General features: G+C 45.0%; 55 protein-coding genes, 1 tRNA gene and 1 pseudogene. 20 read left to right on the top strand and 37 right to left on the bottom strand.

Features of this window, described 5'->3' with window-relative positions:
- Positions 1–140: 140 nt before the first annotated feature.
- Positions 141–572, bottom strand: coding sequence for a redoxin (locus Q0117_RS09770; protein WP_297925799.1), 432 nt, complete (start codon positions 570–572; stop codon positions 141–143).
- 134 nt (positions 573–706) lie between these two features.
- Between Q0117_RS09770 and Q0117_RS09765 the strand changes: the two genes are divergently transcribed.
- On the top strand, positions 707–1,789 hold the full coding sequence (locus Q0117_RS09765; protein WP_297925792.1) for a DUF3137 domain-containing protein: 1,083 nt from the start codon (positions 707–709) through the stop codon (positions 1,787–1,789).
- A gap of 229 nt (positions 1,790–2,018) precedes the next feature.
- On the opposite strand, the gene Q0117_RS09760 is transcribed toward Q0117_RS09765, so the two are convergent.
- Positions 2,019–3,029 carry a DUF475 domain-containing protein gene (locus Q0117_RS09760; protein ID WP_297925785.1) on the bottom strand — a complete coding sequence of 337 codons (1,011 nt, stop codon included), beginning with the start codon at positions 3,027–3,029 and terminating at the stop codon, positions 2,019–2,021.
- A gap of 87 nt (positions 3,030–3,116) precedes the next feature.
- Here Q0117_RS09760 and Q0117_RS09755 point away from each other — a divergent pair, with 87 nt between their 5' ends.
- The 6 genes from Q0117_RS09755 (at position 3,117) to Q0117_RS09730 (ending at position 9,026) form a co-directional block, all read left to right on the top strand.
- A complete protein-coding gene (locus tag Q0117_RS09755) occupies positions 3,117–4,436 on the top strand; it encodes a Na+/H+ antiporter NhaC family protein (RefSeq protein ID WP_297925773.1) in 1,320 nt (439 codons plus the stop codon).
- A gap of 256 nt (positions 4,437–4,692) precedes the next feature.
- Complete coding sequence (locus tag Q0117_RS09750; RefSeq protein ID WP_297925804.1) at positions 4,693–5,136, top strand: copper resistance protein CopD; 444 nt, start codon at positions 4,693–4,695, stop codon at positions 5,134–5,136.
- A 570-nt stretch (positions 5,137–5,706) separates the two neighbouring features.
- The gene (locus Q0117_RS09745; protein WP_297925768.1) at positions 5,707–6,516 is read left to right on the top strand and encodes a transporter substrate-binding domain-containing protein; all 810 of its coding nucleotides are present in this window, start codon (positions 5,707–5,709) and stop codon (positions 6,514–6,516) included.
- Positions 6,517–6,535: 19 nt separating this feature from the next.
- Positions 6,536–7,339 (top strand): transporter substrate-binding domain-containing protein, encoded by an 804-nt coding sequence (locus Q0117_RS09740; protein WP_297925765.1) that lies wholly within the window; start codon positions 6,536–6,538, stop codon positions 7,337–7,339.
- Between the two features lie 64 nt (positions 7,340–7,403).
- The gene (locus tag Q0117_RS09735) at positions 7,404–8,207 is read left to right on the top strand and encodes a transporter substrate-binding domain-containing protein (protein WP_297925755.1); all 804 of its coding nucleotides are present in this window, start codon (positions 7,404–7,406) and stop codon (positions 8,205–8,207) included.
- A 15-nt stretch (positions 8,208–8,222) separates the two neighbouring features.
- Positions 8,223–9,026 carry a transporter substrate-binding domain-containing protein gene (locus Q0117_RS09730; protein WP_005872862.1) on the top strand — a complete coding sequence of 268 codons (804 nt, stop codon included), beginning with the start codon at positions 8,223–8,225 and terminating at the stop codon, positions 9,024–9,026.
- A 222-nt stretch (positions 9,027–9,248) separates the two neighbouring features.
- On the opposite strand, the gene Q0117_RS09725 is transcribed toward Q0117_RS09730, so the two are convergent.
- A complete protein-coding gene (locus Q0117_RS09725) occupies positions 9,249–10,205 on the bottom strand; it encodes an AraC family transcriptional regulator (RefSeq protein WP_297925744.1) in 957 nt (318 codons plus the stop codon).
- A gap of 109 nt (positions 10,206–10,314) precedes the next feature.
- On the opposite strand from Q0117_RS09725, the gene Q0117_RS09720 reads away from it, so the two are divergent.
- On the top strand, positions 10,315–12,285 hold the full coding sequence (locus tag Q0117_RS09720; protein WP_297925737.1) for a TonB-dependent receptor: 1,971 nt from the start codon (positions 10,315–10,317) through the stop codon (positions 12,283–12,285).
- 49 nt (positions 12,286–12,334) lie between these two features.
- A complete protein-coding gene (locus Q0117_RS09715) occupies positions 12,335–13,480 on the top strand; it encodes a PepSY-associated TM helix domain-containing protein (RefSeq protein ID WP_297925731.1) in 1,146 nt (381 codons plus the stop codon).
- A gap of 185 nt (positions 13,481–13,665) precedes the next feature.
- Here Q0117_RS09715 and Q0117_RS09710 read toward each other — a convergent pair whose 3' ends face one another.
- The 4 genes from Q0117_RS09710 to Q0117_RS09695 all read right to left on the bottom strand — a co-directional run bounded on the left by Q0117_RS09710 (position 13,666) and on the right by Q0117_RS09695 (position 18,458).
- Complete coding sequence (locus Q0117_RS09710) at positions 13,666–14,598, bottom strand: D-2-hydroxyacid dehydrogenase (RefSeq protein WP_297925724.1); 933 nt, start codon at positions 14,596–14,598, stop codon at positions 13,666–13,668.
- Positions 14,599–15,183: 585 nt separating this feature from the next.
- Positions 15,184–16,368, bottom strand: a complete 1,185-nt coding sequence (locus Q0117_RS09705) for a glutathionylspermidine synthase family protein (RefSeq protein ID WP_297925719.1) — start codon at positions 16,366–16,368, stop codon at positions 15,184–15,186.
- A gap of 867 nt (positions 16,369–17,235) precedes the next feature.
- A complete protein-coding gene (locus Q0117_RS09700; RefSeq protein WP_297925711.1) occupies positions 17,236–17,823 on the bottom strand; it encodes a UPF0323 family lipoprotein in 588 nt (195 codons plus the stop codon).
- Entirely contained in the window at positions 17,820–18,458 is a 639-nt protein-coding gene (locus Q0117_RS09695; protein WP_297925706.1) for a helix-turn-helix domain-containing protein, read from the bottom strand. The genes Q0117_RS09700 and Q0117_RS09695 overlap by 4 nt, the downstream gene beginning before the upstream one ends.
- Before the next feature lie 278 nt (positions 18,459–18,736).
- Between Q0117_RS09695 and Q0117_RS09690 the strand changes: the two genes are divergently transcribed.
- From Q0117_RS09690 to Q0117_RS09680, 3 genes are all read left to right on the top strand, one after another.
- Complete coding sequence (locus Q0117_RS09690) at positions 18,737–19,111, top strand: TetR/AcrR family transcriptional regulator (protein ID WP_297925698.1); 375 nt, start codon at positions 18,737–18,739, stop codon at positions 19,109–19,111.
- A 27-nt stretch (positions 19,112–19,138) separates the two neighbouring features.
- A complete protein-coding gene (locus tag Q0117_RS09685; protein WP_297925693.1) occupies positions 19,139–19,360 on the top strand; it encodes a hypothetical protein in 222 nt (73 codons plus the stop codon).
- Between the two features lie 334 nt (positions 19,361–19,694).
- Positions 19,695–21,035, top strand: a complete 1,341-nt coding sequence (locus tag Q0117_RS09680; protein WP_297925687.1) for an FAD-dependent oxidoreductase — start codon at positions 19,695–19,697, stop codon at positions 21,033–21,035.
- Between the two features lie 202 nt (positions 21,036–21,237).
- On the opposite strand, the gene Q0117_RS09675 is transcribed toward Q0117_RS09680, so the two are convergent.
- The 13 genes from Q0117_RS09675 to Q0117_RS09615 all read right to left on the bottom strand — a co-directional run bounded on the left by Q0117_RS09675 (position 21,238) and on the right by Q0117_RS09615 (position 30,786).
- Entirely contained in the window at positions 21,238–21,795 is a 558-nt protein-coding gene (locus Q0117_RS09675) for a hypothetical protein (RefSeq protein WP_297925682.1), read from the bottom strand.
- A 31-nt stretch (positions 21,796–21,826) separates the two neighbouring features.
- On the bottom strand, positions 21,827–22,555 hold the full coding sequence (locus tag Q0117_RS09670; RefSeq protein ID WP_297925675.1) for a hypothetical protein: 729 nt from the start codon (positions 22,553–22,555) through the stop codon (positions 21,827–21,829).
- A gap of 121 nt (positions 22,556–22,676) precedes the next feature.
- A complete protein-coding gene (locus Q0117_RS09665) occupies positions 22,677–23,042 on the bottom strand; it encodes a hypothetical protein (RefSeq protein ID WP_297925670.1) in 366 nt (121 codons plus the stop codon).
- A 110-nt stretch (positions 23,043–23,152) separates the two neighbouring features.
- Entirely contained in the window at positions 23,153–23,584 is a 432-nt protein-coding gene (locus Q0117_RS09660) for a hypothetical protein (RefSeq protein WP_297925660.1), read from the bottom strand.
- A gap of 29 nt (positions 23,585–23,613) precedes the next feature.
- Positions 23,614–24,186, bottom strand: a complete 573-nt coding sequence (locus tag Q0117_RS09655; protein ID WP_297925654.1) for a hypothetical protein — start codon at positions 24,184–24,186, stop codon at positions 23,614–23,616.
- Between the two features lie 189 nt (positions 24,187–24,375).
- Positions 24,376–24,894 (bottom strand): hypothetical protein, encoded by a 519-nt coding sequence (locus tag Q0117_RS09650; RefSeq protein ID WP_297925647.1) that lies wholly within the window; start codon positions 24,892–24,894, stop codon positions 24,376–24,378.
- 119 nt (positions 24,895–25,013) lie between these two features.
- Entirely contained in the window at positions 25,014–25,274 is a 261-nt protein-coding gene (locus Q0117_RS09645) for a hypothetical protein (protein ID WP_297925638.1), read from the bottom strand.
- A gap of 243 nt (positions 25,275–25,517) precedes the next feature.
- Positions 25,518–25,593 (bottom strand) — tRNA-Val (locus Q0117_RS09640).
- Positions 25,594–25,997: 404 nt separating this feature from the next.
- On the bottom strand, positions 25,998–26,948 hold the full coding sequence (locus Q0117_RS09635; protein WP_297925629.1) for a DUF3137 domain-containing protein: 951 nt from the start codon (positions 26,946–26,948) through the stop codon (positions 25,998–26,000).
- Between the two features lie 77 nt (positions 26,949–27,025).
- The gene (dxr, locus tag Q0117_RS09630; RefSeq protein ID WP_297925624.1) at positions 27,026–28,126 is read right to left on the bottom strand and encodes a 1-deoxy-D-xylulose-5-phosphate reductoisomerase; all 1,101 of its coding nucleotides are present in this window, start codon (positions 28,124–28,126) and stop codon (positions 27,026–27,028) included.
- Positions 28,120–28,884, bottom strand: coding sequence for a phosphatidate cytidylyltransferase (locus Q0117_RS09625; protein WP_005872778.1), 765 nt, complete (start codon positions 28,882–28,884; stop codon positions 28,120–28,122). The genes dxr and Q0117_RS09625 overlap by 7 nt, the downstream gene beginning before the upstream one ends.
- A 49-nt stretch (positions 28,885–28,933) precedes the next feature.
- Complete coding sequence (locus tag Q0117_RS09620) at positions 28,934–30,256, bottom strand: NFACT RNA binding domain-containing protein (protein WP_297925615.1); 1,323 nt, start codon at positions 30,254–30,256, stop codon at positions 28,934–28,936.
- Positions 30,257–30,261: 5 nt separating this feature from the next.
- On the bottom strand, positions 30,262–30,786 hold the full coding sequence (locus Q0117_RS09615; protein WP_297925607.1) for a nitroreductase family protein: 525 nt from the start codon (positions 30,784–30,786) through the stop codon (positions 30,262–30,264).
- 97 nt (positions 30,787–30,883) lie between these two features.
- Between Q0117_RS09615 and Q0117_RS09610 the strand changes: the two genes are divergently transcribed.
- A complete protein-coding gene (locus tag Q0117_RS09610) occupies positions 30,884–32,149 on the top strand; it encodes a 3-isopropylmalate dehydratase large subunit (protein ID WP_297925602.1) in 1,266 nt (421 codons plus the stop codon).
- Positions 32,150–32,165: 16 nt separating this feature from the next.
- Here the strand turns inward: Q0117_RS09610 and Q0117_RS09605 are convergent, their stop codons facing one another.
- From Q0117_RS09605 to ilvD, 3 genes are all read right to left on the bottom strand, one after another.
- Entirely contained in the window at positions 32,166–32,360 is a 195-nt protein-coding gene (locus Q0117_RS09605) for a hypothetical protein (RefSeq protein WP_297925597.1), read from the bottom strand.
- A 253-nt stretch (positions 32,361–32,613) separates the two neighbouring features.
- Positions 32,614–34,197, bottom strand: a complete 1,584-nt coding sequence (locus Q0117_RS09600; protein ID WP_297925591.1) for a hypothetical protein — start codon at positions 34,195–34,197, stop codon at positions 32,614–32,616.
- A gap of 54 nt (positions 34,198–34,251) precedes the next feature.
- Positions 34,252–35,925, bottom strand: a complete 1,674-nt coding sequence (gene ilvD, locus Q0117_RS09595) for a dihydroxy-acid dehydratase (RefSeq protein ID WP_297925584.1) — start codon at positions 35,923–35,925, stop codon at positions 34,252–34,254.
- 173 nt (positions 35,926–36,098) lie between these two features.
- Between ilvD and Q0117_RS09590 the strand changes: the two genes are divergently transcribed.
- From Q0117_RS09590 to Q0117_RS09570, 5 genes are all read left to right on the top strand, one after another.
- On the top strand, positions 36,099–37,058 hold the full coding sequence (locus tag Q0117_RS09590; protein ID WP_297925577.1) for an ABC transporter substrate-binding protein: 960 nt from the start codon (positions 36,099–36,101) through the stop codon (positions 37,056–37,058).
- Positions 37,052–37,849, top strand: coding sequence for an ABC transporter permease subunit (locus Q0117_RS09585; RefSeq protein ID WP_297925571.1), 798 nt, complete (start codon positions 37,052–37,054; stop codon positions 37,847–37,849). The genes Q0117_RS09590 and Q0117_RS09585 overlap by 7 nt, the downstream gene beginning before the upstream one ends.
- On the top strand, positions 37,849–38,538 hold the full coding sequence (locus Q0117_RS09580) for an ATP-binding cassette domain-containing protein (RefSeq protein ID WP_297925561.1): 690 nt from the start codon (positions 37,849–37,851) through the stop codon (positions 38,536–38,538). Before Q0117_RS09585 ends, Q0117_RS09580 begins: the two co-directional genes overlap by 1 nt.
- Complete coding sequence (locus Q0117_RS09575; RefSeq protein WP_297925548.1) at positions 38,531–41,215, top strand: NnrS family protein; 2,685 nt, start codon at positions 38,531–38,533, stop codon at positions 41,213–41,215. The genes Q0117_RS09580 and Q0117_RS09575 overlap by 8 nt, the downstream gene beginning before the upstream one ends.
- A 66-nt stretch (positions 41,216–41,281) precedes the next feature.
- Entirely contained in the window at positions 41,282–41,611 is a 330-nt protein-coding gene (locus Q0117_RS09570; RefSeq protein ID WP_297894722.1) for a cupin domain-containing protein, read from the top strand.
- A gap of 473 nt (positions 41,612–42,084) precedes the next feature.
- On the opposite strand, the gene recJ is transcribed toward Q0117_RS09570, so the two are convergent.
- Together recJ and Q0117_RS09560 are read right to left on the bottom strand one after the other, a co-directional pair.
- Positions 42,085–43,665, bottom strand: coding sequence for a single-stranded-DNA-specific exonuclease RecJ (gene recJ / locus Q0117_RS09565; RefSeq protein WP_297925501.1), 1,581 nt, complete (start codon positions 43,663–43,665; stop codon positions 42,085–42,087).
- On the bottom strand, positions 43,655–45,286 hold the full coding sequence (locus Q0117_RS09560) for a CTP synthase (protein ID WP_297925491.1): 1,632 nt from the start codon (positions 45,284–45,286) through the stop codon (positions 43,655–43,657). The genes recJ and Q0117_RS09560 overlap by 11 nt, the downstream gene beginning before the upstream one ends.
- A 138-nt stretch (positions 45,287–45,424) precedes the next feature.
- Between Q0117_RS09560 and Q0117_RS09555 the strand changes: the two genes are divergently transcribed.
- Positions 45,425–46,873: a DUF945 family protein gene (locus Q0117_RS09555; RefSeq protein WP_297925481.1), complete on the top strand. Its 1,449-nt coding sequence runs from the start codon at positions 45,425–45,427 to the stop codon at positions 46,871–46,873.
- A 382-nt stretch (positions 46,874–47,255) separates the two neighbouring features.
- A complete protein-coding gene (locus tag Q0117_RS09550; protein ID WP_297925478.1) occupies positions 47,256–49,628 on the top strand; it encodes a ribonucleoside-diphosphate reductase subunit alpha in 2,373 nt (790 codons plus the stop codon).
- 233 nt (positions 49,629–49,861) lie between these two features.
- Here the strand turns inward: Q0117_RS09550 and Q0117_RS09545 are convergent, their stop codons facing one another.
- The 12 genes and pseudogenes from Q0117_RS09545 to Q0117_RS09495 all read right to left on the bottom strand — a co-directional run.
- Entirely contained in the window at positions 49,862–50,776 is a 915-nt protein-coding gene (locus Q0117_RS09545) for a DUF3137 domain-containing protein (protein WP_297925466.1), read from the bottom strand.
- Positions 50,777–50,874: 98 nt separating this feature from the next.
- The gene (locus Q0117_RS09540; protein WP_297925461.1) at positions 50,875–51,096 is read right to left on the bottom strand and encodes a hypothetical protein; all 222 of its coding nucleotides are present in this window, start codon (positions 51,094–51,096) and stop codon (positions 50,875–50,877) included.
- Between the two features lie 19 nt (positions 51,097–51,115).
- Positions 51,116–51,742, bottom strand: a complete 627-nt coding sequence (locus Q0117_RS09535; protein ID WP_297925397.1) for a hypothetical protein — start codon at positions 51,740–51,742, stop codon at positions 51,116–51,118.
- 47 nt (positions 51,743–51,789) lie between these two features.
- Positions 51,790–52,266 carry a hypothetical protein gene (locus Q0117_RS09530; protein ID WP_297917960.1) on the bottom strand — a complete coding sequence of 159 codons (477 nt, stop codon included), beginning with the start codon at positions 52,264–52,266 and terminating at the stop codon, positions 51,790–51,792.
- Between the two features lie 32 nt (positions 52,267–52,298).
- The gene (locus Q0117_RS09525; protein WP_297925377.1) at positions 52,299–52,775 is read right to left on the bottom strand and encodes a hypothetical protein; all 477 of its coding nucleotides are present in this window, start codon (positions 52,773–52,775) and stop codon (positions 52,299–52,301) included.
- 64 nt (positions 52,776–52,839) lie between these two features.
- A complete protein-coding gene (locus Q0117_RS09520; RefSeq protein ID WP_297925364.1) occupies positions 52,840–53,592 on the bottom strand; it encodes a hypothetical protein in 753 nt (250 codons plus the stop codon).
- Positions 53,593–53,632: 40 nt separating this feature from the next.
- Complete coding sequence (locus tag Q0117_RS09515; RefSeq protein WP_297925359.1) at positions 53,633–54,007, bottom strand: hypothetical protein; 375 nt, start codon at positions 54,005–54,007, stop codon at positions 53,633–53,635.
- A gap of 48 nt (positions 54,008–54,055) precedes the next feature.
- The gene (locus tag Q0117_RS09510) at positions 54,056–54,445 is read right to left on the bottom strand and encodes a hypothetical protein (RefSeq protein ID WP_297925344.1); all 390 of its coding nucleotides are present in this window, start codon (positions 54,443–54,445) and stop codon (positions 54,056–54,058) included.
- Positions 54,446–54,484: 39 nt separating this feature from the next.
- A complete protein-coding gene (locus tag Q0117_RS09505; protein WP_297925339.1) occupies positions 54,485–54,991 on the bottom strand; it encodes a hypothetical protein in 507 nt (168 codons plus the stop codon).
- A complete protein-coding gene (locus Q0117_RS09500) occupies positions 54,984–55,373 on the bottom strand; it encodes a hypothetical protein (protein ID WP_297925327.1) in 390 nt (129 codons plus the stop codon). The genes Q0117_RS09505 and Q0117_RS09500 overlap by 8 nt, the downstream gene beginning before the upstream one ends.
- Before the next feature lie 8 nt (positions 55,374–55,381).
- Positions 55,382–55,546 (bottom strand): annotated as a pseudogene (locus Q0117_RS10695) (polymorphic toxin type 33 domain-containing protein); the annotation flags it as partial.
- A gap of 280 nt (positions 55,547–55,826) precedes the next feature.
- Positions 55,827–56,258: DUF3592 domain-containing protein (locus tag Q0117_RS09495; protein WP_297925315.1), on the bottom strand; the 432-nt coding region annotated here is incomplete at its 5' end.

The raw sequence follows: 56,258 nt of genomic DNA, 5'->3' as shown, positions 1-56,258 counted from the left end.
CATACCCGCCTCCGTTAAATTTAGCGCCATTTTAATTAAAAATGCTGAATTTAAGAGAAATTCGTTCTGCCTTAAATTTCAGCTCCGTGTAGCAACGTGCTTGGAGCGCGAAATTTAAAGCGCAGCGCCGAAGCGATCGATCATAGGCTCTTTAGCGCCGCGAGTACGTTTTGTGCGTCTTGCTCGGGCTCTGCGATACGGCTAAAGCGCTTTATCTCCTTGCCGTCTTTAAAAATCAGGGTTTGGCGGTGGTAAAATTTCTTCCCGTCGCCGGTAGTGAAAGTCTCGAGCCGCAGCGGCGCTTCAAGCTCGAATTTTTCGTCGTTTATGAACTCAAACGTAGCGCCCGTAGCGCGCTTAAACTCGCTCGTGCCCGCCTCGCCCATACTGCCTACGGCGATAAGCTCAAAGCCGAGGGCTCTTATTTGTGCAAACGCGCTCTCGTAGGCCTTGCACTGAAGCGTGCAGCCCGTAAGCCCCGCTGCGCCGCGCAACTCTGCGGGCAAAAATTTGCCGCTATCGCCCATTTTCGGGTAGGTAAAAACCACGCAATTTTTCGGTAAATTTATCATCTCTTGCCTTTTGATCGAAATAGGTCGCAAAAATAGCATAAAAAATCTTAAACCCGCTTAACGGATGAAATTTTAATAAAATTTAGCGTAAAATAAGGGGCAAAATTTCGGCAAATCAAATTTGGAGTTAAATTTTGGATATTGACAGGGCGATAGAGGAGCTGGCAAAAAAGCAGCAGCAGTGCAAGATAAAATTTCTAAAACCGCTGATTTTATTGCTATGCATCGCGGTTTTTTCCGTCGGTTGGTTTATCCACGGCTTGATCCAAAACGAATACTCCTCCGCCGTGCTGATGTCCGCGATGATCCCGATAATTGCGGTAAGCTGCGTATGGGGGATTTTTGATGATTCCATCGCCAAATGGGAGTACAACGCCTTTTACAAAGACGCCTTCATCCGCGCCATCATTTCAGATATCGATCCCACCTTTAGATACGAGCCGCAAAGCGGCATAGACGAAGAAGAGTTCCGCAAAACAGGCATCTATCCGAACAATGAATTCGTAGCCGAGGATCAGATAGACGGCGTGTATAAAGGGGTGAAATTTAGCCTAAGCGAAGCGATAAAAATCTATGAAACGCGCGAGTCTATGGAGCTTGTAAGGCTATCTCAAAGGGCTAAAAGCGATCTTTCCGCAACTTTTTTGCTGTCGGCGATCGCGCTTTGGAACGCTTGGAGGCTCGGCGAATACGTGCAGGCCTTTAGCGGCTCGGTTTTGGTGTGCGAGTTTTATAAGAAATTTAAGGGGCGGACCATCATCGCGGACCGCTCGCCAGGCACAAAATTTTTAGGCGATCAGGAGCTGATGGACGACGTGATTTTCGGCGAGGAATTTCGCGTGTTCGCAAGCGATAAGATCGAGGCGCGGTATCTTTTGACGCCTAGCTTTATGGAGCGTCTCGGGGCTTTGAAGCTTAAGCTTGCGCCCAAGATCGCTCTTAGCGCGGCGTTTATGGACAGAAAATTTTATCTATTTTTAAACGGCGCGAAAAACCGCTTCGAAGCTGCGCTGTTTTCGCCGCGCACTACGCTAAAAGATGCCGAGCGGATAAAGGCTGAAGTTTTGCAGCTTCTTGGTATCATTGACGAGCTGCGTTTGAATGAAGGATTTTTTGGCGGCGCAAGCGAGAGCGGCGAGTCCGCAAATAGCGTGCCACTCGGCGGCGAAGAGCTGCAGAGATTGCGCGATAAAGGCTTGAGCTCGCGCGATCGCTGATTTGAATTTTAAAACGCCATCTCGCGGTTTAAAATTTAACGCTTTTCGTAAAATTTTAATCTCATCGCCCGCGTCTTTAAATTTAGCGCTTTTTAGAATTTGGCGTTTCTTGAAATTTGGCGTCTCTTGGAATTTAACGTGGCGCAAGCGAGTAAATTTTACCGCTTGCGGGTATCGGCTTGAAATTTTAAAATTTGATCTCGCGCACGGCAAGATATGCGATGAAATTTTACTCGTTGTTTCCCGCGATCGTTTCGATTAGTTTGCGTTTGTTGCGGCGGTTGTAGAGCACCGACGAAAGGAGCGATAGCGCGATGAATAAGATCCCCACGGTGCCCGTTATGATCTCGCTTACTTCAAATTTCAGCTTGGCAAACATTATAAACGCCAAACACGCGATGGCGTAGTGCGCGCCGTGCTCCAGATACGCGAAGTGCGACAGCGTGCCGCGAGCGATGAGATACAGCGTGATGGAGCGCACGAACATCGCGCCCGCGCCGAGGCCTAGCATGATGATGAAGATATTATCGCTTAGTGCAAACGCCCCGATCACGCCGTCAAAGCTAAAGCTCGCGTCCAGGGTTTCTAAGTATAAAAAGCCCGCAAGGCCGTTTTTTACGCCGTCCGTGCCGAAAAGTCGGTCGAAGCAGGAGATGAGCAGATAGAGCAGGATCGCGCCGAAATACGCTGCGCCGAGCGTCGCCGAACCCGTTTTAGCAAGCAGCGCAAGCCCCGCGGCTAGAGCGATCAGCGTGGGCGCGTTTGGAATGCGCTTTAAAAATCGCACGAGCCCGTTATTTTCGATTATGCCCAGCCAGTGTAGCTCGCGCTGCGCATCGAAGAAAAAATCGCAAAAGACCATCAGCAAAAACGCGCCGCCGAAAACGTAAATTTGCGCTTCGTTCTCGCTTAAAATTTCATGGTAGCGGTGCGGCTGCTTAAGCGCCAGCACGAGGGTTTCCCAAAGACCCAGATGCGCGCTTGCGGCAACGATTAGCACGGGGAATAAAAACCTCATGCCAAAAACCGCGATCGGAATGCCCCAGAGGATAAATCTGCTCTGCCACACCGGCGCCATATCTTTTAGCATTTTGGCATTGACTACGGCGTTGTCGAAGCTGAGGCTGATTTCGAGCACGCATAAAAGCGCGCAGATATAAGCGGCACCAGCACCGCCGATATAAAATGCGATAGCAAGCGCGATTAGGCTTACTACAAAAGAGGAGTAAAAATATTTCATCGCTGTCCTAGCCGATTTTTTGCGCGATTTTAGCAAAATTTAGCCCTAAATTCTATATAATTGCAAAAATTCCAAAAAAGGCAAAAGATGCTTACCAATCCCGTATTTATCAGTATCTGTGTGATGTGCGCGCTATGCTTGCTGAGGTGCAACGTAATGCTTGCGATCCTAATCGGCACGATCTGCGCCGTGCTCTCAAGCAAGATCCCGCTGGGAGACGCCATAAATTTATTCATAAACGGCAACCCTGAAAACGCCGGCAGCCTCGGCATGGGCGGAAATTTAGAAACCGCGCTTTCGTATCTGCTGCTAGGCGTCATCGCAAGCGCGATCTCAAAGACCAACCTAACGGCGATCTTGGTGCGCGCGGTGGCAAATTTAATCAGCGACAAAAAATACGTCTTTATCTTTTCGATCGCCTTTTTTGCGTGCTTCTCGCAAAATTTAATCCCCGTGCATATCGCCTTTATCCCGATTTTGATCCCGCCGTTAGTCAAGATCATGAACTCGCTAAAGATCGACCGCCGCGCGGTAGCGTGCGCGCTGACGTTCGGCTTGCAGACGCCGTATATGGCGCTGCCGCTGGGATTTGGACTTATCTTTATGGGGCTAATTGAAAAAAATATGAACGCAAACGGCATCGCGGTAAGCCTAAGCGACATATCGAGCGTGATGTGGCTAAGCGCCGTGCCGATGCTCGTGGGCCTCATCCTAGCCGTGGTCTACTACCGCAAGCCGAGGGAGTATGCCGAAACTAAAGAGAGCCTGGATGCGCATTTTAGCGAGCTTAAGATGGGTATGCGCGAATGGGGCGCTCTAGCAGGCATCGCGGTGTGCTTCGCGGTGCAAATTTGGATCAAATCGCTTCCGTTTGCCGCGCTTAGCGGAATTTTAGTAATGCTTGCGAGCAAAGGCATCGAGTGGAAGAAGCTCGATAGCGTATTTGACGAAGGCGTGCATATGATGGGCTACATCGCGTTTTTGATGCTGATCGCCGCAGGATATGGCACGATCTTAAAAGAAACCGGCGGGGTGAATGAGCTGGTGCACGTAGCGAGCACTTTAAGCGGCGGTAAGCTCGGCGGTGCGCTGCTGATGATCGGCATCGGACTGCTCGTGACGATGGGCATAGGCTCGAGCTTCGGCACAATCCCTATCATCGCTACGATTTATTGTCCGCTAGCCGCGCAGTTGGGCTTTAGCACTGCAGCGACGATCTTTATCATCGGCGTGGCCGCGGGTATCGGCGATGCGGGCTCGCCTGCGAGCGATAGCACGCTTGGGCCTACTGCGGGGCTGAATATCGACGGCGGGCATAGCCACATCTGGGATACCTGCGTGCCGACCTTTATTTTCTTTAATATCCCGCTAATTATATTTGGCATAATCTTTTCGATGATGCTTTGAAATTTTATAAAATTTAGCCGCGCGGCGGTGCCCGTGAATTTATAAATTTACGGACGCGTCCATTTTTAAATTTAGCTGCGCGGCTTTGTTTTTAAATTTGACCGCGCGATTTTGCCAAAATTTATCTGCGATACTCGCGCGGTTTGCTTAAATTTAGCCGCTTTAAATTTAACCGCTCGCGGCGTGTTGATGAAAATCATTGCTAAAATTTGAAATTTCGCATAAAATGGGCGAAATTTCAAAGCAAGGAGCGGCGGTGGAGCAAATTTATCCTTACGTGCAGATCGTCCATCTCATCTGCGCCATTATCTTTTTGGGCTACATATTTTTTGACGTCGTGATTTTTTCGCGGCTTAAAAGCGTGCTGGGCGCGGATTTTGAGCGCGTTAAAAAGGCGGTCGGCTCGCGCGCGATTAAGATCATGCCGGTTTGCCTTTTTACGCTGATAATTACCGGCGGAATGATGATGAGCCGCTGGGTCGGGAGCGCTAACGGCGGGTATTTCGGCACGCCGCTTCAAAAAATCTTTATGCTAAAAGTCACGCTCGCGCTCATCATCGCCGTGTGCGTAGCGATAAATTTAAGTTGCCGCGCGATGGGAAGGCCCGCGCCTGAGTTTTTGCGAGCGAACATCCACAAAATCGCTTTTGTATTCGGCTTCATCATCGTGCTTTGCGCTAAGCTGATGTTCGTAGTATGATTTATGGCGCAAAATTTAGCGCTGGCGGCACACTTTTATCGCGAAATTCTGCAGCGTGGCAAAGATTTAATTTCGCTTGCTTTTGAATTTTGTCGTTTGCTAAAAATTTTAAATTCCACGTATGTCTGCGCTAAAGCGCGAAATTTTAAAATTCCATTCCTTTCTCGTGCTGTTTTGTCAAATGCAACCTGCAAGATTTGATCTTATAAAATTTTAAAATTTCATCGCGAGTTTTAAAGCGCTCATAAAATTTCTCACCCAATTCTGCAGCTTTAAAATTTTGTAAAATTCTGTGGCTTTAAAATTTTGCAAAATTTTAAAAATTTTAAATTATATCGCTAGGATGCGGATGAGAATTCTAAAAAACCCGCGCAAAATCGAAGCAAACAATGAAAAAGCGAATTTATTTGGCGACTTTACTTACTATTTAATAATCATTAAAGATATAAAAAGCTAAAATTGCTTTTCGCCTGCGGGCGAATTTAATGTCTGCTTGCCGTTCGGGCGGGATTTTGAGGTTTTCCGTAGCCGTGGTAATGGTTTTGAAATTATTTATGAGAAAGGAAAAGGATGAAGAAATTTCTCTTAAGTCTGCTTGTCGCAGCTTTGGCTAGTAGCGCGCTTTGCGCAAGATCGCTCTCCGAGATCAAAAGTAGCGGAGTGCTTAGAATAGGCGTTTATGACGCGCAGCCACCGTTTAGCAAGATAGAAGACGGCGTGCATCAGGGCTTTGAGGTCGATATGGCAAATGCTATCGCTAAAGATATGCTTCCATCGGGCGGAAAGGTGGAGTTTACCTCCGTGCTTGCAAATCAGCGTATAAAATTCCTACAAGAAGATAAGGTGGATGCGGTTATCGCAACTCTTACCGTAACTCCGGAGCGCGAGAAGCAGATCGATTTTACGACCCCGTATTTTAGCGTCAATATAGGCATTTTGACCCGCATCGAAGATAAGATTAAATCCTTAAACGATTTGCAAGATAAAACTATTTTAGTTCTTAGCGGCGGTACTGCAGAAACATACTTTGAAAAGCAAGGCTATAATATCGCCAGATGTGATAACGCAAACGCTTGCTACAAGGCGCTAAAAGCTGGACAGGGCGACGGGTATGCCGATGATAACCTGGTCGTGCTGGCTTATCCGGTATTAGATAAAAAGGTTGAAGTAAATATCAAGAATTTAGGCACTTCGGATTTCTTAGCCATCGGCGTGAAAAAGGGCAATTCGGAGCTTTTGGATTTTCTAAACGGCGAGCTAATCAAGCTAAGCAAAGAGGGCTTTTTCAAAAATTCGTTCGATAATTTCATCGAGCCTTACTACAAAGGAACTGCAGAGAAAAAGTATTTCTTGCTAGACGATCTTTATAGCTTGCTGTAATTTTAAAAAGGGGGACACTATGAAAAAGATAATCCTAGCATTGGTGCTGGCTGTGTGCTCGCTTCTTAGCAACACTTTGACTCAAATCAAAGAAAAAGGGGTTATTCGCATCGGTATAGATGGCTCGTCTCCGCCGTTTAGCGTCGCTAAAGCCGGCGAATATAGCGGCTTTGAGATACTCTTAATCGAAGGGCTTGTTAAAGAAATTTTCGGCGATAAAGGCGGCAAGATAGAATATGTCGTAACGGTAGGCGATGATCGTATAAAAGCGGTACAGGATAACAGAGTCGATTTAGATATCGCGCTAATCTCGGTTACGAAAGAGCGCGAGAAGCTGGTAGATTTCTCCGATCCATACTTTAGCGTAAATATCGGCGTGCTAACTCGTAGCGACGATAATATCAGAAAGGTCTCCGATCTAAACGGAAAGACTATACTGGCGCAGCCCGGCACTACTGTGTTTGATTACTTTACGAAACAGGGCTATAACGTAGTACCGTGTGCGAGCGCGAATGAATGCTTTAATGACCTAAAATCGGGCAAGGGCGACGGATACGGCGATGATAATCTACTTGTATTTGCTTACGCTGTAGTCGACCGCAAAGTCGAAGTAAATATCAAGAATTTAGGCTCGACGGACTTCCTGGCCATCGCGGTGCAAAAGGGCAATACCGAGCTGCTTAACGCGGTAAATGCGGGACTAATTGAGCTAAGTAAAAAGGGTTTTTTTACAAAAATTTTTGATGAGAGTATTGAGCCTTTTTATAAAGGAACCATTGATAAAAAGTATTTCTTGCTGGACGATCTTTACAGCTTGTTTTGATTTAAAGCGGCGATGGATGGAATTCTATTCGCTGGCAAATTTTAGTAAAATTTAAAGGAATTTTATGAAAAAGATTATATTTGCGTTGTTAATCGCTTCGTGTTCGTTATTTGCTAACTCTTTAGCGCAGATCAAAGAAAAAGGGCTCATTCGTATCGGAATAGATGGCTCACTGCCGCCGCTTAGCGTCTCCGAGGACGGCAAATACAGCGGTTTTGAAATTTCGCTTATCGAAGAGCTCGTGAAAGAAATTTTCGGCGATAAGGGCGGCAAAATCGAATATGTTGTAACTCTAGGCAACGACCGTATCACAGCCGTGCAAGATAACAAGGTCGATTTGGATATCGCAGCCATCACGGTTACGAAAGAGCGCGAGAAGCTAGTGGATTTTTCAAACCCCTACTTTAGCGTAAATATCGGCGTGCTAACCCGCACCGATGATAATATAAAAACCGTAGACGATTTACAAGATAAAGAAATTTTAGCAGAGCCCGGCACTACGGCTTTTGATTATTTTAATAAGGAAGGCTTTAAGGTTATCTCATGCGCTAGTTCGAGCGAATGCTTCCGCGCATTAAAATCCGGTCGCGGCAGCGGCTATGCGGACGATAATATGGTAGTTTTGGGCTATTCGGTCGTAGATCGCAAAGTAGAGGTAAATATAAAGAATTTAGGCACGACGGACTTTTTAGCTATCGCGGTGCAAAAAGGTAACGACGACTTGCTAAACGCTCTAAACGACGGGCTTGTCAAGCTCAGCAAAAATGGCTTTTTCAAGAAAATTTTTAACGACAGCATCGATCCTTTTTACAAGGGAAAGGCTGAGAAAAAATATTTCTTGTTAGATGATCTTTATAAAATGTTTTAATTTAAAGGACGAAATATGAAAAAAATTCTACTAAGTATTTTGCTGGGTGCTGGCGCGCTTTGCGCTAACTCATTAGCAGATATCAAGCAAGCAGGCGAAATTCGCATAGGTTTGCAAGATTCCCAGCCTCCGTTTAGCTTCGATGATAACGGCACACTAAAGGGCTTTGAGGTTGACTTGGCAAATGAGCTAGTCAAAAATCTATTCGGCAATAAAAAGATCAAAATCGACTTTATCTCCGTAGCATCTAAAGATCGCGTTCCTTCACTGGAGCAAAACAAAGTAGATCTCATCATATCCAAGCTTACCGTCACAAAAGATCGCGTTCAGAAAGTCGATTTTTCTTACCCGTATTATTCAGTGCAAATTGGCGTGCTAAGCCGCAAGGATGATAATATTTCAAGAATCGATCAGATCGCGCATAAAAAAATTCTAAGCGTTAAAGGCACAACTGCCGAGGAGCACTTTAAAAACGCGGGTTACGAGATTGCGACATGTGCCGACGCGAATGAGTGCGTCGCCAGACTAAAGGCTGGCGAGGGCATAGGCTTTGCCGACGATAATACGGTCGTACTCGGATACGCTAGAAACGATGCCGCGCTTGATGCAAAAATCATCAACCTTGGCAAGGTAGATTATATCGCCGTTGCCCTATCTAAGGGCAATACCGAGCTGCTTGATGCAGTTAATAGCAGCCTGGTAAAAATGTATAAAGCAAAATTTTTTCACAAGGCTTTTGACGAGGATATCAAGCCATACTACGGCGGCAAGATCGATAAAAAGCACTTCACGCTCGATGAGGTTTATAGCCTGTTTTAAATTTAGACGCATTTAAAATTTTAAGGCGTCCTTTGTCGTCCGAACATACGCGCAGCTGCGATATTTGATCGCAGCTTGCTTTGTCGCCAAGGCTTCGGCGGCAATTTATAATTTAAATTCCGTATTTTTACGGATCCCGGTTGCGATATAAAATTTTATGATGTTTTGATATGCGGTTGTGAAAGGGCGCGACTTATAAAAGATAGCCGGTCGCAAGAAATTCTAATCCGAGTAGTAAAATTTTATATCCTTTTTCAGTTGCGTCGGCAGCACGTTAAATTTAGTCCTAAAAATTTTAGAAAAATGCGATAAATTATTATATCCGACCATTTTAGCAGCTTCGTTTACGCTGATTTGATCTAGACTCAATAGCTCTTTTGCAATCTCAAGCCGCTCATTTGTCAGCATTGCATAAACGCTCGTGCCGAAATATGCTTTAAAATCCTTTTTTAGTGCAAATTCGTTCGTGGCACAAAGATGAGCGAGCTCCTTAATGCTAGGTGGATTTTGCATATTTTCGAGTAATATTTTCTTTGCTTTTTGAACTGTTTTTATGCGATTTTCATCAAGGCTAAGCGCATTTTCGGGCTCATTAAATTTATGAAAACTTCTATAAAGCATCTCTAAAATTTTACTTTCCATAAAAATTTCGCGTATTTTGCCGTCGTATATCGCGGCATTTTCGAGCTCTTTGAGAATAATATTTTGCACGGCGCTTGTTTTAAATTTCTTCATGCAAACGGCTTGATCTAAATTCAAATTTTTTAAAATTCCCAGCTCATTTGCAAAAGCGGTGCTAAGCGCTATGCAGGAGCTTTTATAGTGTTTATTTTCAAGCTCGTGAACGCCACGCAATTTGCTTTGCATAGTTCCGAGCCAAAACTCACCTTTATTCAAGACGAATTGATCTTTATCCGATCTGAAGCAGATAGGATTTTCGCCAGTATTGAAAAATAAAAATGAATAGCGGCTGCCCCGTTCGTGGCGATGCAAAAGGAAATCTCTGCAAATTATATCACTGCTATAATATCCTATCTCTCCGCCCGTATAAAAAGAGCTAAAGCCGAATTTTATACTTTCGCTTTCAAGCTCGGTTTTGTTATACCCACATTGCTTAGACGGCTCAATGTCGTTAGATATTTTTTGCAAAAAATCGTCTAAACTTATCTCCTTGCTCATCTTATCCCTTTAGCGTTTAAAATAATCCCTCTGCCGTTTAGTATTTCTTGATAATGCATATCTTATTATAGTAAAATGAGTTTAAATTTTAATAAGAAAAGGGGCGTTTGTGCGCACAATATATAAATTATCGCTGATCGCTGCTATAGCGACAGCCGGAATATCGAGCGAGATAGAAAAACAGGACAAAAGCGTAAATTTGGGTGAAATTACCGTAGTCAGTGCTACGGGCTATCGGCAAAATATTCAAGACGCACCCGCTTCTATCTCCGTTCTTACGCAAAAAGAGATACGAAAGCGCAACTACCAAGATGTCTCCGCAATGGTAGAGGATTTGCCGAGTGCCTTTACCGCAACGCTAGGCGCTGCATCGAGAAAAGGCATAAGCCTAAGAGGCCTATCTCAAAAATATACGAAAATTTTAATCGACGGCAAACCTGCGACTAGCGATAGTGCTTATAAAGGATTAAGAAGTATCGGCAGCAGCCAGAATTTCTTGCCTCCCGCAAATGCGATAGAGCGCATAGAGGTCATCCGCGGTCCTATGAGCTCGCTTTACGGCAGCGACGCTATGGGCGGGGTAATAAATATCATCACCAAGGGCTTTTCAAATGAGCCTAGCGGCAATGTAAACGGATACTATACTTTTGCTAAAAAATCGCAAATAAAAGGTGATTATCAAACAGGTTTTTATCTAAACGGGGCTATCGTCCCGGACGTGCTAGGTATCGCACTTTACGGCAGATTTTTTGAAAAGATAGAGGACAAAGAGCCTTATGCGAATAGAAATAATGAAGAGACGAATATAGGCGCAAAACTGATGTATAACGTAACGCAAAATGATGAGGTAACGCTTGATTATCGTAAAGTAAATAATAAATTTAGGCGTACATACGGGCGTACGCGAACAACCTCGGGAGGCAATAACGATATTGCGAAAGAGGATATGAAAGGCTACACTGCAAGCCTGTCTCACCAGGGAAAATACGATAAGTTTATGATAGATAGCTACGCAAATTACGATAGCATGAAAGAAAGCGGCGCCCAGGATCTGCGTCTTAGAACGACTACGCTAAATTCTAAAGGCTCATATTTTTTCGATTCAAATGCTTTGAGTTTGGGCGTGCAATACCGAAGCGAGAGATTAAACGAAGCCGCTACTACCGCAGATGAGGCAAATGTCAAAAGATGGGATTATTCGATCTACGGCGAGGATGATTTTTATCTAACTGATGATTTAACACTAACCGGCGGAATCAGATATAACCGCGATAAAGACTACGGCGGCCATATATCGCCGCGCGCTTATGCCGTTTATCGTTTAAACGAAAGTTTTTCTATTAAAGGTGGCATTTCGACGGGATATTCAACTCCGGATATTAAGCAGCGTAGCGAGGGCCTTGCCCTGCCATTTGCAGGAGGCCAGGGAGCGCAGATAGGCAGAAGCTCTCTAAAGCCTGAAAGCAGCATAAGCTACGAAGGCGGGTTTTCTTACGACGATAACGATAAATTTAACTTTAGCGCTACTGCGTTTTATACCAAAATCAAAGATGGAATTTCTACGAAATTAATTTGCCGTCCAAGACCGGGAAATCCTTGCGTGCATAACGGCAAAACTTACAGGCGCGGTATTTGGGATACTATAAATATTGGAGAAGCTGAGGTTAGGGGTCTAGAGCTAAGTAGCGATTATCAAATTTTAGATAATTTGAAGCTGCATGCAAACTACGCCTATACGAAATCCGAGCAAAAAACGGGTAGCGAGAAGGGTAAAACCTTAAATAATTTTCCAATCCATTCGGTAAAGCTAGGATTTGATTACGACGTAAGCTCCAAGCTAAACTTATGGTCGCAAATAAATTATTATAGTAGGACGCGCGATAGCCTAAGCTACGATGAGGATATCCGCTCATACACGCTTTTTGATCTGGGCACGAGCTATAAAGTCACAAAAGACGCAAGTTTAAATTTTACGCTTTATAACATATTCAACGAATTCGTACTAACGCGCTCGGGAAATTATCAAATGATGGTTGTAGACGGGATGAAGGCGCAGGTTGGATTTAACGTGAATTTTTAAATTCGCGACGCATAAATTTCGTCCGCGGATTTAAAATTTAAGGAAATTAATGGCGATTCTAAAAAGGAAAAAATTTTGGTTCAACGTCCATCTTGTTTTGACGCTTATATGCTGTGTGCCGATCTTAATCATAGCCCTTAGCGGCGCTATTATCTCGTATCATGATGAGATTATAGATGCGTTAAATCAAAGCAAATCTTTCGTGAGCCCGAGCGAAAAAGACGCTCTTAAGCCCGCCAAAATTTTAAATATTTTCAGAAAAGCCAAGCCCGGTTTTACGCTTAGTTATTATAGAATTCCTCAAAACAAAAACGAAGCGATTAGGCTTTCCGGTACAGATTCTGGCGGTGAGTTTAAATCATATTTTATAGATCCTTATAGCGGTGAAATTACTTCGGAAAACATAGGCGATAAGTTTATCGGCGTAATGCTAAACCTACATACCAATCTGGGATTTGGGTTAAGCAAAAACGAAACTCTGCGGCTAATAGGCAAAAATATCGTAGCGCTTAGCACAATTATGTTTATTTTAGTCTTAATTTCAGGCGTGGTGATCTATTATCCTAGCTTTAGAGGAAAGATTTTACGCGCATTTAGGATAAATTTTAAAGCGAGAGGTTACGCGTTTTTATATAGCTTGCACGGCGCAGTCGGAGTTTTGCTGCTGCCCGTTTTACTTACGATAAGCGCTAGCGGGCTTTATTGGTCGTATGATTGGATAGCCAAAATCACCAACAGAGCGCTAGGGGAAAAGGAAATTTTTAGAAAAACGAGCTTTACCGAAGTGCGAGGATTTTCGCTTGAGGATGAAGATAAAATTTTAAATTTTCAGACGGCATTTGATATTTTTAAGCGTGAACGCGGTGAAAACTACGAATTCTTCAATATTATCGCTCAAAAAGATGGAGAAAATTTTATGATCTTTTATTTCGATAAAGGCGAAAAGAGCGAAGAGCATATGAATACGATGAGTATAAACGTTAAAAAGGGCATCTTGCGGCATGCTCGCTATGACGATGCGAAAAGCACCATGCCGCGCCCTTTTGCTATACATAAAGCCGTTTTGAGCGTGCATTCGGGCTATATCTTCGGCGAGGCAGGTAAGTTCTTATTTTGCGTAGCGGCGATTTTAGTGTTATTTTTTATAGTTACAGGATTTTGGATGAGCATAAAAAGAATTTGCAAGAAAAGATAAATCCATGAATTCAAAGCGGAGAAATAGCTTATTCGCGGCGTAAATTTAAAATTTTACCCGAAACGGTATCGCTTCTTTTCAGCTAATAAAATTTATATGCGGTGCTTGAAATACTATGTGCAGAGTCTTTGTGAGCCTTGCGCCGCATCTTGATTTTTAAATTTACTTCGGCGTTTTAACTGCATTCATTTGCCGTTCATAAAATCCCTAATATTTTGCGCGATCATCTTTATCAGCCGTTTGCGGGCCTCTATGCTCGCCCATGCGATGTGAGGCGTGATGATGACGTTACGGCGATTTTTCACGCGCAGCAGCGGATGATCCGCCCTCATCGGCTCTGTTTGCAGCACGTCAAGCGCCGTGCGCAGGCCTCGCTCGTCCACGGCGCGAGCTAGCGCGTCCTCGTCCACGATGCCGCCGCGGCCGAAATTCATCAAGATCGCCCCCTCTTTCATCTTCGCAAGCTCCGCCTCGCCGATCAATCCCGCCGTTTTTGGATTTAGTGGGGCGTGGATCGAGATGATGTCGCATGCCCTCAAAAGCGCGTCCAGGCTCACTCTGGCGAACTCGCCGTTGTCGTTCGCGCCGCTAGTGGAGTAGTATCTCACGTTCGCGCCGAACGCGGCGGCGATGCGGGCGACCTTTGCGCCGATCTGTCCAAGCCCGATGACGCCGAATTCTTTGCCGTAAATTTCGCTGATGGGCGCGTCAATGTGGGTAAAAATTTCGCTCTCGCACCATTTGCCGCTGCTGCCGTAGTCTGCGTAGTATCCGAGCGCATTGGTTAGTGCAAACAGCGACGCGAAGGTCTGCTGCACGACGCTGTTCGTCGAATAGCCCGCCACGTTTTTCACCGCGATGCCGCGAGCCTGCGCGGCCTGCATATCGATGTTATTCGTGCCAGTGGCGCTAACGCAGATCAGCTTAAGCGCGGTTTGCGCCATGATCTCGTCCGTGATTAGGACTTTGTTGGTGATGACGACATCGGCGCCGGCTAGGCGCTGCGCGGTTTGCGCGGGCTCGGTCATCTCGTAGCTTTCAAACTCGCCCAAGCTCGCGATCTCGCTAAGATCGGCATCGCTTCCCAGCGTCGCGGCATCCAAACATACGATTTTCATATTTTCCCCTTTGCGTTTTAAAATTTTAAGTCGTAGTAGCGCGGCTAAATTTAGCCGTTAAATTCCGCCACGCGGTCGGAGCGCAGTGCTTAAACGGCAAATTTTAGCCTGCGAAATTTAGCTATTGCGGAAATTTCTCACAAAATTTTACTATCGCGAATTCTGCCCTCGCGAACTTTAATGCTTGTAGCGCGCGGAGCGTTAAATTTTAAAATTCTAACTCGCATCGAAATAAGCGGTAAATTTTACCGCCGCTGAAACCTGCGTCTAAATTTGAAATCCTAATTTACGCCGAAGCGAGAGATAAATTTAATCGCTGCTGCCGCTCGCATTTAAATTTTAAAATTTAGCTCGCGCGAATCTTACTCTGCACGAAATTTCAACTTACGCAAATTTAACCTGCACGAAATTTATCCGCGCAGAATTTTGGTCGTGCCGCTACGTTAAATTTCGCCGTAGCTTCCTAGCGTTAAATTTCACCGCCGCTCGGCGATAAAATTTACCGCCGCGAGAACCTTGTTGCCAAAGTTATCGCCAAAATGCTCCGTCCTAAAATTTCTCAAATTTTTAAAATTTGCTGCGCCGCTACTTCGCGTCCTCGATGTAGTGCCCCACAAATTTTGAGAGATTATCAAGTATCTCGCCGCCCTTGCGGAAGCCCAGCGCGCAGCCTTCGTAGGCGAAAAACACCCCCGCTTGGTAGCTCTGGGCGCGCTCGTCTTTGTTTAGCTCGTAAAATTCCTGATATAAAAATTTCTGATTTTCGTATTCTCCGCCGTTTTCCTCTATCTTTCTGCCGTCCGCGTCGAAAATCGCCACATTCGCCCCCTCGCGCGCCAAAAACGGCTTTTTGATCATCTTCTTACCGATGATCGGCGAAAAGGAGCTTTGTAGCAGCAGCGGGTGGTTCGGATAGAGATCCCACAGGATTTTCATAATCCCCTTGCTTTGAAAAAGCAGCGTGTATGCGGGGTTTAGGATGATCGCCTTTTGATTTTGCACGATGTTTTTTAAGATGAGCGCAAGCTCGCCCTCCTCGATCGCGATCGCCTCCCAAGGGATCAGCTTGAACCAATACTCGTAGTTTTCGCCGTCAAAAAACACGCCCTCTTCGTCGTTAAATTCCACCTCGTCCACGTAAGCAAAGCGCGTCTTAAAGCCCGCATCCTCCGCGGTCTGCTGCAAAAGCTTCGTCGTCTTTTCGTCCTCGACGTTGCCCGCAACGCTGCTAAATAAAATTTTCCACCCTTCGTAAAATTTAGAAAAATCCTCAAGCTCGCCGTCAAGCACCACGAGGCGCTTGAAATTATCGCGCAGCGCGTCGTAGAGGTCGTTGAACTGGCTCGCCTCGTCCATGCCGTTTTCTTTGAGCATCGCCCACTGGATGATCGCCGTCTCAAACACCGCCGTGGGCGTGTCAGCGTTAAATTCTATCAGCTTGATCGGCTTGCCGTCCAGCCCGCCCGCGAAATCGAAGCGCCCGTATAGGTGCCAGTGCACCTCGTTTTCCCAGCTTTGTTTGATTAGATCGACGAGGTTGAAGGGGATGCCGAGCTCGTGGAAGAGGTTATTGTCGATGACGTGCTGCGCGGCTGCGATAAACATCTCGTATAGCTCGTTCGCCGCTTCGTAATACGCATCCGCCTCAGCAGCGCTCACGCGCACGATCTCGTCGCTGACGTAAGGGGTCTCGTCGGCGTCCGTGTGCCAGTAAAAGCCGAGCTTTTCGAGATATTCGTTGCTTAACGGCGTTATCTTTTTTAGTTGCATAGATTTTCCTTTTTATGTAAATTTTAAAATTCCGCCCGCAGCGTAAAACAAACATAGCGCTAGTCGCTGCCGGCGTATCTTGCGAGCGCAGCGAAGCAGAATAAAACGCGAGCTACGAGCTCGCACCTCTAAGCGCGCCGGTTAATCAGAGCTCGGCGGGCGAGCGGTGCATTGCTACGCCGCAGAGCGGCGCCTCTTTTGCAAGAAATAGATCCTTGCAAGTAGCTCCTCCTCGGCTTCCTCAACAACTACGGTACGACTTAATCGCGCGATGCTGCGACCTGGATTTCGCTCAGGTAAAATTTACTCACTTTAGCACCGCTAGGCGATATAAAATTTGCCGTAAGAAGCGCTGCGATACGAAATCCGATTGCGGATGCGGTGATTAAAACTCTCGTCGCAGCACGGCCTCGCTCGCCTTAACGTCGCGTCGCAATATAAAATTTTATCGCACGACGCTGCCTTTCATATCAAAATTTCGCCGCGCGGCAACACCTCAGTAAAAAATGCGATCCGATACGCTCGGCAGCGGGCGCGAATTCCGCCTTATCATGACGTCGCCGCGGCAATAATTACAATGCTATACGCATAGTGACGCGTAATTTTATCTTGACGCAACCTCGCCGCGTAAGGATTACAAATCACTACGCGCACCGTAGAATTTTTTCTAGCGACAACGCATCCGAAGAACATTGCCCCCGAGCGATACGGAATTTCGTCGTATCAAATTTCACCAAAGACGTGCAACACGGAGCGCGCTTTCGTTTTAGCTAAAATTCTGCTGCGATGGAATTTTGCTCGCTTTCAAGCGTCGGATGTTAAAATTTAAACTCGCCGCGTAAAGTCGCCGCATATTTCAAAGCGCGCTTAGCCGCCGAAAAATCCGCCGCTCTTGCCGCTCTTGCTTCCGCCGAAAAATCCGCTCTTGCCGCTTCGCGCTTTGGCGTTTTGCTGCTTTGCTTGATTGAAGCTATCGACGCTTCTAGAATATGCGCTCGGGCTTTTGTAGGCGGTTTGGCGCTGACTTTGGTAGGCTGGGTTGTTAAACAGCTTGCCGCCGATCCATGAGCCGATGATGGCGCCTGCAGCGCTTGCCAAAATCGCTTCGCCCAGGCTCATGCCGCCGCTGCTAAGCTGCGCGTTTTGGTTGGTTAAATTTGAAGTGCCGGCGTCGATTTTAGCGTTTTCTTCGGCTAAAAGGGCTTTGGTTTCCTCATCGCTTAAAATTCTCTCCGTGCCGTCGAGCGATCTTAAGATGATCTGGGTTTTTTCGCTCGGAAATTCCTCTAAAATTTTATATTTTCCCGGCGCGACCTCTTCGAGCCGCACGAGCGCGCCTTCTTGCAGACGGACATTTTGCTCCTGCCCCCTATCGTCGCAGCCTGTTAACGAGCCTGCCATAACGAGCCCGAAGCCGCTTACCAGCGCATAGCTAGCGATTTTGCGTAGTTTCATTTAGATCCTTTCAGTGATTTTATATCTAAGCTTTGATTTATCAAAAGCTCGTTTCCCTCGACGCGGATAAACTCGCTCTTGCCGATGTTTTCGATGATTAAGCTTTGCGCTTTGAGGCGCTTTTTGCGTTTGAGCGATTTTACGAATTTTGCAAGGCTCGTCCATTCGCTACGATCGAAGGTTTTTTCTTTGATTTCGACATCATAGGGTTTGGCCTCGCGACTTTTGCTCGAAAGCAGCGGTTTGTCGAAAAATGATAAAAAATACCTGAGCTTCTCGTCGCGCTCTTTATACATCAGCTTGATTTCATCTTTCGAGGCGATTAAAATTTCCTCTTTTTCTTTGTGAAGTCTGTCCTTATCGCTTTGCAGCGCTTCGATTTTACCTTTTAGCTCGGAGATTTCTTTGATGAGATAGTCGATGAAGCTTTGAGTACCCGCCCCGCCGCCAGTACGCGAGCTTTTCGCAGAGCTTTGCGAAGCGGGTTCGCTTTGTTGCATTTCATCATCTAAAAGCACGTAGCGTACGCCTCCGCTTTCCTCGGCGCGCAAGGAATTTCTACGGATGCGGTTGTAGACGGCTTCTTTTGAAATTCCTAAAATTTCGGCTGCTTCGCCGATCGAGACTTTTTTCATACAAAGATGCCTTTTAGCGTTTTAGGTAATTATTGCTAAATTTGCCTAAAATAGGCATTAAACGCTTCGTTTACAAAGATAGATTCCGCTTTACCGCAGCCGGCGCGCGATAAATTCCGCTCGCTTGCGCCCGCTAGATATAAAATTTCGCTTCGCTCGCAAAAGCCGCGCAAATTATTTTTTTCTGAGGTTTTAAAATTTTAGCCCAATAATGTTGCTTAATTAAGTATATTTTTTATACACTTATGAAAAAATTTTAGTATTTCAAAGGAGGCGAAATGCCCGAATCGCCTAAATATAAAAAATCCGAAATTCGCTGTAAGCTCATTTTAGACGCGGCGCTGGAGCTGTTTTTAGCCAAAGGTTACGAGGCTACGAGCTTAAGCGATATCATCGAGCTTAGCGGCGGCTCGCTATCGTCGGTTTATAAGTATTTTGATAACAAAGAAAGCCTATTTTTGCGCATCATCGAACTGCAAAGTAAAAAGCTCGACGAGCGAATGAACGAGCGCATGCGAATCAATAAAGACCTAAAATTACGTGAGTATCTGCAGGAGTTTGCAGGGATTTATCTGGAGTTTCTTTTCGCTCCGGAGGCGATAAAATTCTACCGACTGATACTTTTCAGCGGCTTTAACGGTGCGCTTAGCTAGAGCCCAAAAATCTTTTTAAAAAGCGGCGTGCTGGGTTCGCCGAATGCGCTGGATGAGTATTTGGCGGCGCATGCGGACGAGTTTGCGCCCGGACGCACGGCAAAAAGCCTAGCGCTATATTTTTGCTTTTTGCTTAGAGAGCCGCATTTTAGCAGGCTGCTATTTTTCGACGAAAAGCTAAATTTTAAAGCGAGCGAGCTAATCAAGGACCGCATCGATATGTTTTTGCTCGGCGTAAAAAAGCGCTAATGGCGGAATTTTACGGCGTAAATTCCGCGCTTTCGTACTTCTAAATTTTATGAGCGGTTTGGGGTTTAGAATTTTGTAGCTTGGATTCTATCTGCTACCAAGCGCTATAAAACACCGCATATCCCGCGCTTAAAATTTTAATTCTATTGATGCAGAATTTTTAAAACGATTAGGGCCAAAATTTTATTTTCTGTATTAAATTCCGTGCCGCAGTTAGAATTTCGTCGTAAAATTTCGCGCCTCTTGCCTGCGCCTTTAAATTTGCGCCACGCAGATTTTAAATTTAATAAAACCTCTTATAATCCCGCGAAATTTTAGATCAAAAGGATAAAAAATGGATTATGATATCATCGTAATAGGCTTTGGCAAGGCGGGCAAAACCCTTGCCGCAAAATCCGCCGCGCTAGGCAAAAAGGTTGCTCTCATCGAGCGCTCGCCGCAGATGTACGGCGGCACCTGCATCAACGTAGGCTGCATCCCGACCAAGCGACTAGTTACCGCAAGTAAGGAAGCCGGCTTCGTAAATTTCAGCGTGCTCGGAGAGTATTTCGTGCTGAGCATGCAGAAAAAGGACGAACTCGTAGAGGCGCTGAGGGCGAAAAATTTAGCCATGCTAAAGAGTAAACCAAATATCGATGTAATCGACGGCGAGGGCTCATTTACGAGCGCGAATTCCGTGCGCGTGCTAAGTCCCAATGGACAAACGCGTGAAATTTCGGCAGAAACGATCGTCGTAAATACGGGCTCGAGGGAGGTCGAGCCTAGCTTTGAGGTAAGCTCGCAGATCGCTTATAGCAGCGAAGAAATTTTAAATTTAAAGATCCTGCCGAAGCATCTAGTAATCATCGGCGGCGGATTTATCGGGCTTGAGTTTGCCTCGATGTTTGCGGGATTCGGCTCTAAAGTCAGCGTGCTGATGCGATCGAAATTTATGAAAAACGAGGATGAGGACGTGGCTGCCAGCGTCAAATCCGCTCTACAGGCCCAAGGAGTGGAGATTATCGAGGGCTGCGAGTTTTTGAGTTTAAAGGGCGGCGAGCTGAAATTTAACCTCGCGGGCGAGAGCAAGACGATCGCGGCGGACGCGTTTTTATACGCCCTCGGCCGTCGCGCAAATACGAATGATCTAAATTTAGCCGCTGCGGGGGTGCAGACGGACGCGCGCGGCAATATCATCACGAATGAGCATCTGCAAAGCTCAGTTGCGAGCATCTACGCAGCAGGCGACGTGCGCGGCGGCGAGATGTTTACCTACACGAGCTTAGACGATTTTAGGATCATTTTTAGCGCGCTTTTCGGAGACGGCGCTCGAACTACGAAAAATCGCACGCCGCATGCAAGCGTGCTGTTTACCCGTACGCCGCTAGCTCGCATCGGCCTTAGCGAGCGGCAGGCAAGAGAGAGCGGACGCGAGATCAAGGTACTGAAGCTTTCGATGGCGGCGGTGCCCGGCGCCAAAGTCGTAGCGCACGACGAGGGAATGATGAAAGCGGTCGTGGACGCGACTAGCGGCGAAATTTTAGGCGCGGCGCTTCACTGCGTAAACGCGCACGAGATCGTTAATGAGCTGGCGATCGCCATGGCGCTGGGCGCGAAGGCAGACTTTTTCAAAAATCAAATTTTTACGCATCCTAGCATTAGCGAGGCGCTGAACGATCTTTTCGGGCAGTTTTGAGCTTTTAAACCTTTTTGCGTTTAAAGCTTTGATAGCAAGTGGTGCTCGGGCTTGGCGATGCCCGGGCGCCCTAGCGCAAATCGATCGTGAAATTTAATGCGCCGGACGAGTTAAATTTAAACTGGGTTAAATAATTTGAGTCCTTACCGTCCGCTTCTTTCTTGGATACCAAAGTTGGCTATAAAAGAGATGATTGAAATAGTTAATTGATAAAATATCCGCGTTTAGGAATAGCAAGATTACAATCTATTTGGCACTCGGTAAGAGTATGCGGATAAAATTTCTTCTCGCAGTTTATACAGGCAAAAACGATTTCGTCCGTCGCTTCGTTTAACATAACTCTATAATCGCTAGGCGACCATTGCGGGCATTCGCATGCCAAGTCCAAATCCACGCTAACTACCAAGCCATCAAATACAATCGAGTTTAATTCCTCGTAGACTAGTCTTAAGCTCTTTTGATCTTTCAGCGCTCTAATTTTGTTGATCAAGTGATATTTGTCCGATTTGATGATCTTTGCACCAAAGAATTTCTTTGCTTTTCCGTCGCCGTAAATTGATAGCTCGGTAGGATAATCTTTAAAATTTAACTTTAACAGCTCGTCCAAGCCGCAACCGTCGTATTCTTTCATAAGAAACAAAATTTTATTTTCCATAAACCATGTCGCTATGCAGCAGCATACTTGCTCGGGATTAAAAGGATGTAGATTTAAAATTCTATTTTCTAACGATACGCATAAATTTCTAATTTTGGGCTGCATTATTTTATCCATTTAACGGCTAAATTTTAGATTATACTATCTCTACCGATATTTGAGCGTCGATTTTGCCGCCATTTTCTTTTAAAATTTCAGGAAACCCCAATTTTATAATCTGCTCTTCGGAGAGGCTATAAGAATAGTGGATATTTGACTCTATGCTCAGCGGAGCGACTATTTTCGCAACTTCGCTAAAAGGCAGCTTAACGTCCAATAACGCCACGTAAAAGGCTTCCGTATCGCTATCAAAGACATTTATATAGCAGCCTTTTATATTTTTATCGCCACTATTTGGAGCTTTGATTATTCTTTCATGGCCGGCAGAGCAATCTAAGAAGTATGAAAAACCGGGCTTAACCATATCAATGCATCCAAAAGATCTCATCTGCTCTATGTTTAAGCTATAGCCATATACATAATAAGGATCGTCTGCATCCGATTTTACAATTTGTTTTATGTCTTCCAAATCAAGATCTATTTGCCGCGAATCGGCGTAGCTCTCATCGATACCGAAAGATGTTATATCATAATATGTCTTATAATACATATCGCGTATATGAAATTTAATTCGCTTATCGCTTAAAAGCTTTGGATCTATTTTTATACCGAGTTTTTCCGCATCCGATTTCGCAATCAATTCAGGCTCGAATATAAATTCTTTTCCAAAACGACCGCTTTGCCCTTTTGGAATTTTAATCCAATACAGTTCCCGTCCATCTCTTACCGGAAAAAGATAACGGAAAATACCTTTTACGCTTTTCATTTTTGAATCCTTCTTGTTTTATTTGCTTTCTCAACCCGCTTTAAATTTACGTTATGCTCGCTTGGATACTCTGCGCGTATTGAAATTTTAAAATCCGCGCCAAGCATCTTTCGCCTGACGGCTAGTACTTTCTTTTTACTATATCGTCTTTCTTTACGAAATACTCTTTTTGACCGCAAGGATAGTAAATTTTGCACCACTTGTCGCCACAACTTTCGATAGGAACAAGTCCCGCCAACCCTGCGTTTATCTGCGTAGGTATAAAATTTTGCTCTGTTTTAATATAAATTGTACGGTGCACGTTTTTTTTAAAGGCATAAATTTTGCTATCATCGATTTCATAATCTGCTCCGAAGTCGAAAATGCCTGCACACTGACTAACAAATCCATAATTGTTGCTTGTTAAAAATTTATTGGGTATCGGATTCATGCAGCCGCTAAATATTGCCATCCAAATTATGGTTAATGCTAATGTCAAAATTTTCATCTTATTTTGCCTCCTTTATCGGAATTTTATTTATAACGCCTTATGATATTCCTTGCAAATACATAATTTTAAAATTTTATACCTTAAGGCTGCGCCTATCTTTTAAAATTTTATTCCTCGTCGCGCCGATTTTGCACCCTATTTAGCCACTCTTTTTCAAATTTATAATATCTTTCAAGCTTTTTATTCTTTTCTGCTTGATTCCACTTTTCTATCTCGGCATAATCTTGCAGTTCACCTCCGCATTTAGGGCAAACCCTCCTATCTTTAACGTTCGAGAAATTATAAAATTTAAGACACCCTTTGCAACACATAAATTTAGGATAATATTTTATGCTTTTTTCGGAGCGAAATGCGAGATATAAAAAGAAAGCGCACGCCGCAAAACATAAAATTCCTATGATGATACGCAGATACGCGCTATCAAATTTTACCGATGCCATAAAGCCAGGCTTTATATCGACTTTTCCCAATAAAGCGGCCGCCAGTCCCCATGCGAAAAAAGCAAAAAAGCCGATCAGCGCAAAAAGTCTATTTAGCATTTTTATATTCCTCTATAACAAATCAAATTTCATCGCTTTTTAAATTTACGCCTTTTGATCTTTGGAGTTTTAGCGCTTTGCTCGGAGGCATTTCTTTTCCAGTAGTCGCCGTCATTATACTCCGTAAGCTTTTTGCCGCAGTCCGGGCAAATTTGATCTGTATCCTTGACGTCCTCGTACATGTAAAATTTAAAGCAGTCCTTACACCACATATATTTCGGGTATCTTTTTATGTTCTTTTCAGAGCGGAAGGCGAGGTAAAAAAACAAGATACTAATAAGTAAAACCAAAAATCCCGAGATAAGAAAAAGATATCCGATTTTACTTTGTATTCCTGCAGAATCATCCGTTGTAAAAATTTCTATAGATATTATTAAAAGGCTTAAACCTATCAAGGCATTAATCACTCTACCTATTTTTTTGTTTATGAAAATTCCTGCAGAAACAAATAATAAGCCGATGATGAAAATCTTGATAATATAGACCGGCTCAACTGCACTCCAGCCCCCGTATTTAAAATACATCTTTCCGCTAAAGCAGCCAAGAATACTTTCAAATACAAAAAATGCACCCAAAAGTATTAAACCTATCCTAGTGCTCATTTTTTATTCCCATAGTCTTTTTGAGATAGTTATCATCATGCCGATACAACAGGAGCCGATTCTATCTGACATTTTGCCGCTCCTTTTCGTTATGATCTGCTTCATTCATAGCGTTTTGCGCCATACCGCCCGATCCTTAAATTTGGACTTTATGAGAGATAAATTTTATTTTTGATCGCTCTAAATTTCTCATATGACAAACCTGGAATATTGTAAAATCAACATATAATCCTCGCTATAAAATTTTACTCTGTTTTTTCTATTGTAAATACTCATGCTTAGCAGATATTTGGCGAAATTTATGTAATCCTTCGTACTAGGAAAATAAAGCGTAACGCTTTGGTAGAATGTTTTAAAATTCAGCTCAAATTTATACTTATCCATATCGTCCGCTATATAGCACTCCGCTTCGTCCATTTTGATAAATTTCTCTATATCTATGCATAGTTGAGCGCTATTTTTTGCGAATCGCGCTCCTCCCACCCAATCTTCATAAGGAAAAAGCTCTAGGTATGAGATTCTTTCATCATACGATGATGTTAAAATGTTTTTTGCGAAATAATACATAGCCAAATTTGTAGTAAAACCCAATACCACAAGCTTTTTGTCTTCTAGAATTTTAATATCTAATTTATGATACTCATGCCCCATAAGTTCCTCATCGATAGTTAGAGGATCGTCTTTTATATAAATTTTATTCGGTAGCACTGATTTATTCTCCTTTTGCGCACTACGCCGTTATTCATCGAGCGCCGTCAAATATGATCCAAATCCCTTTGATTGCGGAGGATAATAACTTTTTCCATCTACATTGATGCTATTTATGTTCATATTTTCTCCAATATAAGTTCCGCCGAGCCCTCCTCAAGCGAATTATATTCATCCAGATGTATATGCGAATGTTTCGGCGCAGAATCTTGCGCTAAAGTAAGCAAATGCCTGGCAAGAGATATAAGCCCGCTTTTATTCGCCCTTATAGTAACTTCGTTTCCTAAAGCATTGACGGAGATCGCGAAGTCCTTTTCCCATTGTAGCTGTAGCCCCTTTTCTGCGCAGTAGTCTAAGGTTTTTATAACATACTGTCCCATATATCGCCGATACTCCTTTCTAAATTTAATCGATTGCCGATAGAATTTACCTCATCGATCGGTTAGCCGATCTCATAGTATTTTGGAAAAATTATATCTAAAATAAAAATGAAAGGGGTCGGAATAACTAAATTTAAGATAAGTGTTGTGCGCAAAAATGAAGTGGATTAAAATTTGAAAACAACTTAAGCAGGAATTAAAGAAAAATAGAAAGAAGTAATTATAACTTAAAAGTAGCTTAAGTGGTGGTCCCGATTGGACTCGAACCAACGACTTCCACCATGTCAAGGTGACACTCTACCAACTGAGTTACGGGGCCAAAAAGAAACGGCAGTATATCAAAAAAATCTCTCAATAGCAAGCAAATTTTAATTTTTCGTAAAATTCCGCCGAAATTTTATCATCTTACCCTTGCCGAAATTCTATACAAGATTTCGCCGTGACGCAAAATCCCGTCGAAATTCTACGCGAAATTTCACGATTTTGCCAAAATCCCCATGCCGAAATCCTGCGCGAAATTTCATGATCTTTCCAAAATCCACGTAAAATTTAATGGCGCAAACTTGCGGCGCGGCGTAAATTTACGCCAGATATGGCGCGATTTTGGTGCGTGCCGCTTGGATGCCGCCAAATTTTATAGCTACTTGCGCGAACCGCACGTTCCGTTTATTCGCCCCGTCTCGCCTCGTTTCGCCTCGCTTGCCTCGCCCTGCCTTGCGCCCATTAAGACGCCCAAATTTTTTCATTCAACTTTAGAATTTTTACGATTTGTAGCATCGCGTCCAGATCGATTTGTATCTTGCTCGCGAGCTTGTCGCCTCGTATCGGCTTACTTAGATCGGGCTCAAAGCTATCGTATCCGCGGGGGATTTTTATATAAATTTTGCTTTTTCTGAAACTAAGCGCGATCTTCGATTTTGTAAGCATTTTTAAAAATAAAATTTTCTCCATTAGCGCCGGCGTTAGCACATACGCTGCGGCGACTGCGTCTTTTGCATATACAGCAAAAGATCTGTTAAATTCCGCGTTATCCATATTGCAAGATTTTGCACCGCTTTCCAAGACGCCGTGCTGTAGCTTTATTTGTCTTGGAAGAATAAAAACGTCGGATCTGATCTTTTTATGAAAATCGGCTGCGAAAAAAAGACCTTGAAATATCTCCATCTCCTTTTTTTCATAAATCAAAGTAAAAAAGCTATCATCTATAGTCTCTTTAGACATCCAAATATCGCAGAAGCTAAAGTTCACGCCGTCTATGCTTCCGTATATCAAATCATCTCCGCCGGAATTTGCATATTGATTAAAAAGCCCGCTTTGCAGGATATCTTGCTCTTGAGTTACGGCGCCGAATCTGTTGTATTTGTATCCTAGACTTTCGACGTAGGGTGCTATGTAGAGGGCTTTGTATTGCAGCGCAAATTCTCGCGTTTTGACTTTGTGGGTTTTTTCGTAAAATAGCTTATAAGTAAAATATAGCGCTATGCCCAGACCAAATAAAAGATACGGCATCCCCAAAGGCGTACCCTCTTCGCTAGCCATATACCTCATTAGGAAAACCGCAGGGATAAATATCGCACAGGCTTTAAGCAGGCTTATTATTTTCCATTTTATGCGGCTTTGCAGCAGCTTGCGGCGCTCTTTTTCCAAATTTACGATAGTTTGTACATCTAACAATTTTCGATCCTAAATTTCACCGCTTGCGGCAAGATAGCTCAAATTTAAACTCTAAATTTAAGCAGGCAAAGCTAGGCTTAAAGCTCTCCGTTAAATTTCAGCAGCTCGTTTGTATACGCTCGCACGCTCGCATCCACCGCCGTAAGCGCGTCCGCGTCCGTTACGCTAGGCGAGTTAAATTTCTCCGCGCACTTCAGCACGACGCGCGCAATGTCGGTAAAGCGGCACCGCTGCTGCAAAAACGCATTTACGCCCGCTTCGTTCGCGGCGTTGATAACAACGCCGAGATCGGGGTTTGCTAACAGTGCGTCTTTGAGGGTAAAAATTTGAAATTTCATCTCGTCGATCGGCTTAAATTCTATCGGTCGCAGGGCGCACAGATCCACGGGCGCTGTGATCTGTTCCCGTACGTCGCCGCTAAACATCGCGTGTGCGATAGCTAGACGCATATCGGCCCTGCTAATGTGCGCCGTCGTAGAGCCGTCTGCGAATTCGACCAGCGCGTGGATCTGCGAGGTGTGCTCGATGAGCGCATCGATCTCGCGCGTGCCGTAGAGCCAAAACGCCTCGATCACCTCAAAAAGCTTATTCGCCATCGTGGCGCTGTCGATCGTGATCTTTGCGCCCATCTTCCAGTTGGGGTGATTGAGGGCATTTTGCGGCGTGAGCGAGCCCAGCTGCGTTAGCGGCACGTCGTAAAACGCGCCGCCGCTAGCCGTGATGATTAGGCGCGAAACGGGGATTTTGGCATTGCTGAGCAAAAATTTCAGCCCGAAATGCTCGCTGTCGATCGGGTAAATTTTATCCGTTTGCAGAAATTTCCCGCCGACGACCAGGCTTTCTTTGTTGGCTAGACAGAGCCTTTTGCCGAGCTCTTGGGTTTTTAGGCTAGGCATCATACCCGCAAAGCCTACGAGAGCGTTTACCACGGTCGTACTTTTGCACTCCGCAAGCATCTGCAAAATTCCATCCGCGCCGCAGAATACGCGCTCGTGATCTACCTCACTTTTCTGCTGCGCGTCCGCGATACAGACGAGCTTTGGATGAAATTTTGCGATCTGTTCGTTTAAAAGCTTGATATTGCGCCCGCAGCTAAGCGCTTCGATCATACTGCCGCTGCGAGCGGCTACGTCTAGGGTGTTTGTGCCGATAGAGCCCGTGGAGCCTAAAACTACCATGAATAGACTATCGCCATCGCGATTGCGCCGAACATATAGCCGTCGATGCGGTCTAAGATCCCACCGTGTCCGGGAAAGAGTGCGCCGCTGTCTTTAAGACCCGCCGCGCGTTTTAGGTAGCTCTCAAACAGATCGCCAAACACGCCAAAAATTGCTATGATGATGGTTTTTCCTAAAATTTCAAGCGGCGGCATATTGGTAAAGATGCGCGCATAAATGAGGCTAACGATAAGCGCGAGTGCAAGACCGCCTAGCACGCCTTCTACGGTTTTATTCGGCGAGCTAGCGCTTAGCGGAGTTTTGCCAAAGGCTCTACCGATAAAATATGCGCCACTATCGCTAGCTACGATAATAAAGATCAGCCAAACGAAGTGAAAAACTTCCCCGAAATCATCATAAGCCGCCCACATAAAAAATATCGGCGCAACGGGATAGATAAAAGGAAGCGTGATCTTTAGGCTAGGGCCCTTGGTAAAGGCTACGACAGAGGCGACGCATAGGATCATCAGGATGCTAACTTTTAGCGCTGAGACGAAAGGCTCATCGGTCTGCGTAAATGGTAGCAGCGCAAAAAATGCGATCGCCAGCGCGAGCCACTTTTTGCTAGTTTCCTCCAGACCCCATAATTTGAGGCTTTCAAAAAACGCCAGCACGAGTATCAGCGCAAATACGGCGAAATTTAGCCACCTGGCGTTTATGAGAATTAGAGCCAAAAATACGGCGAGTAAAATGCTTGCCGTGATTATTCTTTGCTTCATAGAATTTCCTTGGAATTTATTTTGAATGATTATACTGCAAGCTCGCTTATTACGGCTTTAAAACGCTGATTGTTTTAAAATTTACGTAGTTTACGAAAGCACCTTCATTGATCTTTACGTTTCGGCGCTTGGTGTAATCGACGAGATATTTTCCGCTGCCGCTTGCACTGAAGCTCACGCAAATTTTAGCGGCGAATTCGATCACCTCTTCGCTTAGACTTTGCTTATTTGTCTTTACGATGACGTGTGCACTTGGAATGTCCTTAAGATGAAACCAATAGTCGGATTTGGAGCTATTTTTTAGTAAGAACTCATTGCCTTTTTCGTTTTTACCAACGCTGATTTTAAAATCCCCGAGATAAAAGCTCGCTACATATTCGCTATTTTTTTCCTTGCTTTTTTGCCTAATTTGCGTGCGCTTAGGCATTAGAATTTCGATCTCGTGTGCATCCTGTGCAGCAAGGACGAGCGATTTTAAATTCTCATAAAACGCGAGTTTCTCCTTTAAATTTTGCTCTTCGATATGTATATTTGCAGCCTTTTGGCGCAGACGCTTTGCCTCGGAGTAAAGCTCGCCCAAAGCGGTACTTGCAGGCTTTTGTAGCTTAAATTCTATCGCTTCGGCGTCTCCTTTTTGCAGCGTAAATTCTCGCGCGCTGGTTGGAATTTTATAGATATTTTCTTTTAGCAAGGCAGCTTTTTCGCTTAAAAGCTCGGCGCTTCGCAGTAGTTCGGCGCTGCTTTGCAAAGAGCCTAAAGCCTCGCGCACCGAGTCTAGCTTTTTATTTAGTGCCGTGATTTTTGCGGATTTGAGCGAGTTTAAGCGATCCGCATTTAGCGCGTTAAATTCCGCGCGAAAAAATGCTCTAAAGTCCGAAATTTTTGGCACAGGGGCTTCTTTAATATTTGCAGGCGGTAGGTGGCGGAGTTTTCTTCCTACCTTGATCTGTCTAAATTCCGTCTCGAAGTGTCGCAGTGCCTCTAAAATCACATCGTTTTCGTCGGTGATTATTACGTTGGTAAATCGCCCGGTGAATTCGAAGTAGATATTTGAGCTTTGGGTTTTGTAGCTTGCGTTTTGGCTTACGCTAAGGCATAGAATTCTATTATTTTCTGGCACACTAACGGAGGTAATGCGCGATTTTACGAAGCGCTTGGCAAGTAGCACGTCAAAGGGCGCCGCGTAAACCTTACCTTCGGTAAAAGCGTCATTTTCGTGGATATTGCAGCCCGATTTATTCATATTGAAAAACAACGTCTCGTTGCCGTCAAAGCAGACTTTAAAAAGGTTATCTCCTACGCGCTTAATGTGCGAAAGGAAGCGTTTGGTGCGCAGATACTCGCAAATTTGAATTAAGTTTTGATACTTCATACGCGTTAAAATTTCTCTTTGTGGATTTTGCTTAAATTTAGCTTTTGCAGATCGTTCGGGCTCGGGTGCTGTTGCGGCACGCCGAGGGCCAGTATCGCTTCTGCTTTGAAATTTGGCGGAAAGCCCAGCGCCTCGCGCAAAAACTCCTCGCAGCTGCGTCCGTCCGCAGCTGCGCGCAATCTTACCTGCACCCAGCAGCTACCGAGATTTAGCGCGCTTGCGGCAAGGTGCATGTAGCCTAGTGCTACCGAGCAGTCCTCGATCCAGACGTCCTGCTTCTGCTCATCTGCGATCACGACGATCGCGGCCGCAGCCTGTTTTAGCATATTCGCTCCGCTGCTGCGGCACGCGCTTAGTCGCTCAAGCATCCGTTTGTCGCGCACGAGGATGAACTCCCACGGGCGGCGTGCATGCCCCGACGGCGCAAGCAGGCCCGCTTTTAAAATTTTATCCAGAGCCTCGTCCTCAAGCGGCCCCTGCGCGTATTTTCTTACGCTTCTGCGGTTTGCAAAAATATCTAAAATTTCCATCGTCTCGCTCCTTGCGGCTCAATTATACATAAAATTGCAAAAATTTATGATTTTTTAGCTAAAATCGCGCAAATTTAACCGATACGAAGGAGATTTTATGAAGCAAACGATCACGGAGAAAATTTTTAGCGAGCACGTGGGCGAGGCGGTTTTTGCGGGACAGATCATCGAAAGCGCCATCGATATGGTCATCGGCAACGACATTACGACGCCGATTTCGATCAAGCAGTTTGAGCTTAGCGGCGCGAAAAAGCTCGCCAACCCGGACGGCTTTGCGATCGTGATGGATCACTATATCCCTACGAAAGACATTTTAAGCGCAAACCAAGCTAAAATTTCACGCGAGTTTGCTTACAAGCACGATTTGAAAAACTATTTCGACGAAAAGGATATGGGTATCGAGCACGCGCTGATGCCTGAAAAGGGGCTAGTAGTGCCCGGCGACGTCATCATCGGCGCGGACAGCCACACCTGTACCCACGGCGCGCTGGGGGCTTTTGCAACCGGTATGGGCAGCACGGATCTAGCTTTTGCGATGATAACGGGCAAGAATTGGTTTAAAGTACCGCCTACGATCAAAGTGGTCTTTCGCGGCAAGCCCGCGCCGCACATCTACGGCAAGGATCTGATCCTGGAAGTAATCCGCCTCATCGGCGTGGACGGCGCGCGCTACAAGGCTTTGGAGTTCTGCGGCGACGCGCTGGAGCACCTGGATATGGATAGCAGATTTTCGCTTTGCAATATGGCGATTGAAGCGGGCGGCAAGAGCGGTATCGTCGCGGTCGATGAGATCACGAAGGAATTTTTAGCGGATAAAAATTTGCGCGCCGAGCCGAAATTTCACTACTCCGACGAGGGCGCGAACTATGAGCAAATTTTGCAGATCGATGTGAGTAAACTTGATCCGGTGATCGCCTATCCGTTCCTGCCCAGCAACGGCAAGAGCGTGCGCGAAGCAGTGCGCGATGACATCGCCGTCGATCAGGTATTTATCGGCAGCTGCACCAACGGCAGACTCTCCGATCTGCGGATCGCCGCGCAAATTTTAAAAGGTCGCAAGGTCGCGCGCAAAACCCGCCTCATCATCACGCCTGCGACGCAAAAGATCGCTTTGGCCGCGCAAAAAGAGGGGCTGTGGGATATTTTCGTCGAAGCGGGCGCAGTCGTGAGCAACCCGACCTGCGGCGCGTGCCTGGGCGGATATATGGGGATTTTAGGCGTGGGCGAGCGCTGCGTAAGCACGACTAATCGAAATTTCGTCGGTCGCATGGGCGATAGAACGAGCGAAGTATATCTGGCAAACTCCGCCGTCGCCGCAGCTAGCGCCGTCGCAGGAAAGATCGCCGATCCGAGAGATTTGTAGATTTAGGATTTAAAACTTAATGGCGATGCGGTTTGTCTATATGTGACCTAATGAATTTGCTTGCTTGATCCCGGTGTAGACGCCAACACCATAAACACAGCAAGATCCACGTACGTAGCGAGAAATACGGCGGTCTAGTGAAATAATTAAGTAGGCTGCAACCAAATGCCAAATGTGCGCCAAAGCCTGCTAACAAACTGCCTACGATCACCCGAAATACCTAGACTTTACTCGCGGATAGGCGAAATTTGACCTCGTTCGCCATAAAAATCGTCGGCATCAAAGGCGAGACGTTAAACTAGGCCTAAATTTAGTATATGCCTACGCGGCAAACTGGCGCAAAGATAAGCTATGCACGTAAGGAAAATATCAAAGCGATTTTTGAAATAGCGAATGATAAATTCGAAGATATAGTTAAAATTTGATATTACTAAAATTAGTATAAAGTTTTAACAGTATTTTATTTAGTTTATAATATTTTTCTCCGAAATCCAAAATCTATAATCATCTATTTTACTTTTATTTTGATCTTTTGCTATGACTTCTAGCCAATATCTGCCGTCTGATTTTACTTTTACGAGGATGTTTTTAAATTTTACCGTCGAACTTGGCATTTTGTCAGATATGCAAGTATATTTTATAAAATTTATGTCTTTATCCTGCGTATTTTTGCATTTATTGATATTTTCTAAATTTACGTATTCCGGTATATTTTCTTTTTTGATATCAAAGTCGGTTTGGTAATTCGCCAGACCTACAACTCTAACAAAAAATCCACTATTACTAGCAAATAGTAAAAATACTAAAGCCATAAAAGATAATACAAATAAAAGAACTCTGTATGCGAATTGTCTACTAATTTGAAGAAGTCTTATTAAAAAAGAAAGAATCGCCATAGAAACCACTATAAGAATGTATTCATCTGCATAGTTAAAATAAATAGCTATCAATATTAGCAAATCGGAAATAAATATTAAAAAAGCAGCTAGAAAAATATTACTCAATTCATCTTTATTATCCCACCAAAATTTACAAAAAAAGTATACTAGTAATACTGCATGCAAACCTAGACATCTTCCAAATAAACAACCTATATCATTAAGACATCTATGTGAAGAATACGATAAATTTAATATGTAATAAATTAGTGGAAAAAGGGCCATTAGTAGTATTGCAACAAAATCTACTCCTATAAAACAGTATTTGATTTTATTTTTACTTTCGTACCAGCATCTAAATAAAAAGTAATTTTGTAAAAATACAAGAATACAAAAATATAAAGTCAAAAATACAGCAATAGCAAAAACTGCAACTAAGGATATAGGTATGCTTCCTATAGAAATTTCCGGCACTCTTCTTAACTCTAAAAAATATGGTATGCAAAGAAGCGCTCCAAAAACTACAAAATTTAATACAGAAAATATTTTATATTTTATACCTTTTGCTATGATTTCTTTTGCGTCGCTTAACATAGAATTTGAAACATGGCTTATATATGTTTTTTTGTCTTTGATAAATTTATCCGGTAAATTATTATAAATTCTATATATTTCACTCTCGTTTTTAAGAAATTTTATATAAAGTTTCTTTTTATCCTCAATATCTATAGTTTTTATTGATTTTTTAACAATTTCTTTTTGTATTTTTAATATTCTAAGTATTTTTTCATAATCAGTTGATAGCTTCTTTATTGTATATATACTTATAGAATTTATACCATTTTCTTTAAGGTAAGTTAGTGAAATATAGATTTCATCAATATCCTTTTTTGATTCCTCTGATAAAAGATTATATTTATTATCCATTATGTCTTTCACATACGATCTAATTTTATCGATTTTGTTTTCGTATTTAATACATTTTGTCAGGAGGTTCTCTATACACTCAATTCCCCATCCTATACTTATTTTGTGCTTAAATTTATCAATAATTTTATTTATGTTATGTGCATGGCACCATTGTTTATTTAGGCTTTTAAAATTTGAAAGCGCGCCTATCTCATCATCTACTAGTTTTAAATCCTTATAGGTAAAATCTCCTTCAAACATAAAAATCATTCCTTATTTAAATTTTAAAACTACGATACCTACCGATTTTAAATTCTACGCCTCCAAAATCGCTCCGTTGCTAGCGTTTGTTACCAGCTTGCGATACATTCGTAGCCAGCGGTACGGTAGTGGTTTTTCAATTGGCTTAAATCTAGCCCTGCGCGTAGCGATCTCCTCGTCGCTTAGGCGCACGTTGATCGCGTACGTATCCACGTCGATGTCGATGATATCGCCGTCCTCTAGCAGCCCGATCATGCCGCCCTCGGCAGCTTCGGGGCTCACGTGTCCGACGCTTAGCCCCCTCGTCGCTCCGCTAAATCTGCCGTCCGTGATCAGCGCTACGTCCGCGCCCAGCCCTCGCCCCATGATTAGGCTCGTTGGGCTTAGCATCTCCTGCATGCCCGGGCCTCCGCGCGGCCCTTCGTAGCGGATTACGACCACGTCGCCTTTACCGACTTTGCCGTTTGAGATGCCCTCTATCGCCTCGTCTTGGCTGTTAAAGCAGACCGCCTTGCCGCTAAATTTGCGCTCGCCGATGATGCCCGCGGTCTTGATGACGCAGCCCTGCTCGGCTAAATTTCCAAACAAAATCGCCAGTCCGCCGACCTGCGAGTAGGCGTTTTCGATCTTGCGGATGACCGATTCGTCTTTTATGGCGCTCGCTCCGACGCGCTCGCCTAGGCTTTCGCCCGTGACGGTCGGCGCGCCCAGATCCAGTAGCCCGTTGTCGCGGCGCGAAATTTCATTTATTACGGCGCTTAGTCCGCCCGCGCGGTTGATGTCCTCCATATGCACGTTTGGCAGGCTTGGACTGATTTTGGCGATATGCGCGATCTTGCGGCTGATCTCGTTGAGCCCTGCGATCTGCAAATTTACCCCCGCTTCGCGCGCGATAGCCAGGATGTGCAGCACGGTGTTGCTGCTGCCGCCCATCGCCATATCGACGACTAGGGCGTTTTGGATAGATTTTTCATTCACGATGTTGCGGATTTTGTATTTTTCATCGAGCGCTATCTCGCAGATGCGGCGTCCCGCCTGTCTGATGAGCTCCTCGCGCTCGGGCGTAAGCGCAGGCACGGTGCCGTTGCCTTTTAGCGCGATACCCATCGCTTCGCACAGCGTATTCATCGAGTTTGCCGTAAACATCCCCGAGCAGCTGCCCCCGCTCGGACAGGCGGCGCACTCTATCTCTTTTAGCTCCTCGGCGCTGATCTCTTTGGTTTCAAATTTACCCACCGCCTCAAACGCCGTGGATAGGTCGATCGGCTCGCCCTTTTTGGTGTAGCCCTTTTTCATCGGGCCGCCGCTAACAAAAACCGTCGGCACGTTCACGCGAAGCGCGCCCATCACCATGCCGGGCACGATTTTATCGCAGTTTGGCATACATACAAGAGCGTCCAGGGCGTGGGCGTTCATAACCGTTTCGATCGAGTTTGCTATGAGCTCGCGGCTAGGCAGGCTATAAAGCATCCCAGTATGCCCCATCGCGATGCCGTCGTCCACGCCGATGCAGTTAAACTCAAACGGCACGCAGCCGTTTTTGCGGATCTCGTCTTTTAAAATTTCGGAGTATTTGTTGAGGAAAAAATGCCCCGGGATGATCTCGATGAAGCTATTTGCCACGCCGATAAACGGCTTTTCAAAGTCCTCGTCCTTTAGCCCCGTCGCTCTTAGCAAGCTTCTGTGCGGCGCGCGCGTATAGCCTTTTTTGATGATGTCGCTTCTCATTTTATATCCTTGAATTGAAATTTTCTCCATTTTAGCATAAAATTTTACCGCAGCGTATTAAAATTTAAAGCCGGACTATTGAGCTTAATCAAACCGAATCACTCCTGTTTTTGATATAATTGCACATCGATTATCAAAATCTTGCCGTTTGGCAGGAATGAAAAGAGGAGAAGATGCAAAGAAGAAATTTCTTAAAACTAACGTCTGCGTTGGCGGCTAGCGGCCTTGCTAGCCCTCTTTTTGCGAAGGAGGCCTTCACCGTCTACGGCGCGCCCGCGATGCCTAGCCTCATCATCGGCGTTGCGTGCATGCAGGGGCAGATCGGCAAAAAATACGACGCGAAGCTTGAGCTTTGGCGCGATCCCGATCAGCTGCGCGCGGGCGTGGCAAACGGCGAGTACAAGGTCATGATGAGCCCTAGCAACGTGGGGGTGAACCTCGCAAATCAGGGGCGCAAGATCGGTATGGTAAATATCCTCACCGAGGGGCTAAATTTCGTGATGAGTAAGGGCGAGAAGATAACGGAATTTGCTCAGCTGAAGGGCAAAAAGATCGTAATGCCTTTTAAAAACGACATGCTAGACATCATCGTGCGAGCCATAGCGAAAAAACAGGGCATTGGCGGGCTAAATATCGACTACACCGCCAGTCCCGCAGAGAGCGCGCAGCTGTTTTTGGCCAAGGACTATGACGTCGCGATCACGGTCGAGCCACTAGCAAGCGCCATGATCTTAAAGGGCAAAGTATCGGGCGTCGCCGTGCAGCGAGGAGCAAATTTAAGCGATATGTGGGCGCAGGCGTTTTCGGTAAAGCCCATCATCCCGCAAGCAGGCATCATCGCCGATACTGATTTTTACGCCGCAAAAAAGGCGGATTTTGAAATTTTAAATGCCGATTTAGCAGACGCGCTTGCGTGGATAAAGGCAAACAAACAAAGCGCCGCGGCGATCGGGACAAATTTCTTTCCTGCGCCGCCGCCTGCGATATTTATGAGTATCGATACGTCGAATTTGTGTGTCAAAAAGCCTAGCGAGATCAAGGACGAGCTTTTGAAATTTTATGAGATTTTGATGGAATTTAACCCCAAGCTCATCGGCGGCGCGATGCCTAAGGACGAGTTTTTTCTATGCTAAAAATCGATAAAATTCGCAAAGCTCAAAACCCCGCGTTTTACGTCATAGACTATCTGTGGGGCGGCTTTGCAAGCCTGGGCGCGGTGTGCTTTTTCATAGCCCTTTGGCAGGTAGCGAGCGAGGCTTACGGTCCGCTCATCCTGCCCGAACCCGCGGCTGTTTTTTCTAAGGCGTGCGAAATTTTAAGAAATTTCGCCGCAAACGATCTAGCCCTGTCGCTTAAGCGCGCGCTTGCGGGCACCTTCCTCGCGCTTTTTGCAGGGATTTGCAGCGGGCTTGCGGCGGGGTATTTCAAAAGCCTGCGAGCCTTTTTAAACCCGCTAATTACCGTGCTTCTTTCGACGCCACCCATCGTCTGGATCGTGCTTGCGATATTTTGGTTTCATTTCGGCGATACAAGCGTGCTTTTTACCGTCGTTATCGTCGTCGCGCCGATGACTTTTGCGTCCGCGGCGCAGGCGATGGCTAGCGTAAGCGCCGAATACACCGAGCTTTTCGACAGCTACAAAAGCTCAATTTTAAAAAAGTTGCACTACCTCTACGCGCCGCACCTAATCGAGCGGCTACTTCCCGCGATCTATGTCGCGGTCAGCAACGGCGCGAAGGTGCTTGTGATGGCGGAGCTTTTGGGCGCGAACGACGGCATCGGCGCAAGGATCGCCGAAGCGCGCGTCAATATCGATACGGTCGAGGTCATGGCCTACGTGTGCCTGGTCATAGCCTTTACGGCGCTTTTCGATTATCTCGTGACCAAACCGCTTCAAATTTTACTGATGCCGTGGAGCAGATGATGCTAAAAATTTCAAATTTGCGCTACGAAATTCTGCGCGACGTTATAATTTCAGATTTTTCGCTGAGGCTGCACGCGGGCGAAGTAAAGACGCTTTTTGGCCCCAGCGGCTGCGGCAAGACTTCGCTTTTGCGGCTGGTCTGCGGGCTGGAGGATAAAAAAAGCGGACAGATCGAAAACGGCTTTAAAAAAATCAGCTTTTTGTTTCAAGAAAACCGCCTGCTGCCGAACCTCACGGCGCTTAAAAATATCGAAATTTTTAGTCCCGCGGGCGTGAGCGAAATTTACGCCCTTGCCGCGAAGATCGGGCTTAGCCCGAGTGATCTGAATAAATTCCCGCGCGAGCTAAGCGGCGGCATGCAAAAGCGCACGGCATTTTTGCGCACGATTCTTAGCGGCTGTGATCTGGCGCTGCTTGATGAGCCGTTTGTAGGTCTAGATCGCGATCTGCGCGGCGTGCTGATCGAAATTTTAGTCTCAAAGATCGAGTGCGAGGGGCTTGCCTGCCTTTTGGTGACCCACGACCGCTTCGAAGCCGCACGTCTAAGCCACGAGATCATCGAGCTTGAGCCCAAAGGGATGGGGCTTAGGCGCGTCGTGAGCCTAGATGAGCCGCTAAGTGCGCGCGACGAGCGGTACGAAGAGCGCGTGGTAAGCGAACAGTTCGGGGGAGTGAGCTATTATGAGTAGAAATTTTATCTTTAATGCGCGTAAGCAGGGAGGTTCCGCACGAAATTTAAACTTACGTTGCGGCCTAGGCGCGAGCAAGCGAGGCTTTGGTTCGCATCGCGATCCGGGCGTGGGCAGATACGGGCATTTGTCGGGCGCTAGACGCGACAACCTCGGCGCACGCAAGCATGGGTTCTTACAAAGTACTAAATGTCGCGATGTCGGAGCGAGCGGGCACAGGCTCTTGCGGGATACTAAATGTTATGATTTCGTTGCTTGCATAGACAGGCTCTTTCGGGACATCGGATGCTGCGATCTTAGCGCAAGCGGATATAGCCTTTCGCAGGACATCGGGCGCCGTGGTTTTGCCGTATCGAAATACGAACTGCACAGCCGTGCGAACTGCGATTATAGCGTGAGCATGCTCTTGAACGGCGCAGTGTGCTGCGGTTTTGATGCGTGCGGATTGAGCGCGCAGTTCAGTGCCCAAAAAGCCGTTTTGAGCGCCTACCGCTCGCTGTTTTGCGATGCAAGTGGGCTAGGTAGCGAGCAAAATTCCGCTTTCGGCGCGCATTGCGTGGTGCGGAATTTTTTAAATTTACACGACGCGCGCGATTTTAAGAATTTCGGCTCTGTAAATTTGAAGAAATTTAACCTCGCCGCCTCGCAATTTGTAAATTTAAAAAAGCAAATCCGCGCAGGCGAAGGTACCGATAAGAGCGTTAATTCGCGCAATTTGACGAGTTTTGAGCACGAGACCCGTATGCTGCGCAGACTAGGCTCTGAAAGTAAAATTCTCGCGCCGCGTAGATTTTACTTTCAGAGTGCGGTTGGTGCGCCGTGCGGACCCGGTCTCGGATACAGAAATTGTGAATTTGCGCAAAATTTCAAACGTTTCGTCCCCGATTTCGCAGAAAATTTTAAAGATTTTACTTGGAGCTTGGAAACCGAGCCCGCGCAAAGTTGTAAAATTTCCGCTCTAAATTTTACCCGAAACTTTAAAAATTCCGCTCGCGGCAGGGAAGCCGGGTCTATGCAAGGCTTCGGGAATTCGGGTCGAAATTTTGAGCCGAAATTCCCGCAGAGAGCTAAAAATTCCGATCGAAATTTAGAGGCAGAGCCTGCGCAAAGCTTCAAAGATCAAAACCTCGCGCAGGACTTCTCACAAAACGGTAAAAGCTACGATCAAAATTCTACTCAGGGTTTTTCGCAAAGCGGCAGAAGCGCCGAGCCAAATTCCAAACCGAGTTTCTCGCAGAACATTAAAAATTCCGAACGGAATTTTCCGCTAAGCTTCTTACAAAGTGCCAAGAATTCTGATAAAAGTCAAAATTTTAAATCCAGTTTCGCGCAAAGCTTTAAAAATCAAAATTTCGCGTGGGATTTCTCGCAAAACGGCAGAAGCTACGAGCCAAATTCCGCGCAGGGCTTCTCGCAGAGCTCTAAAAATTCCGATCGGAATTCCAAAGCTAATTCCGCGCAAAACCAAACAGATCCCGTTTCGCCGCAGGATCCCAAAAATCTGGAGCCGTACGGGGTGCAGCAGCAAGAGCTAGGCTTTTACGCGCCTAAATTTAAAGACGAGCGCGCGAGGAATTTTTTCTCCCATCCGATGCGCGCCTTCGTTCTTTGCGCCTGCTTTTTTGCGGCGCTGGGCGCGCTTAGCTTTTTAGCACCCGATGCGCTGGCGATCAATTATGTCGGCGCTCATAAGTTTTACTTTCTATTTTTGGCGCCTTCGTGCATCTACGCGGCGTTTTTGCTTACCGCGCTGCCCGATTGGACGAACTTCGAGGGTTCGCTAAAGCCCGTCTCGCTTGCCTTTGCCGCCTGCCTGATCGCGGCTTTTATCGCGAGCTTTTTAAATTTACGGCTTGCAGCAGCGATTACGGGGCTGTTTTGGGCGGTATTTTTTATCTTTGCGGCATGGCTTTTGTGGCTGGATAAAAACTCGAATAATTTTAGCATCCTGGCAGTCCTTGCGGCGTTTTGCGCCTGCTCTGCCGCCTACGGCGCTAGCGCGGATGAGAAGTTTTTGCTTAGCTTCGTGCATATCAATGTCGCAGCAATCGCCGTCGTAAGCTACCGCATAAGCGTAGTTATCGGCAACGAAGCACTAAGAGAGGGCGGGCTGAAGGACGCCGTTTTTATTCCAAATTTTATCTACAAAAATTTAGCCGCTTTCCTCGCCTTCGCTTTGGCGCTCGCGACGCCATTTTTAAGCGAGGCGACGTGCGGATTTATCGCGCTTGGCATCGGATTTTTGTTTTTGGCGAAACTTCGCGAGCTACACTACGTCGAAATTCTAAGCCGCCACTATATGGCGTTTTACTACGCGTTGCAGGCTGCGTGCGCGGCGGGATACCTGTGGCTGGGCGCGGCGCTGATCCGCGGGGGGTACGCTGCCGCGCCGCTGCATGTCATCGCAATCTGCTATATCTACGGAGCGATACTATTCGTAGGGATGATCGCCGGACAGCGCCACAGCGGAATTTCGCCGCTAAACTTCCCGCGCCTAAGCCGCGCGGCGCTCGTTTTGGCTCTGCTCGCGGGAGGTTTAAGAGCCGTTTTTGCTGGCGAGAGCTTTGTTTTATACGTGATGATCCCCTCGGCGCTTTTCATAGCCGCGGTCGCGCTATATCTGATAAATTTCGTTCCGATCTTTCTGAAAAATCCTTTCAGCGCGGATCCGGATTGATAATCATCAAAGCGGGCTTGCTAAATTTTAGCTACAATCGATCAAATTTCATTTCAAGGAGAGCTTATGCAACACATCAAAAATATCGACGCCGCTAAGGCTGTAGAGCTTGCTTCGCTAGTCGAAGTATCCCCTCATAAGGTGATTTCGCGCACCCTCGCGCAAAATCCTGCGCTGAATATGACGCTTTTTGCCTTCGACGGCGGCGAGGAGATCAGCTCGCACAAATCAGACGGCGATGCGTTCGTTTACGTGCTTGAGGGGGAGGGCGATTTCACGATCGACGGGCAGAAGCACCGCGTAAAAGCGGGGCAAAGCATCGTCATGCCTGCGGGTTTGCCGCACGCGATCTCCGCGCCGGTGCCGTTTAAGTGGTTTTTAGTAGTGGTTTTTTAGCCTCTAAGTTTAAGGGCGGGTCAAATTAAAATTTAGCCCGCCCGCCGCTTCATAAAATTTTATCCGAAATTCCATTCTCAGGGTCGTTCTGTTTGTCTCTGACTGCTCTCGCTCGCCCTCGCAAAATTTTAAAATTCCAAAACGTTTAAATTTTATTTTCACCGCGCCAAAAAATTTCGCCGAGTTTGCAAACCGTACGGGAGCTGAAAATAACGCACTGCGTTTGCGCGCTGTGTCTAGCCCAGAAATCGCACACTTAAGCTTGCATCGAAAGTCAAATCCATAGCTCGCGCGTTAAATTTTGAATTCGCGCCGAGCGTGCAATACATATCGGGCGAATAGAGCAGATGGGTGCCGTAGTAGGGCAAATCCGCCGAGTGTGCAATGCGCGCTTGGAATGCACAGATCGAGCGTTAAATTTAAAGGCCGTGTCTGGAGCGAAATACACGCCAGACCGGTCTAAATTTTAAAATTTAGCTCTCGCTCGGGACCAGCTCCTTGATGATTAGCTCGGGCGTGATTGTGCCGCGGAAGTTATTTTTGCTAATCGTAAAGATCGCATCCACCCGCTCGCCGGCGCGCGGCAAAAAGTCGTAGTTGAAAAACAGCGCCTCGACGCTGCCGCCGTTTTTATCAAGCGCCATTTTGATATGCTTGCCCTCCTTGCCGATCTCCCTGATGTTGCGAGCGCGCGCGCCTTTGATACAAAAGAGCGGGCGCGGATTTTTCTGCCCGTAGGGCTCGTAAAATTCTAAAATTTCAAGCAGCTCGAAGTCTATCTGCGACGCGTCCAGCTCGCCCAGCAGATCGTCTTGCGCGCTAAAATCGCTCAGATCCTTGGGCGTAATGCGCTCATTTACGCGCCGCTTAAACTCCTGCAGCAGCGCAGGATCAATCCCCACGCCCGCAGCGCCCTTGTGTCCGCCGAAGGTCGTTAAAATTTCGCTTTGCGAGGAGATCAGCTCTAAAATGTCGAATTTACCGATGCTGCGCGCGCTTCCTTTGGCGCGCGAGTCGCTTACGCTAAAGACGATCGCGGGCTTTTTGTAGGTCTTGCTTAGGCGGCTTGCGACGATGCCGATGATCCCTTCGTGCCACTGCGGACCCCACACGACGATGACGTTGTCGCTCGGATCGACGCTTTTTACGATCTCGTCGTAGAGGCTTTTCTCCTCCTCTTTGCGCGAGTTGTTGATAGAATTTATCGTCTCTAGGTAGTGGTTTGCCTCTCTGATATTTTTGGCGCATAGGAAGTTATACGACATCGTCGCATCGTCCATCCGCCCCGTGCAGTTGATAAGCGGCGCGATCGTGTAGCTGATATCATCGAATTCGAAATGTTTTTTAAAATAATGCTCCTTAATCGCCTTGAAGCAGGCGCGGTTCGAGCTATTTAGCCGCTTGATGCCGAAGCGCAAAAGCGCGCGGTTCATATCGCGCAGCTCCATCATATCGGCGATTATGGCGATGATGAGGATATCCATCGAGCTTGCCATATCGTAGTTCACGCCGAGGGTTTCTTTTAGCGCTCCCACGAGATACCACGCTACTTGTGCGCCGCAAATTTCGATATTTGGGAAGGTGCAATCGGGCTGCTTCGGATTGATTATCGCGTAAGCTCTGGGCAGCACGGGCGGAGGCATATGATGATCGGTGATGATGAGATCGATCCCCTTTTGAGCGCAAATTTCGGCAGCTTCCGTCGCGGAGGTGCCGTTATCTACCGTGATGATGAGATCCACATCCTCAAGCTCGCCTATGATCTCGCTGTTTAGCCCGTATCCGTCGGTGAAGCGGTTTGGGATCTTAATAACGTAATCCGCGCCTATTTGATTGAAAAAATCGCTCATTATGACGGTGCTTACGATACCGTCGACATCGTAATCGCCGACTACGGCTATGCGCTGGTTTTCTTCGATGGCAGTTTTTATGCGCAAAGCCGCCTTATAGGTATCCTTCAGCTCGCAAGGTAAGGGAATTTCAGAAATTTTATTGTGTCGATCGCCCGCAAATCTCGATTTTAGAATTTCCCTTATCTCATTTTTACCTAGCATTTTTTATAGATGCTTCGATAAAGCCCAAAATAGCGGGATTTGGGCGCACTAGACGGCTGGTAAATTCCGGGTGAAACTGCACGCCCAGAAAAAACGGATGGTTTTTTAGCTCGACCGCTTCGATAAGCCCGTCGCTCTCGCCGCAGACGATAAGACCGTGCTTTTCAAAATCGGCGCGGTACTTCGGATTGGCTTCGTAGCGGTGGCGGTGGCGCTCGCGGATGGTTTTTTGCTCGCCGTAAATTTTACTCAAAAGCGAGCCCTTTTTGACGTCGCAGTCATAGCCGCCCAGCCGCATAGTGCCGCCCATAGGGGATTTGTGCGTGCGGATCTGCTTTTTGCCGCTTGCGTCGATGAAGCTGTCGATCAGATAGATTACCGGATCTTCGGTCTGAGGGTCAAATTCCGCAGAGTTGGCGTTCTTTAATTTTAAGACATTGCGCGCAAACTCCACCATCGCAAGCTGCATCCCTAGGCAGATGCCCAAAAACGGCACCTTATGCACCCGCGCGTAGTTTATGGCTAAAATTTTACCCTCTATCCCGCGTGAGCCGAAGCCGCCCGCGACCAAAATTCCGTTTACGTCGCGGAAAATTTCATCTACATTTGCAGCTTCAATTTTTTCGCTATCTACCCACTTTAAATTTATTCGCGTATCAAGCGTAGCGCCCGCGTGGATGATCCCCTCGGTGAGGGATTTGTAGCTTTCTTTTAGATCGATATATTTGCCGACGAAGGCGATCGTGGTTTCGTTCGTGGGTACGATGACGCGCTTAACTAGGCTGTCCCAGTTGCTCATATCGACTTCGAGCTTGTTTAGGCTTAGGGTCTCTGCGATCGGCGTTAAAATATCCTGCTTCAAAAACGCAAGCGGGATCTGATAGATGCTCGCGCTATCGGGGCTTTCGATGACGCAATTTTTATCCACGCCGCAGCTTAGCGCGATCTTGTCTTTCAGCGCGCGATTTAGCGGCATTTCGGAGCGGCAGATTATCATATCGGGGCTGATACCGATGCGGCGCAGCTCGCCTACGCTGTGCTGCGTGGGCTTGGTTTTGAGCTCGCCCGCGACTTTTATAAAAGGCACGAGCGTGAGGTGGATATTCATCGTATTTACTCTACCAAGCTCCACTCTCATCGCGCGGATCGCCTCTAAAAACGGCAGTCCCTCGATGTCGCCCACGGTGCCTCCGATCTCGACGATCAGCACGTCGTTGCCCTCGCCCGCCTTTTTTATGCGGCGCACGATCTCGCCTACGATGTGAGGGATCACCTGGATCGTCTTGCCCAGATAATCGCCCCTGCGCTCCTTTTCGATGACGGAGCTGTAAACTTTGCCCGTGGTGAAGTTGTTGTCTTGGCTTAAATTTTCATCCAAGAACCGCTCGTAGTGCCCCAAATCCAGGTCGGTCTCCGCGCCGTCGTCGGTGACGAAAACCTCTCCGTGCTCCAGCGGACTCATGGTGCCCGGATCGACGTTGATATAAGGATCCGCCTTTAATATGCGCACTTTAAGCCCCGCGTGCTTTAAAAGCGTCGCGATCGACGCCGCCGCAATGCCCTTACCCAGCGAGCTCAGCACTCCGCCGGTGACGAAAATATATTTCGTTTGTTTTGCCATAAGTTTTCCTAAATTTTGATATTAATGTCGCGATTATAACTTCTTTTAGGTTAAAGCACACTAAGCTAGAATTTGAAAATTTTAGAAATTTACGGCAAAATACGCACCCAAATAAATTTTAAATTTAAAGGAGAGATGATGAAAAAGATCATCGCGGCTTTAGTGCTCATCGTAGCGCTTATAGCGGGCGTTTTTGTGGCGACGAAGGACGCTAAAACGGGAGTAGCTAAAAGTGTAAACGATAGCATAACCAAAACGGTTGACGGTGCGGTCGGCAAGAGTGCCAGCGCGGCGATTGAGCAGCAGATTGCGGAATTTATCGCTAGAAACGAAATTTTCGAGACTAAGAGCGCTAAATTTTATCCGGGAGATAGCAACTCAAGCGGCTTTATCGAAGGCGTAGTAAAAAAAGAGAAACTACAAAAAAGCCTTGCTGAGGGCTTTAGCAAGCTAAAGGAAAAAGCAGGCGCGCAAGATAGCAACGATACGGACGAGCCAGATCCTGCTAAAATTTTCCCGGAGGATTTTGCTTTTCGCTACGACTACACTATCAAGCATAGCGTAAAAAACGCTGCGGATGGATTTGAGAGCGATGGAATTTTAACGATTAAGACGCCATATTACGCAGAGCCTTGCAAGAAGCTGTTTAAGACTGACGCGCCGCTTAGCGCGCATCTAAACTACGGACCTACAGAGGTTAAATTTAGCGCAAAGCTAGCCGATATAAATGTGCTCGAAGATGGCGGAATAGGACGTCTAGCAGGCCTTAGCCTAAACGGCACGAGCGATATGAGCGGCAAAACGATAAAAGCCCTGGGCTTTAAAATCGGTGAAATTTTTATAGACGACGGCAAGGATTCAGGGCTTGATATAAAGGATCTTATCTATGAGGCAAACTTTAAAAACGGTATCCAATATCTAGACGATAATATAACTAAGCTCTTTTTGAATGACATAGATTTTGCAGGCAGCACAAAAGAGCTCGTCGTAACTGTAGATAAGCAGCGCTTCATCGTAGTTACGGATATGAGCACGGAAGGTAGCTACCGCGTAAAAGATGGAATTTTAAATTTCAACGAAAGCGATAAAGCCCAAAGCTTAAAGATCGCCGATGTGCTAGTGCGAAACATCCATTTAGGCGTCGATACCAGCTTTAGCGCCGCACTTTTCGAAAAATATCTGTCTATTATCTCAAATCCGCAAGAAGGCGAAAAATTAGCGGAAAATAAAGAGCTTTTTATGAAGCTACTAAAAGATGATATGAAAATCAACGTGAATGATTTTTCGTTTGAAAATAGCCTCGGTAAGAAATTTGCTTTTAACGCAAGCGCGCTATTAGGCGGCTACATCGACGAGACGCAGCTTTTTAAGCGCATGAGCTTGGACGGCAAAGCTACGATAAATACGACTATCACGGACTTCCTATCGCCTTATGACAGCCTGCGCGATTTTGCGCCGATGGCGGAAGTTTACGGCTCGCAGTTTCTTAAGCCTGATGGAGATGGAGTTAAGATGGAGTTTAGCTTCGATAAGGCAAGTAACTCTATGATTTTAAACGGAAAGCCTATCCCGCTACCGCACAACTAAATTCTTAAGCTTTGCGGGCGGATTTTAAGCCTGCCCGCAAAGATTTTTGTTTTCCTGCTTTTTAGGCACAGAATTTCGCAAAACTCCACGTAAATTTTTACCTACAGAATTTCGCGGTGGCGCCATAAAATTTCGCTCAAATTTTACCGCATCTTTTCCGCCCGCCCAGCTAAATTTTAATTCGACAATCGAAAAATTTTATCCTTTAATGACAGATAGACTTAAGCAATTTTGGCTATAATGCGCGCTTTTGCAGCGCAGCTAGCGTAAATTTAAAAGACGGCGGAGATGGAGCGGCATTTATTACGCCGCCTCTTTTGACGACGTATTTTATATTGGGAAACTAACGCTAAATTTGCATTTTTAAATTTTAAGGAACGATATGAAAGTAATCAAACGCAACGGCAGAACCGAGGAACTTGACGTAAGCAAGATCAAAAAATACACGAGCGAGGCGGTAGAGGGGCTGGAAAACGTAAGCCTTAGCGAGCTTGAGGTGGACGCAAAGATCCAGTTTCGCGATATGATCACCACGGAGGAGATCCAACAAACCCTCATCAAAACCGCGGTCGAAAAGATCGACGTGGATCGCCCGAACTGGACCTTCGTCGCCGCGCGGTTATTTTTATACGATCTGTATCACAAGGTAACGGGTTTTAGCGGCTACAACAGCCTGCAAGATTACTTCGCTCGCGGCGAGGCGGCGGGTCGCATAATGCTTGGCTTAAAGGAAAAATACGATCTAGAGGATCTAAATTCTTATCTGCAGCCGCAGCGCGATTTACAGTTTAACTACCTAGGCATCAAAACGCTTTACGATCGCTACCTCATCAAGGATAAAAGCGGCGCGCCGATCGAGCTTCCGCAGCAGATGTTTATGGCGATCGCAATGTTCCTCGCGCAAAACGAGCTTGACTGCCAGAGCTGGGCGAAGAAATTTTACGATCTCATATCTAAATTTGAAGTCATGCTGGCTACTCCTACGCTCTCAAACGCCCGCACGACGCGACATCAGCTAAGCTCCTGCTACGTGGGCTCCACTCCCGATAATATCGAGGGGATTTTCGATAGTTACAAGGAGATGGCGTTACTTAGCAAATTCGGCGGCGGTATCGGCTGGGACTGGTGCAAGGTGCGCGCGATGGGCGGCAGCATCGACGGGCATAAAAACGCCGCGGGCGGTATCATCCCGTTTTTAAAGATCACAAACGACATCGCAGTCGCCGTCGATCAGCTGGGCACGCGCAAAGGCGCTATCGCCGTGTATATCGAGCCGTGGCATATGGACGTGAGCGACTTCCTCGATCTGCGTAAAAACTCGGGCGAGGAGAGGCGCCGCGCGCATGAAATTTTCCCCGCGCTATGGATAAACGATCTGTTTATGAAAAGACTTCAAAGCGGCGGCAAGTGGACGCTCTTCGATCCTGCAGAGGTAAGCGATCTGAGCGATCTATATGGCGCGGAATTTCAGGCGCGCTACGAGCAGTACGAGGCCGACGATAAAATTTCAAAATCTACCATCCTGGCAAAGGAGCTTTGGAAGAAAATTTTAACGAGCTATTTTGAGACCGGAATGCCGTTTTTGTGCTTCAAAGATAACGCCAACCGCATCAATCCAAACGCGCATCAAGGCTTAATCAGAAGCTCAAATTTATGCACGGAGATCTTTCAAAATACGGCGCCGAACCACTACAAAATCAAAGTCGTTTTCGATGACGGCAGCGAGAGGCTGTTTGAGGAAAACGAAGATGTGGCGACCGACGCGGGCATCGTAAAAAAGGCGAAAAAGATCACAGCGCTAGACACGCTGGGCGGCAAAGAAATTTTTATCGTGGAAAAAGGCTGCAGCGAGGGCGCGACGGCGGTTTGCAACCTCGCAAGCGTAAATTTAAGCAAAATCAATAGCCGCGAGGAGATAGCTCGCGTGATGCCGATCGCCGTGCGAATGCTCGATAATGTCATCGATCTAAATTTTTACCCGCACGCCAAGGTCAAACATACCAATCTAAAAACCCGCGCGATAGGGCTCGGCGTAATGGGCGAGGCGCAGATGCTTGCCGAGCGCGGCGTGAAGTGGGGCAGCTACGAGCACTTCGAGCTGATCGATAGGATAATGGAAAACGTGAGCTTTAACGCGATCAAGGCAAGTTCAAATTTAGCCGTAGAAAAGGGCAGATACCCCGATTTCGCGGGCTCGAAGTGGAGCGAAGGAATTTTCCCGATCGATTTAGCGAACGAAAACGCTAAGGCGCTCGTTAAGCGCGGCGGGCTTTTTGAGCAGAACAGCTGCGACTGGGACGGGCTGCGCGAGAAAGTAAAGCGCGACGGCATGCGAAACGGCTACCTGATGGCGATCGCGCCGACATCCAGTATCAGCATACTCGTAGGCACCACGCAGACGATCGAGCCGGTGTATAAGCGCAAATGGTTCGAGCACAATCTAAGCGGCATGATCCCGGTCGTCGTACCGAATTTAAGCCCGAAAACGTGGCAGGCGTACGTGCCTGCGTACGAGCTCGATCAGCGCCTACTCGTAAAAGCAGGCGCCATCCGCCAAAAATGGATCGATCAAGGCCAGAGCCTAAATATTTTCATGAGCCTGGATAAGGCAAGCGGCGGCTATCTGAGCGAAATTTACACGCTTGCGTGGCAGCTGGGGCTAAAATCGACTTACTATCTGCGCTCCGAAAGCCCAGATAGCGAGAAGCTAAACAACGTCGCCGATCGCTCGATCGAGTGCGAGGGGTGTCAGTAAAATACGGCGGCGCTATGGTTGAATATAAAATTTGAAAAATTTTGAAATTTTTAAGAGCCGCTATAAAATTTTTGTAAAATTTAAGCGGCTCGGGTCGATAGTAAAGCGAAAGCGCTTATTAAAGATTCTTTGCCTTTCGAAGTAGTTTGATTTAATGACGGACGAGCAAAAAAGCGCAGCCTTCGCAAGAACTAAATTGTTTCAATGGCGCTCGCTCAAATTTAGAGCGTAGATTATTCTACCTGCCCGAGCTTTTTGAGATAGGCGAAAATTTTAGCGATCTCGATCATTTTATTTAGGCTTTCGAGCAGCTTCGCGCTTTGCGAGCTCGGCGCAGATTTGAAAATTTCGCTATTTTCAACGCCGATTACGAGGCTGTTTTCGCCCAGATAAAGCTCGGTTTTACCAAATAAATTTACGGTGATCGTCTGCATATTTTCTAAAATCTTTTTGTTTTGCAAAAATGCGGCGGCGGCGGGATTGTTGAGATAAACGTCAAACGACGCGCTTAGATGCGGGCTGTCTTTAAGCAGCTTAAGATCCGACGCGCCGAAGATGAACTCTCCGCGCGGCACGACTAAAATTTTACTATCGAAGGTCTCGCTAAAATCAAATTTTGCAAAAAGCCCGCCGAAAATCGCCGTATCATCCTTTTTTTTAAGATGCAAAATTTTATCCAGCTCAAATACCCGATTTTCTCTGTTTTTATCGAAATCGCGGCTTAGGCAGATGTCGCCGATTTTTATGCCAAATTCGGGTGTCTTGCCCACTATCGCGTGCTTGCAAGTGCATAGATTTGCCTCTTTACGGAGCGGATTTTTATAAATTTCATCGAGTAAAAATGCGCCGAAAGGCTGAAAGGTAAGACGCAGCTCCTTTGCGATCCAAAGCAGAAATTCATTCTTAAAGGCCTCTTCACTGAGCGCTTCAAATTTACGCGAAATACGCACGGCTAGGTATTTGTAAGCAGGATAAGCAAGAGCCAGCAGCACTAATAAAAATACAAATGAGAAATCTCCGAAATCCTTGCGCATAACGATAAACAGCGCCAGCACCACCACCGCCACGCCGCCACGCGCCTTCCAAAGCGCCACATTGCGCGCTCCATCTAGTTTTTGCTTTTTTAATTCGTAAGAAACAAGGCTCATCGCTATCCCCGTGAGTGAAATTTGACGCTCATTATAGCGAAAAATGGGATTAAATCAAGCCATATGATAAGCGCATTGCTATTTATAAGGCGGGTTTTTTATAATAGCTCAAAAGCATAGAAATCGCCGCTTTTTTCTCTGCATTTTACAATATCGCCCTGTTTGAATTCTAAAATTTCATCCAGCTCGGATTCAAATTTCGTCGTATCGGTAATTTTAAAAATATATTGCGCGATTTGAGCAGCCTTTACCGGGCGCCATACATCAATATCTTCATTCAAAATTTTTATAAAAATTTCTTTATCGGTCACGCTCGCCATATTAAACCTTTCTGCCCAGTTATCTAAAATTCTTTCTGCCTAGCCACAATTTAAGATATTTTAATACGGGTCTTAAATAATCATTAGTAGCGTTGGCTTTAAAGGTGCTCGCGTCCGATTCTATCAAATACCAGCTATATCCGTCATCCTTTAAAATATTCATTTTGCGATGTTTGGCTTGGGTGTTCGCATCGGATATCTCTATATCCAATACTTTATTTGCAATATTCATCTGTACCGATAGATTAGGGCTTAGATCATATATGAAACGGTTAAAATCTTTGATGATATGCGTATTATATACGTCATCGATCATCTCGGCTCTTCTCTTCCTAAAAATTTCCTCTTCTATCGGATCTCCGTCAATAAGCTTTCCATAATGATCCGCGTCTGCTATGAGCTCTTCGTAAGATGCGGTAAAACATCCAAAAAATCCCCTATGCATCCCAAATTTCCAATTCGTAGGCACCGTTTCATCGATTACTTGAAAATATTCGCTATTAAATCTACAGTAATCTATATCATCTGCAAACGGTAATATGCAATAATAAATCCGTCCCTCTTCATATTGGATACCATAAACAAAATAGGTTCTGTTTAATCCCAGATACTCATGCTCGTCTTCTTTTATACATTTTACAATCATTTTTAATCGTCCTTAAATTTGAAATCATCTACGGCTTCTATGATGGGCTACTCGTCTTTATCGCCTATTATACTATTTCTAACAAGTTCTGTAAAAAATTCTTTGTTTTTGGATTTGTTGATTGCCTCTTTTATAGCATTAAAGGATAATTTTAAATTATTTAAATTGCCGTCTATAATGCAAAAGCCATTTTTTTCGCACAATGATATTATGCCCCTTAATACCGCTTCATACTCGGATCTAAAATCGATACGAAACGTAACGGACTCTATTATATTATTAGCATCAAAAAATACCTCTAAGCGATTGCCGTTTTCGCTTCCATATAGATCTATTTCATTAGACCAAGATTTTTCTGGCTTTAATAGGCGCGAAATTTCAGAAAATATCTCTTTTTTGATCTTTGCTTTTTTCCAATACTTATCGTCTTCAAAGAGCTTTATATTGCCATATTGCCGGTCGTATTGCAGATCGTATGTATCGCTTTTAGGTAGAATAAAAAACTCACATTGCCAAATTGCCATATCTCTTTCCTCAAATATTTTCATTTAAAATTTTAAAAGTAATACACATAGCAGCCTCGGTCATCGTATATATCAAATAAAATCGAAAATTTCTCTTTATTGTTTACGGCTAACTGAACTCTAATGTTCAAAGAGGGCTCTTTTGCCAGCTCAAAATTAAAATGGCGCAGCAGTATGGATCTCAAAAAATTTGGCTCAAGCGCCTTTTCTTTTATAAAGATAACGCCCGCTCTGGCGCCGTTTTTATAAGGCTTAGCTTTTGTGTATTGCCCCTTCATATTTTTAAGAAGATACTCCTCTATTTTCTCATCTCTTTCCCAAAAAAGAATTTTATAAACTAGGCTATCTAAGTGGCTTGCTTTTGAAATTAAAAACATAACTAGCCTTATTTTAGCCTCTACATCGATATTTTCAAAATCTATTCTAGACTTGACTATGCCTCTTTTATTTCTATTTATTTTTCTAAATTCTATATCGAAATTAGTTGGATCTATAATGCTTTTTATCATTGTCGTCGCCTTTCAAAGCCCTTTTGCTGCGTGATATTATGCAAGCTCGCTTTAAAATCCTTATCTACTTTTTCCATTTAAATTTTAATCTCTTTCGCTTAATTTTTATAAAATTTTCCAACTCTTTATCGGTAAAATTTAAAACCTCTTTTCGATTTTGTAAATTTACATAAGTGTGCCTTATATCGCAATTACCGACAAAGGCGGCTTCCCAGTTCTTAATTAGCCAACTCGAGCTTATCGCATATTCCCGTCCTTTATTCGAGCGCATTTTATCGCTATAGCCAATAGGCGCAAACATACCGGAATAAAACCCCTCCAGATAGGGTAGTCTCGGGCATCCTTCCGTATCGGTTGCGACGATAAATTTTATCTTTCGATCATATGGACGAAAAGCCTTGTGACACTCTATAATATCTCCATTTTTTAGATCGTCTTTGAATTCTAAAAATTTATAAGTAAATTTTACAGGAATTTTATCATTTATCCTTTTGTATTCGGTCACAGAGCTATCGTAATAAGAAAATATGCTTATATTTCTGGATGGCTCGGTATCACATACAAAATCTAAATTCTCCAATATCCACTTTTTAGAAATCAGACCATTATTATTTTTCGCATTAGCTTCGGGCGGCAATACTATAAACTCCCCCGAATTATCGCCGTTTATACGCAGCAAGTTATTCCAGTTACAAAATAAAAACCGCCTTTGATCGATCTGCAATATATCGCCCTCCGCGAAAATTTCTCTAAAATTGTTAATCGAAAATTTCCTTCTACCTCTTACGGGTATTATCTTTTTATAATTTCTTTTCATGGTCTTTCTTCTATTTTATTATTAAATCGCTGCGCACTTGCTAAATCCCTAGATGCAAAATATATAAATCGTTTTTAATTGCCGAATCGATTAGTTCCAATAGACTGTCTAATTGCTCGATAACCGAGGATTTATTTAACACACAATTTTTATCAAAAACAATTTGCTCATCCGCGCTCAAGAAAAGCGACCTCCAAGAGCATATTATATCTCTAAATTTAGCTTTATCCTCTATCCAGCTATAGCCATAGCAATTTAGACCTTTTTTCAAATTTACCTCATCGTTCCATGTGGTTTGTACCCACTTGAAAGAATACGAAATATGAAGTATCAGATCATCGCTAATTACTACGCAATGCTCTTTAGAGAAAATATTTTCTTTTGTCTTTTTGAGTAAAAATTCATGTTTAGGCATATGGCTCCTTATCGTTTTAAAATATGACTTTAATAAAGCTCGATCTAGCTATTCGCCAAATTTCATCCAGGCTGCGGCGTATTCTAGCGTTTCATTTCTAAAATATTTGCTAATTATATTATATTCGTCTTCTTTCGCAATATTTACAATTGTCTCAACAAAGCCGGTGCAAAACGCCGTGCCGATATATTCGTCTTCGCTTGCCGCTCCCTTTTCCACAAAATCGAAAATTTCATTTCTTGTCTTTTCGTCCAAATCATCAAAAATTTTAATCGTAGTTTCTGCAAAAGATGCAAGCAGCCACAATAAGCTAGGTATGTACTCCATATCGAAAGGAAATATCTGCTCTTGATAGGCGTTAAAATACGCCCTGTTTTTCTCTATAAAGAAATAGATATATTCCTCATATTTGCCCAAATCAGTCTCTATTAAGCGCATTTGCCAATCCTTATAAATTTTTACCCTTATAAAATTCCATCATAATACTTTTCTCCAAAATTTTATAGCGCTTTTTATCTCTTTTTCAAAATGTTTGAATGGTATATAAATTTCATCTTGCTCATAGAGTTTTAACTTTTTATATTTCTTGGAATGCGTAATTCTCACAATATCTTCATAATTTTTTTGCAAAAAATCTATGATTATTTTTACCTCATCCCTACTAAATTGTTTCGCTCTCGCCCGCCGCATAGGCGGCGTAAGTGCTTGAATGAACATATCCTCTATAACATCCTCATCGCCGAAGCGCTCGTAAAAATCAATAAAATCCAGGATATAATACCTAAAAGTATAATCATTGAAAACCTGCAAATCTCCCGATAAAAGTTTGATCGTGCTATGGTCTAAATCACACAGATCTTTACCGTACAGATCTTGCTCGACAAGCTCATCCTTTTGTACAGGATTTGTTATAATTTCCGGCTTTTTCAGTTTAAGCCGCGCCTTTAGCGCTTTTATTTTAGTATGCAATTCAAATTTATTCATCTAGGCAGTATATGTCGTTGTCCAAGTCCACATTATTATCTGCTAATAGTTTCAGTAAATTTGCATTATAATATAGACCGGGCATGCTATTATAACTGTAAACTACGACTCTTAGCAGCTTTTTCACGCTTTGTAATTTTATACTCCTCGCGACATTTATATCTGCTAAAAATTTTTTAATTAGATCTCCCGCAAAAGGTATATCATAAAATTTTTCCTCTATGCTAAAGCCAAAATTTCTGTATTTTAAAATAGAACCTTTTAGTTTCAAATCTCCTTTTTGCCAGACTTTTGTTGCAGATATGCCGTTGCTGCTTATTGTTTCGGATAGATCCCTATCGCTTTCGATCGATAGGATTAGGATTACTTTGTTGCTTTTCAAGATCGCTCCTAAAAATCTTTTATATTATATTCGGTAGGTTCGCCCTTGCCTTTACCATTTTTTAATTTCACGAATATATTGCCCCTTTTATCTTTGTATAAATCATAAGCTGAATTCGGTTTTAGGTCGTGTGGATCCACTCCTTTATCTTTAAGTTTTTTGATTTCACCCTTCGATAGCGCTTTTTGCTAGTCCGCATAACGTATATTCTCGCCAAACCCCGTTTCTCTACCCTGAACTCCGCCGCCGATCGTTAGCTCCAGTTTTATCTTGTTATTTATTTGCTAACGATAAAAGGCATGTGCCTCGCTATATATTCCGAACAATACCGTAGAATTTTCGTCTTTTAATATGCTTCTAACCTCTTCCGGTTCAACTGCGCTTATATTTCCATCTTTCCGCAAAAACCAATCACTACCATTAAGTTCACAGTGAAATTCATCTTTATTTAATTCATCTTTGGAAAGTGCATTCAAATTTATAAATATTAAATCGGGACGTGCACCCAACCTTGGCAATGTGAAATATAATAGTATCAAAGTATAAAATACAAAAAATACTAAAAATTTTACTATTTTCATTTACTTCAAGTTCTTCTAATTCTTTAATGTAATGTTCATTTGGATTCCTTTTATTGTAGATGACAGTAACTGCTACCTTCCCTTTATTCTCACATTTCCATAAAAAAGAAGCCTTACTATCTGAAGGAGTATATGTTTCATCATAGCTAAAAACTTTCCCATCCTGATTTTTAAATTCTATTTTCACATCAAATGAGTGAGAATTTATACCTCCTTCTATTTTAATAAGCTCTAAAGTTCCTTCTGTTTCAACTAAATTTTTATTATTCTCTAAAATTTTTTTTATTTCATTAGCTCTTTCTCC

This window comes from uncultured Campylobacter sp., assembly GCF_937997535.1.
Taxonomy (GTDB): Bacteria; Campylobacterota; Campylobacteria; order Campylobacterales; family Campylobacteraceae; genus Campylobacter_B.
Note: the sequence above shows the minus strand (reverse complement) of the source record. Positions and strands in the feature narration are given on the sequence as shown.

Excerpts from the sequence above, each read along its gene's own strand:
- Q0117_RS09770 (WP_297925799.1), bottom strand. The coding sequence starts at position 572 with ATGATAAATTTACCGAAAAATTGCGTGGTTTTTACCTACCCGAAAATG.
- Q0117_RS09760 (WP_297925785.1), bottom strand. The coding sequence starts at position 3,029 with ATGAAATATTTTTACTCCTCTTTTGTAGTAAGCCTAATCGCGCTTGCT.
- Q0117_RS09755 (WP_297925773.1), top strand. The coding sequence starts at position 3,117 with ATGCTTACCAATCCCGTATTTATCAGTATCTGTGTGATGTGCGCGCTA.
- Q0117_RS09745 (WP_297925768.1), top strand. The coding sequence starts at position 5,707 with ATGAAGAAATTTCTCTTAAGTCTGCTTGTCGCAGCTTTGGCTAGTAGC.
- Q0117_RS09740 (WP_297925765.1), top strand. The coding sequence starts at position 6,536 with ATGAAAAAGATAATCCTAGCATTGGTGCTGGCTGTGTGCTCGCTTCTT.
- Q0117_RS09735 (WP_297925755.1), top strand. The coding sequence starts at position 7,404 with ATGAAAAAGATTATATTTGCGTTGTTAATCGCTTCGTGTTCGTTATTT.
- Q0117_RS09730 (WP_005872862.1), top strand. The coding sequence starts at position 8,223 with ATGAAAAAAATTCTACTAAGTATTTTGCTGGGTGCTGGCGCGCTTTGC.
- Q0117_RS09725 (WP_297925744.1), bottom strand. The coding sequence starts at position 10,205 with ATGAGCAAGGAGATAAGTTTAGACGATTTTTTGCAAAAAATATCTAAC.
- Q0117_RS09715 (WP_297925731.1), top strand. The coding sequence starts at position 12,335 with ATGGCGATTCTAAAAAGGAAAAAATTTTGGTTCAACGTCCATCTTGTT.
- Q0117_RS09710 (WP_297925724.1), bottom strand. The coding sequence starts at position 14,598 with ATGAAAATCGTATGTTTGGATGCCGCGACGCTGGGAAGCGATGCCGAT.
- Q0117_RS09705 (WP_297925719.1), bottom strand. The coding sequence starts at position 16,368 with ATGCAACTAAAAAAGATAACGCCGTTAAGCAACGAATATCTCGAAAAG.
- Q0117_RS09700 (WP_297925711.1), bottom strand. The coding sequence starts at position 17,823 with ATGAAACTACGCAAAATCGCTAGCTATGCGCTGGTAAGCGGCTTCGGG.
- Q0117_RS09695 (WP_297925706.1), bottom strand. The coding sequence starts at position 18,458 with ATGAAAAAAGTCTCGATCGGCGAAGCAGCCGAAATTTTAGGAATTTCA.
- Q0117_RS09690 (WP_297925698.1), top strand. The coding sequence starts at position 18,737 with ATGCCCGAATCGCCTAAATATAAAAAATCCGAAATTCGCTGTAAGCTC.
- Q0117_RS09680 (WP_297925687.1), top strand. The coding sequence starts at position 19,695 with ATGGATTATGATATCATCGTAATAGGCTTTGGCAAGGCGGGCAAAACC.
- Q0117_RS09675 (WP_297925682.1), bottom strand. The coding sequence starts at position 21,795 with ATGCAGCCCAAAATTAGAAATTTATGCGTATCGTTAGAAAATAGAATT.
- Q0117_RS09670 (WP_297925675.1), bottom strand. The coding sequence starts at position 22,555 with ATGAAAAGCGTAAAAGGTATTTTCCGTTATCTTTTTCCGGTAAGAGAT.
- Q0117_RS09665 (WP_297925670.1), bottom strand. The coding sequence starts at position 23,042 with ATGAAAATTTTGACATTAGCATTAACCATAATTTGGATGGCAATATTT.
- Q0117_RS09660 (WP_297925660.1), bottom strand. The coding sequence starts at position 23,584 with ATGCTAAATAGACTTTTTGCGCTGATCGGCTTTTTTGCTTTTTTCGCA.
- Q0117_RS09655 (WP_297925654.1), bottom strand. The coding sequence starts at position 24,186 with ATGAGCACTAGGATAGGTTTAATACTTTTGGGTGCATTTTTTGTATTT.
- Q0117_RS09645 (WP_297925638.1), bottom strand. The coding sequence starts at position 25,274 with ATGGGACAGTATGTTATAAAAACCTTAGACTACTGCGCAGAAAAGGGG.
- dxr (WP_297925624.1), bottom strand. The coding sequence starts at position 28,126 with ATGGTAGTTTTAGGCTCCACGGGCTCTATCGGCACAAACACCCTAGAC.
- Q0117_RS09625 (WP_005872778.1), bottom strand. The coding sequence starts at position 28,884 with ATGAAGCAAAGAATAATCACGGCAAGCATTTTACTCGCCGTATTTTTG.
- Q0117_RS09620 (WP_297925615.1), bottom strand. The coding sequence starts at position 30,256 with ATGAAGTATCAAAACTTAATTCAAATTTGCGAGTATCTGCGCACCAAA.
- Q0117_RS09615 (WP_297925607.1), bottom strand. The coding sequence starts at position 30,786 with ATGGAAATTTTAGATATTTTTGCAAACCGCAGAAGCGTAAGAAAATAC.
- Q0117_RS09610 (WP_297925602.1), top strand. The coding sequence starts at position 30,884 with ATGAAGCAAACGATCACGGAGAAAATTTTTAGCGAGCACGTGGGCGAG.
- Q0117_RS09600 (WP_297925591.1), bottom strand. The coding sequence starts at position 34,197 with ATGTTTGAAGGAGATTTTACCTATAAGGATTTAAAACTAGTAGATGAT.
- ilvD (WP_297925584.1), bottom strand. The coding sequence starts at position 35,925 with ATGAGAAGCGACATCATCAAAAAAGGCTATACGCGCGCGCCGCACAGA.
- Q0117_RS09590 (WP_297925577.1), top strand. The coding sequence starts at position 36,099 with ATGCAAAGAAGAAATTTCTTAAAACTAACGTCTGCGTTGGCGGCTAGC.
- Q0117_RS09585 (WP_297925571.1), top strand. The coding sequence starts at position 37,052 with ATGCTAAAAATCGATAAAATTCGCAAAGCTCAAAACCCCGCGTTTTAC.
- Q0117_RS09580 (WP_297925561.1), top strand. The coding sequence starts at position 37,849 with ATGCTAAAAATTTCAAATTTGCGCTACGAAATTCTGCGCGACGTTATA.
- Q0117_RS09575 (WP_297925548.1), top strand. The coding sequence starts at position 38,531 with ATGAGTAGAAATTTTATCTTTAATGCGCGTAAGCAGGGAGGTTCCGCA.
- Q0117_RS09570 (WP_297894722.1), top strand. The coding sequence starts at position 41,282 with ATGCAACACATCAAAAATATCGACGCCGCTAAGGCTGTAGAGCTTGCT.
- recJ (WP_297925501.1), bottom strand. The coding sequence starts at position 43,665 with ATGCTAGGTAAAAATGAGATAAGGGAAATTCTAAAATCGAGATTTGCG.
- Q0117_RS09560 (WP_297925491.1), bottom strand. The coding sequence starts at position 45,286 with ATGGCAAAACAAACGAAATATATTTTCGTCACCGGCGGAGTGCTGAGC.
- Q0117_RS09555 (WP_297925481.1), top strand. The coding sequence starts at position 45,425 with ATGAAAAAGATCATCGCGGCTTTAGTGCTCATCGTAGCGCTTATAGCG.
- Q0117_RS09550 (WP_297925478.1), top strand. The coding sequence starts at position 47,256 with ATGAAAGTAATCAAACGCAACGGCAGAACCGAGGAACTTGACGTAAGC.
- Q0117_RS09545 (WP_297925466.1), bottom strand. The coding sequence starts at position 50,776 with ATGAGCCTTGTTTCTTACGAATTAAAAAAGCAAAAACTAGATGGAGCG.
- Q0117_RS09540 (WP_297925461.1), bottom strand. The coding sequence starts at position 51,096 with ATGGCGAGCGTGACCGATAAAGAAATTTTTATAAAAATTTTGAATGAA.
- Q0117_RS09535 (WP_297925397.1), bottom strand. The coding sequence starts at position 51,742 with ATGATTGTAAAATGTATAAAAGAAGACGAGCATGAGTATCTGGGATTA.
- Q0117_RS09530 (WP_297917960.1), bottom strand. The coding sequence starts at position 52,266 with ATGGCAATTTGGCAATGTGAGTTTTTTATTCTACCTAAAAGCGATACA.
- Q0117_RS09525 (WP_297925377.1), bottom strand. The coding sequence starts at position 52,775 with ATGATAAAAAGCATTATAGATCCAACTAATTTCGATATAGAATTTAGA.
- Q0117_RS09520 (WP_297925364.1), bottom strand. The coding sequence starts at position 53,592 with ATGAAAAGAAATTATAAAAAGATAATACCCGTAAGAGGTAGAAGGAAA.
- Q0117_RS09515 (WP_297925359.1), bottom strand. The coding sequence starts at position 54,007 with ATGCCTAAACATGAATTTTTACTCAAAAAGACAAAAGAAAATATTTTC.
- Q0117_RS09510 (WP_297925344.1), bottom strand. The coding sequence starts at position 54,445 with ATGCGCTTAATAGAGACTGATTTGGGCAAATATGAGGAATATATCTAT.
- Q0117_RS09505 (WP_297925339.1), bottom strand. The coding sequence starts at position 54,991 with ATGAATAAATTTGAATTGCATACTAAAATAAAAGCGCTAAAGGCGCGG.